Origin of the sequence: Brucella sp. BE17 (assembly GCF_039545455.1) — a bacterium.
Lineage (GTDB): Bacteria > Pseudomonadota > Alphaproteobacteria > Rhizobiales > Rhizobiaceae > Brucella.
This window is the reverse complement of record NZ_CP154467.1, coordinates 572,681-630,351: the sequence shown is the minus strand read 5'-3', so window position 1 is coordinate 630,351 and position 57,671 is coordinate 572,681. Positions and strand designations below refer to the sequence as shown.

The following is a 57,671-nucleotide window of genomic DNA, read 5'->3' as shown; positions in this document are numbered from 1 at the left end:
TGCGCCAGCCGTTGCAAAGGCCGCCATGGAAACAGGCGTCGCCACGCGCCCGATCGAGGACATGGAGGCCTATCTCGACAGGCTCAACCGTTTCGTTTTCCGCTCCGGCCTCATCATGAAGCCGGTCTTTGCCGCCGCCCGCGCGCAGGAAAAGCCTAAGCGCGTCATCTATTCCGATGGTGAAGACGAACGCGTGCTGCGCGCCGCACAGGTGGTGGTCGAGGAAGGCATCGCGTCTCCCATTCTTGTTGGCCGTCCCCAGGTCGTGGATACAAGACTGCGCCGTTATGGCTTGAAAATCCGCGCCGGTGTGGATTTTGAGCTGATCAACCCCGAAGACGATCCGCGCTATCGCGATTATGTCGATCTTTATCTGTCGCTCACAGGCCGTCAGGGTATTACGCCGGAAGCGGCACGCACCATCGTGCGTACCAATTCAACGGCCATTGCCGCCCTTGCCGTCATGCGTGACGAGGCGGACGCCATGATCTGCGGTCTGGAAGGTCGTTTCGAGCGTCACTTGCGCGTTGTCGGACAGATCATCGGCAAGGTGCCGGGCATTCATGATTATTCCGCGCTGAGCCTTTTGATTTCGCAGCGCGGTGCACTGTTTTTGACCGATACCTATGTCAATGTCGATCCGGCCCCAGATGAGATTTCGGAAATCGCCATTCTTGCAGCCAGGGAAATCGACCGTTTCGGCATCGTGCCGAAAGTGGCGCTGGTGTCGCATTCCAATTTTGGCTCCAAGGAAAGTGCAAGCGCGGAAAAAATGCGCAAAGCTGCTGCCCTTCTGGCCGAAAAAGCCCCGGACCTTGAATCGGACGGCGAAATGCATGGTGATTCAGCCCTTTCGCAGGCCATGCGCGATCGTGTGTTTCCGAATTCACGCCTGAAGGGCGAAGCCAATCTTCTGGTGTTCCCAAACCTCGATGCCGCCAACATCACGCTTAATGTGGTTAAAAGCGTCACCGATGCGCTGCATGTCGGCCCGATCCTGCTGGGTGCGGCCCGTCCCGCGCATATTCTCACACCGTCCGTTACTTCGCGTGGCGTGGTCAATATGACGGCGCTGGCCGTGGTCGAAGCGCTGCAGCGCGCGGGAGAAGCACCGGCGACCACGGCAAAGCAGCACAAATAATCCGTTTTCAACACATGAAAAAAGCGGGCACGGTTCACACCATGCCCGCTTTTTTAGTTCGTCGATAGTTCAGGGCTTGCGGCTTTGAACCTTTTCCGGCCCCATCAAGACCAGAAGATCGGCTAGCTCCGGGCCATGCGCCTGTCCTGTCAGCGCAAGACGCAGCGGCATGAACAGGCCCTTGCCCTTGCGACCGCTCTGCGCTTTTGCGGCATCTGTCCATTGTTTCCATGTGTCACGATCCCAAGGACCGTCCGGCAACAGTGTGAAAGCATCTTGCACAAAGGCGCGGTCTTCCTCGGAAAGCTCCGGCAGTTCTGACAAATCACCGCTTACGACCTGCCACCAGTGCTGCACATCGTTGAAATGATCGAGATTACCGCGCACGGCAAGCCAGAAAGCTTCCGTTTTTTCGCCCATGATCCCCAACGCCTCAAGACGCGGTTTGGCGCTCTCAAAAGTCATCTCGTGTAGAAGCGAACGGTTGAGTGTGTCCAGTTCCGAAGGGTCGAATTTGGCCGCCGACTTCGTGATCGATGCGAGACTGAAATGCTCGGCCAAGGCTTCCATGGTGGAGGCTGCGGAAACATTTTCCGACGTACCAATCAGCACGGCGAGTGACGCCACCGCCATCGGCTCATAACCGTTCTCGCGTAGCGAGCCTACTGAAAGCGCACCCGTGCGCTTGGACAGCCCTTCGCCGGTCGTGGTGGTGAGCAGATTGTGGTGGCCGAAAGCAGGAGCTTGCGCACCGAGCGCACGAAAAATCGCCATCTGCACGCCGGTATTGGTAACGTGGTCGTCGCCGCGAATAATATGGGTGACGCCCATATCGATATCATCCACGACCGAAGGCAAGGTGTAGAGATAAGTTCCGTCTTCACGAAGCAGCACCGGATCGGACATTGATGCCAGATCAACCACTTGCGGTCCGCGTACCAGATCGTCCCAATGGACTTCTGTGCGCTCAGTGACGAAAGGATCGCTTGCAAAGTTCGGCAGAAGGAAACGCCAGTGCGGCTTGCGGCCTTCGGCTTCAAATGCCGCTTTTTCGGCATCGGTGAGCTTTAGTGCCTCACGGCCATAGACCGGTGGCAAACGACGGGCCAGCCTGAGCTTGCGGCGACGTTCGAGTTCATCGGCGCTCTCATAGCAGGCATAAAGCAGCCCTGCCTGTTTCAGCTTTTCAACGGCCCTGGCATAAATATCAAAGCGCTTGGACTGATATTCAACCCGGTCGGGACGGATGCCAAGCCATTCAAGATCAACCGCGATGGCCTTGGCATATTCATCGCGCGACCGCTCGACGTCGGTATCGTCATAGCGCAGGATGAAATTGCCGTTGTTCTTTTGCGCATAAAGCCAGTTGGACAGAGCGGTTCGCGTATTGCCGATATGAATATAGCCCGTCGGCGACGGGGCAAAACGAACGGTAACAGTCATTTTTTATGTCTTTCAGCGGTCGCGGAAACGATTGGTAATCGGGTAACGGCGATCACGTCCAAAGTTCTTCTTGGTGATTTTTACGCCCGGTGCCGATTGTCGCCGCTTGTATTCAGCCAGATAAAGCAGATGCTCGATGCGTTGCACAGTCTCTAACGGATGACCGCGAGCGGCAATTTCAGCATTGCTCATCTCGTTTTCGACCAGACATTCCAGAATATCGTCCAGCACCGGATAGGGCGGCAGGCTGTCCTGATCGGTCTGGTTCTCGCGCAGCTCCGCCGATGGTGCCTTGGAGATGATATTTTGCGGGATCACTTCACCGGATGGCCCGAGTGCACCGTGGGGAACATTTTCATTGCGCCATGCCGACATGGCATAGACCTGCATCTTGTAGACATCCTTGATCGGATTGAACCCACCATTCATATCGCCATAAAGCGTGGCATAACCAACCGACATTTCCGACTTGTTGCCGGTGGTGACAACCATCGAGCCAAATTTGTTGGAAACCGCCATCAAAATCGTGCCACGTGTGCGGCTTTGCAGATTTTCTTCCGTAACACCGCTTTCAGTATCGGCAAAAAGCGGTTGCAGCGCACTCAGGAAACCTTCGACAGGCTCTGCAATCGGAACGATATCGTAACGCACGCCAAGCGCTTGAGCGCAGTCAGCGGCGTCTTTGAGTGATTCATCGGAGGTGTAGCGATAAGGAAGCATGATGCAGCGCACACGATCCTTACCCAGTGCATCGACACTCATGGCCGCGCATATGGCTGAATCGATGCCGCCGGAAAGGCCAAGGACGACATCCTTAAAGCCGTTTTTATTGACATAATCACGCAAGCCCAGCATGCAGGCCGCATAATCGGCTGCCATGCCTTCCGGCAGGTCGGCCTTTTCACTCTCCTCGCAACGCCATCCCTCACCCTCGCGCTTCCAGGTGGTGAGTGTAATGGATTCGTCAAATTGCGGCATTTGCAGGCAAAGCGATTTGTCGGCATTGAAGGCGAATGACGCACCGTCAAAAATCAATTCGTCCTGCCCGCCAATCTGGTTGGCGTAAAGCATCGGCAGTTCTGTCTCGATCACCTGTTTGAGAACCACTTGATAACGCCGGTCCATCTTGTCGCGATGATAAGGCGATCCATTGGGTACCAGCAGGATTTCCGCGCCGCTCTCAGTCAGCGTTTCCGCGACAGCCAGGTCGCCCCAGATATCCTCGCAGATCGGAATACCAATCCGCACACCGCGAAAATTAACGGGGCCGGGCAGCGGACCCGGCTGGAACACGCGCTTTTCGTCGAATTCACCGTAATTGGGCAGATCGACCTTGAAACGTTCAGCAATCACTTCACCGCCATCAAGCACCATGACGGCATTATGCAATCCGCTTTCACGCTTTAGCGGCGTGCCGATAATGACACCCGGCCCACTATCTTTTGTATCGACAGCCAGTTCCAGCACGGCCTTTTCGCAGGCTTCCACGAAAGACGGTTTTAATATCAGATCTTCCGGCGGATAGCCCGCGATGAACAATTCCGTAAACAGGATGAGATCGGCCTGCATGGCGGCTGCCTGCTTACGGGCAGAACGCGCACGAGCCAAATTTCCGGCAATATCTCCCATGACGGGATTGAGCTGGGCCACAGCAATACGAAGCATGGTAAGATTCTCGGATGCACTGATCATAGCCCAGCTTTAGCCTGCTTTGAGGGCCGATTGCAACGCAGACGACCAATCTCTGTCTGCTTTGTCAGAGCAAATAGGTGTCGATCAGAATATAAGCCCAGACCGTGAAGGTGAAAATAGTTGAAATCAGCACTGCCAGCGAACCGCAATCCTTGGCAATCTGTATCTCTTTATGAAAATCAAGCGAAATCGCGTCACAAGCGGCTTCGATACCCGTGTTCAGAATTTCAATCATCAGAAGAAACAGGATTGATCCTGTCATCATCAGAAATGCCAGCCAAGTGGGAGCAAGAAAAAACGCCAAAGGCAAGGATATCAGAAACAAAACAAGTTCCTGCTGAACCGCCTTCTCGTTGCCTGCAAGATAGCGCAGCGCGCGCATGGAATTGATAAATGCGAGAAAAAGACGCTGCATGCATAGCTCCCGAATATCCAGTATCAGTTGCGAGCACGCAAAGGTCTAAACAAGTCTAGCCGAAAAGCAACAGGGCGAAGATTGAAATCTCCGCCCTGCCCGTTTGTCTTTTTTCTAATCGCTATTATGCCGTCGCAACCTGTCTTTCGACACCGGCATCGCGCTCTTTTTTGAGAAGTTCGGCCAACAGGAAAGCAAGTTCCAGAGCCTGATCGGCATTCAGACGCGGGTCGCAATGCGTGTGGTAGCGATCATGCAGGTCGTCTGCCGAAATGGCGCGTGCGCCGCCTGTGCATTCTGTCACATTCTTGCCGGTCATTTCGATATGAATGCCGCCCGGATGCGTGCCTTCCGCATAATGAATAGCGAAGAAGGTTTCGACTTCCTTAAGAATCCGATCAAACGGACGCGTCTTGTAGCCGCCTGCAGTGATTGTATTGCCATGCATCGGATCGCAGGACCACACGACCTTGCGGCCTTCGCGTTCCACGGCGCGGATAAGCTGCGGCAGATGATCGCCAACCTTGTCGTAACCAAAACGTGCAATCAGTGTCAGACGACCGGCTTCGTTTTCAGGATTGAGCAGATCAATCAGACGAATGAGATCATCCGGCTGCAGGGATGGGCCGCATTTCATGCCAAGCGGGTTCTTGATGCCGCGGCAATATTCGATATGCGCATGATCGGCCTGACGCGTACGATCACCGATCCAGATCATATGACCGGAGGTCCCATACCAATCGCCGGAAGTCGAATCGACGCGGGTCAGCGCTTCTTCATAGCCCAGAAGCAGTGCTTCATGGCTGGTGTAGAAATCCGTTTCACGCAGCGCATGGTTGCTGTCGGAGGTAATGCCGATAGCACGCATGAAATTCATCGTTTCGGATATGCGCTGCGCCAGAGCGGCATAACGTTCGGCCTGCGGGCTCTTGCCGACAAAACCAAGCATCCACTGGTGCACGTTTTCCAGATTGGCATAGCCGCCCTGTGCGAAAGCACGCAGCAGATTGAGCGTTGCCGCCGACTGACGGTACGCCATATCCTGACGCTGGGGATCGGGAATGCGCGATGCGCTATCGAAATCGATGCCATTGATGATGTCACCGCGATAGGATGGCAGCTCGACACCGTCCTTGGTTTCCATGTCGGACGAGCGTGGCTTTGCGAACTGACCGGCGATACGGCCAACCTTGACCACAGGCTTGGACGCACCAAAGGTCAAGACGACTGCCATCTGCAAGAACACGCGGAAGAAATCGCGGATATTATCCGCGCCATGCTCGGCAAAGCTTTCGGCGCAATCTCCGCCCTGAAGCAGAAATGCCTGCCCTTCGGCGACCGCTGCAAGCTGCTGCTTGAGTTTGCGTGCCTCACCTGCAAAAACCAGTGGCGGATAAGTGCGAAGACGGGCCTCAACATCGTTCAATGCCTGTGCGTCAGGATAAAACGGCACCTGCTTGATCTGTTTGTTTCTCCAGGAATGCGGGGTCCAGTTCTTCGTCATGGTAGCACCTGTTTCAATATCCGCTCAATAATTATCGGATTATAGCCTCCTTGCACGGATGCCGGAATTGCACTTTTACAGTCTTTTCCCGTAGAAAACTGACAGTTTTTGAACAGACCCGGCGCGCGCGTAGGGCGGATATAATGCAGACACAGGTTTTATGCCAGCAATATTCGTTAACACGGTCATATAAGCGGCGAAAGATTCATCCGTCGACTTTTTCGCCACGTACAAGACGGTAGCTCGGCTTGTACATCGTCACCAGTTCCTCCGCAGCCGTTGGATGCACGGCCATTGTGCGATCAAAATCGTCCTTGGTCGCACCAGCCTTCAGCGAGATGCCGAGAAGTTGCGCCATTTCGCCAGCATCCGGCCCCATGATATGGGCACCCACCACCTTGCGGCTTTCGGCATCGACGATGATTTTCATGAGCATTTTTTCGGTGCGGCCCGAAAGCGTATTCCGCATCGGGCGGAATAAGGCGCGATAGACCTCGACCTCAGGATATTTTTTGCCAGCCTCCTCTTCCGAAAGGCCCACGGTTCCGATTTCCGGCTGCGAGAAAACTGCCGTTGCGATCAAATCATGATCGGGCTTGGTCGGATTATCCTTAAAAGCCGTTTCCAGAAAACACATAGCCTCGTGGATCGCGACGGGTGTGAGTTGCACGCGGTTGGTGACGTCGCCGACCGCCCAGATGTTGGACACGCTGGTGCGCGAATAATCATCCACTTCAATCGCACCGAGCGCGTCCAACTTGACCCCGGCTTGTTCGAGGCCAAGACCGTCGGTGTTCGGAGTGCGTCCAAGTGCGAGCAACGCCTGCCCTGCTTCAAGCATTTCGCCATTGGAAAGGGCAATCGACAAGGTACCGTCAGACTGTTTGCGAACTTTTTGGAAAACAGCACCGCAAATAATGCGGATACCCTTTGCTTCCATGGTTTCGTGCAGCAAATGACGCAAATCGTGGTCGAAGCGTGAAAGAATCTCCTGCCCACGATAAACCAGCGTTGTCTTCACACCTAGGCCGTGAAAAATATTGGCAAACTCCACTGCGATATAGCCACCGCCAGCTATGACGATTGCCTCTGGCAATTCTTCAAGATGAAAGGCTTCGTTGGAACTGATGCAGAATTCATTCCCCGGAAGCGCCTCATGCATGTTGGGCCGGCCACCAGTGGCAACCAGAATATGCTCGGCCGTCACGCGCCGTTTCGATGCCACTAACTCAATGGTATGCGCATCGATCAGTTGGGCCCGGCTTGCAAAAATCTCGACGTCAGAGTTTTCAAGCCCTTTTCGATAAAGCCCTTCGAGACGGTCGATTTCCTTATCCTTGGCTGCGAGCAATTTCTTCCAATCAAACTGGCTTTTGCCCACACTCCAGCCATAACCGGCTGAATCTTCAAAATGTTCGGGAAATTGCGATGCATAGACAAAAAGCTTCTTTGGTACGCAACCGCGGATCACGCAGGTCCCGCCCATACGATATTCTTCCGCGAGCCCCGCCTTCTTTCCCATGGCGCCAGCAAGACGTCCCGCACGCACACCGCCCGAACCGCCACCGATAACAAAAAGGTCGAAATCATAAGCGGTCATCAAAAACACTCCATCGAAACAGGGACGGCTCACGGCCGCTAATCATTTGTGCATCATATGTAGACAAAAGAAAAAGCCCGGCCAAGTCGCCGGGCTTTTAAATCCGCTCACATTATGCGGAGATCACTGCTGGTCGGGCTGTTCCGGCTGCTGTTCACCGGCAGATGAACGGGCCTGCGCTACCAGAACTTCGCCCACATTACGGGCCAGATCGCGCGCGACTCCATTTTGCCAGATATTGGCGGCGCGTACGACTTCACGCGTAACGATAGGGCCTTCCGCCAGAAGCTTCTTACCGGCCGGTGAAGCGTAGAATGCAGCGATTGCCTTTAGTTCATCTTCGGAAAACGCCTTGGCATAGGCGCGAGCCGATTCTGTTTCGAGATCGGAACGACGTGCCGCCAGCGCAATAGCCTTGTCATCGACCGTCTTGGTGATCAACGCCTCAAGGTCCGGGTCCTTCTGGATCAGTTCAGCCTTAAGCGCGCGTGCCGCATTGGGCAGAATTTCGTCGAACTGCTCGGTCGCATTAATGGCCGAGATTGCCTGACGTGCGGCTTGCAGATGGGTTTCAGAGATTTCCTGCGCCGTAGCAGCATGAACGCCTGCCATCAGAACGAGCGCGGAAAACGGTGCAATCAGACGGCGAAAGCCAGTTGCCGGGATCATATGCTCAATACTCCGTTCAATCAGTTCAAAACCGGCGGTTCGGGACCGCTTGATGATAAGCCAGCGGTCAAGACCGCTTGATAGTTTTAATGCCATCGGTCCCGGCAATCACTGCCGCGCGCGCCAGCCCGATGAAAAGCCCATGCTCGACCACGCCCGGGATGGCGAAGAGAGCGTCGGATAATGTCTTTGCCGATGGAATACGGCCAAAAGATGCATCCACGATATAGTGTCCGCCGTCGGTCACAAACGGCGAACCATCTTTTAAACGCAGGTTTAAAGGCCCTGCAAGACCACATTTCTCAGCAGCATGTTCAATCGCCCGTATCGTGGCACCAAGCCCGAAACGGTTGACCTCGATAGGCAGTGCAAAAACGCCCAGCGTTTCCACGACTTTCGACTGATCGGCAATGACGATCATAGAATCGGAAGCTGCGGCGACGATTTTCTCGCGCAGAAGCGCCCCGCCACCGCCTTTGATCAGCGATAACTCGCCATCGACTTCGTCTGCACCATCAATCGTCAGGTCAAGATGCGGAGTTTCATCGAGTGTCGTAAGCGGCACGCCGAGTTCACGGCAAAGACTGGCGGTGCGTTCCGATGTCGGCACGCCTGTGACATGCAGACCATTCTGTACTTTTTCTGCGAGCAAACGCACAAACTCTTCCGCGGTAGAGCCTGTGCCAATGCCCAGACGCATGCCATCCTTGACATGGGTCAGGGCTTCGGCAGCCGCTGCAATTTTGAGCTTGCGTGCGTCACTCATCGCATAAGTCCCCGGCTTGTTATTCAACCACACTCACGGATTCTCGTTATTCCGGTCATCGTCTAGCACGCGCAGTTACTATAACAAAGCGCCGATTGGAAATATGATAGAGAATTTAGCCTGAAACATCTTTCAGAAAATTCTTATTTTAGGCATCGGGCTTGAGCCTTTTTAGCCTATGCGATAGGTATCGGTTTTCGTCAGACACAACAGTAATGACAAGGAATTGCCATGTCAGTCGCGAATACCCGCCCTATTATCGTGTTCGACCTTGATGGTACACTTGTCGATACAGCGCCAGACTTGCTGGAAAGCCTCAATCACTGTCTGACCATTTCCGGCCTGAAAGCGGCAGATCGCATTGCATTGCGTCGTTATGTCGGCCAAGGCGGACGAACCATGATCGAGCGGGCCTTCACGGCACAGAAAACAGAAATCGATGATGCCCGGCTCGATGAACTGGTCGAGGTGTTTCGTACGCATTATTCAGATCATATGCCCGGTTCGTCCTTTTTCTTTCCCGGTGTAATCGAGGCTATGGATCGGTTTCAGGCGCACGGGTACGACCTGGCGGTTTGCACCAACAAATACGAGGCTTTGGCAAAAAAGCTTCTGACGAGTATGGGGCAAGCCTCCCGTTTCGCATCGATCTGTGGCGCTGACACATTTCCATGGCGCAAACCTGATCCGCGGCACCTGACCGAAACGATCGCCCTTGCAGCGGGCAATCGTGACCGCGCCATCATGGTGGGCGACAGCCGCACGGATATCGATACGGCAAAAGCTGCAGGTATCCCGGTGGTTGCGGTTGATTTCGGTTACACCGACCTGCCGGTTCAGCATTATGAACCAAGCCGGGTAATTTCACATTATAACGAGTTCACACTGGATATGGCGCAACAGCTTCTAGAAGCTGTTGCCGACCCGGCTGAGGCTTTTACAGATTAATGAAAGCCATTAATTTACATATCATTGCTGTTGTTGTCTTAAGTTCTACAACAGCATTGAGCGAAGAGCAGCATTCGCCTGCGGGGCTTCCCGGTGTCGAGACACAAAAGCCGTTAGTTTCGAGCCCTCCGCCCGAAGCGGAGCCAGATGAAAGACCTGTCGGGACACGGAGAAATTTCCGTGTGGGAAATACAGATATTTCCATATCCGGTGATGTCAGAATAGACGTCGGTCAAAATCAGGGCCGCCTGCGCCGCTGATTATTCGCGTTTTGCCAATACAGACCAGGTATTGGGCAATAGTTGCGGCAAATCCTCCGCAATCAGCCCATGACCAAAGCGACGTGCCGTGTCGCCATGAACCCAAACCGCCGCGCAAGCCGCTTCAAAAGCCGGCATGGTTTGCGCCAGCAGTCCACATATAATGCCTGCCAGTACATCCCCCGATCCAGCAGTGGCAAGCAATGGTGTGCCATTGGTGTTGATTGCCGCACGAGCATCCGGGGCGGCGATTACTGTATCAGGGCCTTTATAGACAATGACGGCATTGGCGCGCTTTGCCGCCATCCTCGCCTTGTCGAGCTTTGAAGTATCGTGTGCAGCAATATCGGGAAAAAGCCGCCGGAATTCGCCTTCATGCGGCGTCATTATCAGATCAGTTTTGGCATTTTTGCGAATATCGAATAATTGCTGTGGATTGTCCTCGAAAGCCACTATTGCATCGGCATCCAGTACCAGCCCTTTAAACGCTGTTGTCGCATCGCTGCCTGAAAGCATTTGTGTATAGTCGCGTGCCAGAGCCCTATTACCAAAGCCCGGCCCCAGAACCGCGGCCGCCACTTTTCGATCCAAGATAAAGCGCTCGGCATCATCTGCGGTATTTGATTCCCGCACCATGATACTGGTCAAATGCGCTGCATTCGTTGTCATGGCGTCAGTGGGTGATAAAAGCGTTACGGCTCCCGCACCGCTTCTGGCAGCAGCAAGAGCTGACAGGCGCGCCGCACCGGTCGAATGCATAGGTCCTGAAAATACTGCCACATGGCCGCGACTATATTTATGAGCATCGACGCTAAGGACGGGCAGGTTTTGCGACCACAGTTCCGGGGCGTTCTCAAAAGTTTGTGGCTTGATAGCTTTGGAAAGAACAGTATCGGAAATTCCAATATCAGTGACATGCAGCACACCACAAAGCGCCCTGCCCGGTTGTAGCAAATGGCCAGGTTTCTTGCGAAAGAAGGTGACGGTCGTCGTCGCCGTTACCACCACGCCTTGCGCCTGCCCGCTTTCGCCCGATACACCGCTTGGCAAATCAACGGCAACCACCGGCAGGCCTGAGCCGTTCAGTGCTGCAATGGCAATGGCTTCGGCACCATGAATTTCACGTGTAAGACCGGCACCGTAAAGGGCATCGACCACACCGCCAAAGCTTGCTGGTGAAAACTGGGCAATACCGCGCACATCGCCCTTATAAAAAACCGACGCACGTAAGGCATCACTGCCATTGCGTGGCAGCGTCGAACAAAAACAAACGACTTCGAAACCCGCCTCCAGCAGATATTGCGCAGCAACATAGCCGTCCCCGCCATTATTGCCCGGGCCACAAAGGACAGCCACCGGCATCTCGCGCGAAAACATACCGCCTGCCACATCCGCCACAGATTTTCCCGCAGCGAGCATCAGCGAAAAACCATCCCTGATGCCACTTTCGATGGTCCACCGGTCCGCATCACCCATTTCATCCGGGGAAAGAAGCTCAAACATGGCACACCTTACAAGCACAAAAACGAGGATGATTAAACACGGTGCAGAATGCTTTAGGCAAGCATGCCCTTTATTAACGCATAATGCCTATTTTTTAACCACATCAATATAGGCAAAATGCTTCTCGGCTTTTCGATATCATAGTCTGCCTTGCAAATATGCCGGATTTAGTGCCAATGTGCTGACCATAAGCCTGCCAGACGAATTTTTTCCCATATTTTCTCAATTGGCACGCTTTATGCATCTCTTGAGGTGAAGCGGGCACGATGCCCATTCCAAAGAAGAGCGGAGACCATTCTCTGATGAAAAAGATCGAAGCCATCATTAAGCCCTTCAAACTGGATGAAGTGAAGGAAGCCCTTCAGGAAGTCGGCTTGCAGGGTATTACTGTCATCGAAGCCAAGGGCTTTGGACGACAGAAGGGTCATACCGAACTCTACCGTGGTGCCGAATATGTCGTCGACTTTCTTCCAAAGGTGAAGGTTGAAGTCATTGTTGCGGACGAAACCATGGATGCCGCCATCGAGGCCATCCGCAAGGCCGCACAGACCGGTCGTATCGGCGACGGCAAGATTTTCGTATCCAATATCGAAGAAGTCATCCGCATCCGTACCGGTGAATCCGGTGTGGACGCCATCTGATAAAAATCAGCATACCATCTCTCGTCGTGCGAACAGGAAATTAAAATGACGACTGCCAATGACATTCTAAAACAGATCAAAGACAACGACATCAAGTTTGTCGACCTTCGCTTTACCGACCCGAAGGGCAAGCTACAGCACGTAACGATGGATGTAGGCCTCGTGGATGAGGAAATGTTCGAGGACGGCGTCATGTTCGACGGCTCCTCGATCGCCGGCTGGAAGGCCATCAACGAATCCGACATGGTCCTGATGCCCGATCCGACGACCGCGCATATCGATCCGTTCTTCGCCCAGTCCACGCTGGTGATCCTGTGTGATATTCTCGATCCGATTTCGGGCGAAGCCTATAGCCGCGACCCGCGCACCACGGCCAAGAAAGCCGAAGCCTACATGAAGTCGCTGGGCATTGGCGACACGGTTTATGTCGGCCCGGAAGCTGAATTCTTCATCTTCGATGACGTCAAGTACAAGGCCGATCCTTACAACACCGGTTTCAAGCTCGATTCAAACGAGCTGCCGTCCAATGACGACACCGATTATGAAACCGGCAATCTCGGCCACCGCCCCCGCGTCAAGGGCGGTTATTTCCCGGTTCCTCCGATCGACAGCGCGCAGGACATGCGTTCTGAAATGCTGACCGTATTGACCGAAATGGGCGTCACCGTCGAAAAGCATCACCATGAGGTGGCCGCAGCACAGCATGAACTCGGCGTCAAATTCGACAGCCTCGTGCGCAATGCCGACAAGATGCAGATTTTCAAATATGTCGTGCATCAGGTCGCCAATGCTTATGGCAAAACCGCAACCTTCATGCCGAAGCCGGTCTTTGGCGATAACGGCTCGGGCATGCATGTGCATTTCTCGATCTGGAAAGACGGCAAGCCGACTTTTGCTGGCAATGAATATGCCGGTCTTTCGGAAAACTGCCTGTTCTTCATTGGCGGCGTCATCAAGCACGCCAAGGCAGTGAATGCATTCACAAACCCATCGACCAACTCCTACAAGCGTCTGGTTCCAGGCTATGAAGCCCCGGTTCTGCTGGCCTACTCAGCCCGCAACCGTTCTGCATCGTGCCGTATTCCGTTCGGTTCATCGCCAAAATCAAAGCGTCTGGAAGTCCGCTTCCCTGATCCGTCGGCAAATCCTTATCTGTGCTTTGCCGCACTTCTGATGGCAGGCCTTGACGGCATCAAGAACAAGATTCACCCGGGACAAGCTATGGACAAGGATCTTTATGATCTGCCAGCCAAGGAACTGAAGGAAATTCCGACCGTCAGCGGTTCTCTGCGTGAAGCTCTGCAGTCGCTCGACAAGGATCGCGAGTTCCTTAAAGCCGGTGGCGTGTTCGAAGACGATCAGATCGACAGCTTCATTGAGCTGAAAATGGCTGAAGTGATGCGTTATGAAATGACCCCGCATCCGGTCGAATTCGACATGTATTATTCGGTCTAAAAAATCAGGCGGGTGCATTGGCACCCGCCTTTTTCTTATCGTGGGAATGATGCACAAAAGCGTGCAAAGAAAAACCGGTAAAGACACCATTTTTTTATTATAATCATATATTTACAATATCTTTTTCATTCTACTTCTAAAGAACTTTGAGCACCCTGTCCGCAACCATCATTTCGACCAGCCGGGTTTTGCGTCGTGCGGAGGCTTCCGCATCCTCACCCCATTGCTCGATTGTCCAGTCCTCATCAATATGGGCGAGCGACCAGCCTTGATCAGCGGTAATTTCCTGTTTGGCAATCGCCAGTCCGACAATGGCCGAGCCGGTCAATGTCGTCATGGTATGCAGGCAGGCAAGTGCGATCGGCTCACGGAAAGCAGACAAATGAACGCCAAATGCCGCCAAAGCTTCGCGCGGTTGCTCAACATGCATCACGCCTTCCGCAAGCGCAAAACGCGCACCGAGCGTCTCGGCCCAATCGATCAATGGATCCCATTGTGCTGTCTGCCGCGACACCAATTCCTGCGGCGTGTCGGCGCGATAGCAAAGAAGATCAGTTCCGGCAAAACGCAATATATCCTCAAGCACCGCTTGAGGATCGAGCGCAATGCCGTCGATTGCCGTATTTACGAGCCGTGTCGCGGGCATCTTGACTGGATCAACGTGCTTTTCCTGCGCGTCAAATTCATCAGCCACGATTTGCACGGCGGCAGCCGTTGGCAGCAGCAGCAGATTACGCGCTGGCGTTTTGACTGGACGACCGTCGAGATGCACGGCAAAACCGCCTTCAACCTCAGCTACTTCCACGCGCTCATAAAAACGCTTGGGCAAAGGCGTCTGCATCAGTTTTTGCGCACGCACGACCGGGCTTTCGTCCGAGGGCTGATTGTGCGCTCCCGCATCACTTAATTTGTCACGCATGGGGTACTTCCAGTTCCAGTGTGGCGCGCCTGTTCATGCCATCCAGCAGCGGATGCAGATCATGCGGCACGTTTAAAACATGATGGGCACCGGCTTGCAGCAGCGATTGCCTGCCATGATAGCCCCATGACACACCGGCAGCCAGCGCACCGGCGGAGCGAGCCATCTGCATGTCGTAGATCGCATCGCCAATCACAATAGTCCGATCGGGCTCTACACCCATCTCGGCACAGCATTCCATCACCATGGCCGGATGCGGCTTGGACGGGCAATCATCTGCGGTGCGCACGACCAGAAAATGCTGACCGATGCCGTGTCTTTCAAACACCGCGCGTACGCCGCGCTGTGATTTACCCGTAACAAGTCCGAGCAGAATATCGTCCCTCTGCCCAAGCTCTGACAAAAGCGGCAAGATGCCGTCATAAAGCGGCTCGGCGAAATCGGGTGCAGCCCGCAGCCGCACGAAATTTTCCTTGTAACGCGCGGTCAACCACTCAACTTGCGCGTCCACTTCGCGTCCCAACAATTGCGCAATCGCCAAAGGCAGTGAAAGTCCGATGATGGAAAAGGTCTGTTCCTGTTCTGGCGGCGCAAGGCCTGCATCGACGAAACTCTCTGCCATGCAGCGGTGAATGAAATTGCCGCTATCGACCAATGTGCCGTCGCAATCGAACAGAACCAGCTTCATGACTGATCGTCCACGCCATCGGCATCGAAACCAAGCAGGTTCCATGTTTGCACCATATGTGGTGGCAAGGGCGCGGTAACATCGATAGTGCCGCCAGAAGGGTTGGGAATACGGATGCGGCGCGCATGAAGATGCAGGCGCTTTTGAATGCCGCCCGGAAACTCCCAGTTCTGGTCGGCTTCGAAATATTTGGGATCGCCGAGGATCGGATGGCCAATATGGGCGGCATGGACACGAAGCTGGTGGGTGCGTCCCGTATAAGGCTCCATTTCGAGCCATGTCAGATTGTTGCCGACTTTTTCGATGATGCGATAATAGGAAACCGCATGATCGGAATCCGGCTCGCCATGCTGGCAGACGCGCATCTTGTCGCCATCCGGCGTCTGTTCCTTGACCAGCCAGGTCGAAATCTTGTCTTCGCGCTTGCGCGGCACACCCTTGACCAGTGCCCAATAGGTCTTCTTGGTATCGCGCTCGCGAAAGGCGGCTGTAAGCGCCTGTGCGGCCCCGCGTGTTCGCGCCACCACCAGAACGCCCGATGTGTCGCGGTCGATGCGGTGAACGAGGCGTGGTTTTTCGCCCCTCTTATTGCGCCATGCCTCAAGCATGCCATCGACATGGCGCACAAGGCCGGAACCACCCTGCACTGCCAATCCCGCAGGCTTGTTGAAGACATAGACTTTCGGGTCTTCATAAATAAGCATCTGCGCAAGAACGTCACCGTCCTGCTGGCTGCGCATGGTTCTTGCCGTCACGGGACCGGAGGCTTTTTCATCAACGCCCATGGGTGGGATGCGGATCGCCTGCCCAGCCTGCACGCGCGTGTCCGCCTTGGCGCGGCCGCCATCGATGCGCACCTGGCCCGAGCGCAACAGCTTTTGCAGATGTCCGAAACCCAGTCCCGGAAAATGCACCTTGAACCAACGGTCAAGACGCATGCCTGTTTCGTCTGCTGCAACGATCTTCTGTTCAACGCCTGCCATGAGAAAGCCGATATATCCTTTTGCGGTGACAACCGCACATCTGTTTCTTGGACCTGTCAATAGACGTGGCCGCAACGGATTACCAGAGCGTTTCGCGCAAATCTCAATCGCAATGACGCCAGCCCAACATTACAAATTATTTAGGTTTGGTCTGCTTTGGCAAGAAATAGCACCAAAACCGACCAATATTCACGCACGGTTACACATGTTCTTAATTTATGGTCGATTGAGACACGCAATCGCCACGTCTTACCGCATTTTGATATTGATAGAACATCGGGTCTGCCCCATGTAGCTCAATGAATAGAACAACGGGAGTACGAAAGTGTCGTTACTCAAAATCTACTGGCGTGCCATGCAATATCTCGCGGTCGAAAAGGCCGGGACGATAACCATGTGTGTCGCAAGTGTGCTTGTCGCCGTCGTCACTCTGGCCGAACCAATCCTGTTCGGTAAGGTCATTCAGGCTATTTCCGACAAAAGCGACATTTCCCTCCCGCTTGGACTTTGGGCCGCACTCGGCGCTTTCAATATCGTTGCCGCCGTCTTCGTAGCGCGTGGTGCCGACCGTCTGGCACACCGCCGTCGTCTCGGCGTGATGATCGATTCCTATGAGCGCATCATCACCATGCCGCTTTCATGGCACCAGAAGCGCGGCACATCCAATGCGCTGCATACACTGATCCGCGCAACGGATTCGCTCTTCACGCTTTGGCTCGAGTTTATGCGCCAGCATCTGACCACGGTCGTCGCGCTCGTAACGCTCATTCCTGTTGCCATGAGCATGGATCTGCGCATGTCGTTGGTGCTGATCGTGCTTGGCGTCATCTATGTGATGATCGGGCAACTGGTCATGCGCAAGACCAAGGACGGCCAGGTAGCCGTCGAAAAGCATCACCACAAGTTGTTTGAGCATGTCAGCGACACGATCAGCAATGTGTCGGTGGTTCAAAGCTATAACCGCATCGCATCGGAAACCAAAGCGCTGCGCGACTATGCGCATAATCTCGAAAAGTCGCAGTTCCCGGTTCTCAACTGGTGGGCCCTGGCAAGCGGCCTCAATCGCATGGCCTCGACCTTCTCGATGGTCGTTGTGCTGGTGCTGGGTGCCTATTTCGTGACCAAGGGCCAGATGCGCGTTGGTGATGTCGTAGCCTTTATCGGCTTCGCACAGCTGATGATCGGTCGTCTCGACCAGATCAGCGCGTTCATCAACCAGACAGTCACAGCGCGCGCCAAGCTCGAAGAATTCTTTGATATGGAAGATGCAACCGCTGATCGTCAGGAACCGCAGGGTGCGAAAGACCTGGAAGACGTCAAGGGCGACATTGTCTTCGATAACGTCACCTTCGAGTTTCCCAATTCCGGTCAGGGCGTCTATGATATTTCGTTCGGCGTAAAACCCGGCCAGACAGTTGCAATCGTCGGCCCGACGGGTGCGGGCAAGACGACGTTGATCAATCTGTTGCAGCGCGTTTTCGATCCGGCCGCCGGTCGTATCCTGATCGATGGCACCGATACGCGCAGCGTCAGCCGCCGTTCGCTGCGTCACGCCATTGCAACCGTGTTTCAGGATGCAGGCCTCTTCAACCGCTCGGTGGAAGACAATATCCGTATCGGCAATGAAAATGCGTCGCATGAAGACGTGCATTCGGCTGCAAGAGCTGCCGCAGCCCACGATTTCATTCTCGCCAAGAGCAGCGGCTATGACACGGTGGTGGGCGAGCGCGGCTCGCAGCTTTCGGGCGGTGAACGCCAGCGTCTGGCCATTGCCCGTGCGATCCTGAAGGATTCGCCAATCCTCGTTCTCGATGAGGCCACGAGTGCGCTGGATGTGGAAACCGAGGAAAAGGTCAAGAAGGCCGTTGATGAATTGAGCGAAAGCCGCACCACCTTCATCATTGCGCACCGCCTTTCAACGGTCCGTTCCGCTGATATTGTCCTGTTTCTCGACAATGGCCACCTGGTCGAGCGTGGCAGTTTTGACGAATTGGCAGCTCTGGGCGGACGCTTTTCAGATCTCTTGCGCGCAGGCGGTCTTGCCGTCGATACCAAACCGGATCGCACGATAGAGATCGAAGCTGAAATCGAAGAAGGCAGCAACGTCATGCCCTTCCCAGCTCGTGCCTGATCAGCTGGCTGATATGTCGAAAAAACCCGCCATTTGGCGGGTTTTTTTATAGAGGCATCTCAAAACTGAGGCCGTCATATCCGGGTTCGACATGGGGCGGCGTTTCGCGCATCACCGTCTCATAATCAAGTGGCACATGCATATGGGTGAGAATAGCCCGCTTTGGCGCCAGTCGTTCGATCCATTGAAGCGCTTGTTCAAGTGAAAAATGGCTTGGATGCGGCCGATATTGCAGTGCACCCAATATCAGCACATCCGCGCCTTCGATATATTGCAAGCTTTCATCAGGAAAAGCGCTGACATCGGTGCAATAGGCAAGGTTGCCAATGCGAAAGCCCAGCGATTGAATGTCGCCATGCACCTGCGCGAAAGGTGTGAAACGAATGTCGCCGCCCGCACCGCTGATCGTGAATGGCGTCTCCGCCACAATATCGTGCATGCTCAGAATTGGTGGGTAGTTCGAACCGACTGGCGTCTCGAAACAATAGCCAAAAGCCTCGAACAGCCGCATCCGCGTCAAGCGATTGGCATAGACATCCATCAAACGCCCCTGCTCCACGACATAGGTGCGCAGATCATCGACGCCGTGGATATGATCGGCATGGGGATGGGTATAGATTGCAGCGTCCAGCGCATGAACATTGGCATCGATCATCTGGCTGCGGAAATCTGGCCCGGTATCGATCACTACCGTGGTCTGATTACCATACGCGTCAAACCGCTCGACCAGGAGGGCCGCGCGACGGCGGCGGTTTTTTGGATTTTTGGGATCGCAGTTGCCCCAATCACCATTGATGCGCGGGACACCGGGAGAGGAACCGCAGCCCAGAACCGTAAAACGCAGGCAATCACGCGGCGTGCTCAATTGGCTGTATCTCCGGATGGTCGCGGCATTTTGGAAAACAGCCGGAACACATTATCACTGGTGATGCGGGCAATGTCGTCGGCGCCGACACCAATCGTCTCGGCCAGCACACGCGCCGTATGCGGCACGAAGGATGGTTCGTTGCGCTTTCCGCGATGCGGCAAGGGTGCGAGAAACGGCGCATCGGTTTCAACCAGCAAACGCTCATGCGGCACAATGCTTGCGATTTCCCTGATTTCCGGCGAGTTTTTAAACGTCAAAATGCCGGAGAAGGAAATATAGCCGCCGAGTGCGATGCCTTTTTCAGCCAGTGCGCGACCAGACGAAAAGCAATGCAGGATGAAGGGAAAAGGACCCTTGGCGGTTTCATGTTGCAATATTTCCGCCATATCATCATCCGCACTGCGGGCATGGATGACCAGCGGCAATTGCGTGCGCCGTGAAGCCTCTATGTGGGTCAGAAACCCCTGACGCTGTGCTGCGGGTGGGGCGTAATCGTAATGATAATCAAGCCCCGCCTCACCTATGGCGACCACTTTGGGATGCGCACTCAACCGCTCCAGATCATCGGCAGTGATATCGAGTTCCTCATGCGCGTTGTTGGGATGAGTGCCGACCGAGCAATAGACGGACTCATAGTTTTCCGCGATGGCAAGAATCTTGTCGAACTGCCGCACGCGGGTGGAGATGGTCACCATACGCTTGACGCCAGCATCGAGCGCACGGCGCACGATGTCATCGCGCTCCGGTTCGAATTCGGCAAAGTCGAGATGACAATGGCTATCGACAAGCATGATCAACTCAGTTCTGTTCTTCGGTTTCCACATAGCGCGGGAAGATCGGCTGAGGCGCGGGCAATTGCGTGCCACCTGCAAGCGGGCTCGCAGTCACATCGGCAAACAGCCGCTTGTCCGCCGGAATTGCCAGAATATCCAGCAGCTTTTGTGCAGATTGCGGGATGAACGGCTGCACCATGATGGCGACACGACGAATGACTTCCGCCGTCACATAAAGCACAGTGCCCATGCGCTCGAAATCGGTCTTGCGCAGCGCCCAAGGCTCCTGCCCCGCAAAGTAACGATTGGCTTCAGCGACAACGGCAAAGATCGCGCCCAGCGCCTGATGTAGTGCCTGATCATCCATGGCTTTGCATGCGGTTTCAAGCGCTTGCATTCCCTGATCGAGAATAGCCTTGTCTTCTGCCGTGAATGCGCCCGGCTCAGGTACCTTTCCTTCGCAATTCTTGGCGATCATCGACAGAGAGCGCTGCGCGAGATTGCCGAGGTCATTGGCGAGATCGGCATTGGTACGGTTGACAATGGCTTCGTGGCTATAGCTGCCATCCTGCCCGAATGGCACCTCACGCAGGAAGAAATAGCGCAACTGGTCAAGACCGTAACGCTCGGCCAGTTCAAACGGATCGATGACATTGCCGACCGATTTCGACATTTTCTCGCCGCGGTTAAACAGAAAACCGTGCGCAAAGACGCGCTTTGGCAGCGGCAGGCCCGCCGACATCAGAAACGCAGGCCAGTAGACAGCGTGAAAACGCACGATATCCTTGCCGATAATATGCGCGTTTGCGGGCCAGAAATCCCATTGTTCACTCGACGTGTCGGGGTAACCGGCAGCGGTGATGTAGTTGGTCAGCGCATCGACCCAGACATACATGACATGCTTTTCGTTGCCCGGAACTTTTACGCCCCAGTCAAAGGTGGTGCGCGAAATCGACAGATCGCGCAGGCCCGATTTGACGAAACTCATGATCTCATTGCGGCGTTCTGACGGCATGACGAAACCGGGATCGTTTTCATAAAGCGCCAACAGCTTGTCCTGATAGGCGGACAGGCGGAAGAAATAGCTTTCCTCCTCGTTCCACTCGACGGGCGAGCCCAACGGCTCGCGGCGAACACCATCATCGCCGAGTGTTGTTTCGCTTTCGTCGAAATAGGCTTCCTGCCGCACCGAATACCAGCCCGCATAGGAATCGAGATAGATATCGCCATTGGCTTCCATGGCTTTCCAGATTGCCTGGCAAGCCTTGTGGTGACGCTCTTCGGTGGTACGAATGAACTGATCGTTCGAGCAACCAAGCGCTTCGAGCATCGAGCGGAAAACATCCGAATTCTTGTCGGCAAGCGCTATGGGCGTAACGCCTTCCTTCTCCGCCGTCTGCTGCATCTTAAGGCCATGCTCATCGGTGCCGCTTAAGAAAAACACATCTTTGTCCAAAAGCCGCTGAAAACGCGCCATCGCGTCAGTCGCAATCGCCGTGTATGCGTGGCCGATATGCGGCTTGCCATTGGGGTAGAAGATCGGCGTGGTGATGTAATATTTTTCGCGGCTCATGAGGGACCCGGTCTTTCGATGTTTGAAGCGCGTCTGCCCGTTTTGCAAAACGATCACCAGACACATGCAAGAAATTGGTCAGCGCTGACATAACGCATGTCTTGAACCATGTCACCCCGGAGGACCGGCGCGAAATGCGCGATGGGTTTTTTCAAGCAATCCTGTGACGAACTGCCTGCGGTCAAGATTATAGGTTTCAGCGGTGGTGATTTCGCGGCCAAGATCGCTCCAGAACTGCGACCACCCGCTTGCCTCGCGCAATTGCCCATCCTCTGCAAGGTGGTGCGCACGGCCGGCGATGCGTTCCATCAGATGATCACGGAAGAGTTGGTACTGGATTTCCGCCTCGCGCCCGCTGACAGCCGTGCCTAGCGCCTGCGCTTTGGGCAGATCGAAGGTTTGCCCTTCCAAAAGTGCATCGACGCTATCGGCAATTTCGACGCCGCCATGGGCGAGCAGCAAAAGCGCCTTGCGCACGCTTCCTTCTGCGCGATCCAGCAAGGGGGCGGTAATGCTGGACGAATCCAGACCGATGCCAGCACCCGCATGTGCCAGCGCTTGCACCATGGAAGCGTTGTCCAACGGACGCATCTGGATGCTCTGGCAGCGCGAGCGAATGGTCGGCAGAAGTCGCCCGGACGAATGCGAAACAAGAACGAATAATGCCCGCGCTGGCGGCTCTTCCAACGTCTTGAGCAGCGCATTGGCGGCATTGCGGTTCATATCGTCGGCGGGGTCGATAATAACAATGCGCCATGCGTGATCCGATGCCGTACGGGTCAGAAAATGCGTAACGCGCCGAATTTCCTCGACCGTTATGGCAGTACGGAATTTACCCGTCTTCTGGTCGAATGGCCGACTGATGTGCACCACAGCGGGATGCATGCCACCGGCAATTTGCCGCCACAAGGGTTTTGAAAAATCCGGCTTATCAAAAAAATCCGGCGCATTGGCCTGATCTCCGTGGCCAAGCATATGACCCGCGAGATGAAAGGCCAGTGTCGCCTTTCCGATACCCTGTTCACCTTCCAGCAGAAGAGCGTGATGCATGCGGCCTTCGCGATAGGCCTGCGCCAGAAAACGCACGACGTCATCATGCCCGGTCAGAAGATCGTTGGCCGAAGGCTCTGCAACACCTTCAATGGAATCATGTGTCTTGGGAACATCGAGCGCGTCGATCATAGAAGCCCCCGCTTTCGCAATTCTGCTTCGAGAAGCGCTGCTATGTCTCCAGCAATCTCATCCTGTGGCCTATCGGCATCAACAACCTTGCAGCGCTCCGGCTCCACCTTGGCAATTGCCAAAAAAGCCTGTCGGCGTGCTTCATGCACACTAACATCTTCCTTCTCGAAGCGGTCAACCGTGTCAGTGCCGCGTCGCTTGCCAGCGCGAGCCAGTCCTTTTTCGGCTGTGATGTCCAGAATGATCGTAAGATCAGGCATCACGCCATCGACCGTGACGCGTTCAAGTGCCGTCATATAGGAGGCATCGAGATTACCGGTGACGCCCTGGTAGACGCGACTTGAATCGATGAAACGATCACAAAGAACGATTTTTCCTTCATCCAGCGAAGGGCGAATAAGCTGGTCAATATGATCAGCACGAGCTGCGGCGAATAAAAGCGCTTCCATGGCCGGGCCATATTCTTCAGCGCTGCCGCTCAAAATGACATGACGTACCGCTTCCGCGCCGGGAGAGCCGCCCGGTTCGCGCGTGATGCGCGGAGTAAAGTCGTGGGTGCGAAGAAATTCAGCCAGCAAACCGATCTGTGTCGACTTGCCAGCCCCTTCACCGCCCTCGAATGTAATGAACAATCCCGACACACTGGCTTCCGCGCAATTGGAAAATCATATGATTCAAGTTCATATCGAGCTTTGGCGTTGAGGTCGAGGTTTACGCGCCAGGAACAGCCGTTTTACAGATATTTCCTGAGCCAGCCGGTGGAAAGCTCGACCATACTGCTCCAGGCCCGTCGCGTAAGGCTGCCCTGCGACACGTCTTGCGCGGCAAAGACCGGCACCTTTCGTAAAACCTTGCCACCAAGCTCGAATTGCAATGCCCCAATCGGCGATTCCGCTGTGACCGGAGCCACCAGCGGCCCCTCATAGATCAAGCGTGCCTTCAGCCTGTCCCGACCATCTTTAGGCAACAGCAGTTCGACTTCATCCTTCACCTTGAGCGGAACATAAGCCATAGCCCCGCCGAACACCTGCGCCTCGCCGACCACGTCGTTTGCCCCATAAAGGCGCAAATCATCGAATGCCGTCATGCCCCATTCAAGCAGCTTTCGCGCCTCCTGCTCACGCTCCTTGGCGCTGGCAAGACCGCTCAACGCCAGAAACAATCGCCGTCCGTTGCGCTCGGCAGAACCGACCAGCGCGTAGCCGGAAGCTTCGGTATAGCCGGTACCCAGTCCGTCCGCCCCCACGTCAAGCCGCAGCAGTGGATTGCGATTGCGCTGTGTGATATTGTTCCAGGTAAAAGAGCCTTGAGAATAGTATTGATAAAATGCGCGATGCGCTGAATGGATATGACGCGCAAGATCGGTTAGGTCTTCAAGAGTGACCTTTTGCCCTTCCGCCGGAAGACCGGTGGAATTGACGAAATGAGAGCCTTTTAATCCAAGAACTTGGGCACGTTCATTCATCTGACGGACGAAGTCTTGTTCACTTCCCGCCAATCCCTCAGCCAAGATAATCGCCGCGTCATTTGCCGACTGAACAATCAGGCCTTGCAAAAGATCAGAAACAGTCGGTGAGGATTTGATACGCGCGAACATCGTTGATGTGCCGGATGGCGCACCACCCGTGCGCCAGGCATGCTCGCTGACCGGATAGGTGGTTTCAAGCGTCGTTTTTCCGCTTTCGATGGCCTCAAAAATGATTTCCGCCGTCATCAGTTTGGCAAGAGACGCTGGTGGTATTGGTGCAGAGGCATCTTTTGCGAGAAGCACCGTGCCACTATGATCATCGATCAAAAACGCCTGTGGTGCCTTGACAGTGAAGCCTTCCTGGCTCGAGGCGAGATTGGACGACGCAAGCGAGAGAGCCAAGACACCGCCCGCCAACGCCATTACTCGCCTGACAAAAAAAGAAGAGAGCGCCATGAAAGCCTTGCTGCAAGATTATCGAAAATTACCTACAGGGGCAGTATAGTCGAAATCGTTTCCATTTTAGCAATTTTAATGGGCACGCACCACAAATGCATCGCTTACACCGGCTTTCCATGCTGCTTTCAAGAGAGCATCATTGTCGCCTTTTCGCGAAACAGCGGTCAGTTCATAGACCATGCCTGTATCGGACTGCACCTGCGCGCGGCTAATTTGAGCCGTCTTCGCCAGAGCGCGCTCGACTTTTTCAATGGCTTCCAGTGAATTGAAAAGCCCGAGTTCCACATATTCGCCGCTGCGCGCACTATCCTGCGTCTTCCAAGCGCCGGAAACGGCCCCTTCGTTCAGGATGCTGCCATAGGTGTTCTCTTGTGCATAGGCGCGGAGCGTTGACTGATCAGGGGCATAACCCGCCATGCCTTTGATATGATCGCCGCTTGTCTGCCCCATCGCCAGATCAGGCCGCGGTGATGGCCGCGGAACGACTGCAGGCTGAGACAGTACATTTCCGTATGCGTCATTGACGGCAAAAGGTGAATCCTGCGGGATCGGCGCCGATGCCGCTATGGGCGCTGACGATTGCGAAGATGTCGGCGTCGGGCCGTTCATCGCCAGCATGACACCGGTCGCCGGCTGGCCCATTGGATCGCCATCACCCGGACGATAGGATGCCATCAGGTAGGAATCGTCTTGACCGTCGAGCGGCGCACGTCCGACATATTCGACCTTCACCTTGGCCGTACCATGATGGCGATAGCCGAGCATGTCTGCGGCCTTCTGCGAAAGATCGATCACCCGGTCATATTCATAAGGACCGCGATCATTAACCCGCACGATTACCGAACTGCCGGTCTGCGTGTTTGTAACCCGCGCATAGCTTGGCAGGGGCATGGTTGGATGCGCGGCAGTCAGATGCGCCATATCGTAGATTTCGCCATTGGCGGTCAACCGGCCATGAAAGGCTTCGCCGTACCAGGACGCTTGTCCAACTGCCTTGTAATTTTTGTCTTCCTTGGGATGGTACCAGCGGCCCTTCACTTTGTAGGGCCGTCCGGTCTGGTCGCGTCCGCCGCCGCGCGGCAAGGGTTTTCCTGTCGAATGGGCAACACGCGGGCTCGCCTTGACGCCATATTTCGATTCCGCAAAATATTCTTTGGAACGTTTTGCTTTAGGTTTTTGCGATGAAGGCGTCTGTGACGCGCAGCCAGCAAGTGCAACGGCCAATGCCATGAAGGTGATGAGGGAAACGGAACTGCGTTTTTCGCGCAAAACCTTTACGCCTTCACGCCAGCCCGAACCTGTCTTCAGCTCTCGCCCAGAACCCATACGCCATACGCCCGTCACTATCGTGGCAGTCAAAAGACCGCCTGCTGTTTATTTGAATAAAGTGATGTCACCGATTCATTGACGTTTTATTAAAACTTTCACCCCGCCGTCAAATTCGACTCGATTTTGCCACTCAATGGAACGAACCCTTGGCGTAATCGTTAACATCACGGCTCTACTGACCTCTGAGCCAGTCACCTAACGTCATGACTTGGCCCGCACGTCTACGATGCGGGCCTTTTTTTCCGGTTATTGGTTATCCGCCTGGCATATAAACCTTGATCGCTCGCCGATGCAGTTTGAAATGCGCCGGTGTCCACGTCGTTAACTCGCCATCGGTGTTGACGGCTCGTGGTTTTTTGGTGCGAATGATCACCTCTTTTACGGGAAAGGCACGTACATCCTGCCATTGCGATTGCGTGCCGCGGCGAAGGCTCGGCAGCAGGCGCAACAGATGCCACCAGTGATCCACTTCAAGACTGTAAAAATCGAGTTTTCCATCATCGATCGCGGCATTCTGCTCAACCACCATGCCGCCGCCATAGAATTTGCCGTTGCCGACCGATACCTGCAATGTACGGATATTCTCTGTGAGACCATCATGTTCAAGATATGCGGTAAAAAGTTCCGAGCGCATCAGAAGGCGGGCAGCAACGAGAGCGTAACCAAACTTGCCCCATTTTTTCTTGGCAGCTCCGCTGAGTTCGCTCGCCAGCTCCGCGCTAAAACCGATGCTGGCAACATTGAAATAAAGGTGACCATTGACCTCACCGAGATCAATTTCATGCGCCTTATAGGTCAATAATTGCTGTGCAGCTTCCACCGGATCTGCAGGAATTCCAACCGTGCGGGCAAAATCATTGGCTGTCCCGAGAGGCAGGATTGCGAGCGGCAGACCCGTTTCTGCAAGTCCTCTGGCCGCAGCATTGAGCGATCCATCTCCACCGCCGATGATAACCAGATCATGATCGCGTTCGCGCATGATCACATCGGAAATCGTTTCGTCTTTTGCGGGTTGATGCGGGGATAAGCTAAGACTACCCTCTTCGAGAACTTTTTGCATCGCACCGCCAAAACCCTGTCCGTTTCGGGCGTTGGGATTTACAATCAGCAAGGCGCGGCGGCCAGTTTTTTTCACCATATATCCACCCGTCGGTCGTGCATTTGCCTTGAGCCGAAACCGGCTGCGCTTGAGCTCAATTCATCTATACAAATGGCGACGGATTTATGGATATCGCGGGCAGCACACATCAGTCGCGTACGGCATTGACCAGGGTTTGCGCGGCAAGGCTGATATAACCACGATCACTTCCAAGCGTCAGGAACTGAAAGCCAAGCGGAATGTAGCGCTTGGCGAATTCCGGCGTGGGTGAATAAATACCGGCAATCTTACCCGCAGCCGCAGCCTTGCGCGCAATCGTGCTGACAGGCTCGAGAATGGCCTCGGAATGCGGATTTGCTTCGCGGCCGTTGCTCCATGCAATCGAAAAGTCGGCGGGGCCGACAAACACGCCATCAATGCCGCGCACGTCCAGAATAGCATCCAGCGCATCGTAAGCGTCGCGCGTCTCGATCATCGCAAATGCCAACGTGTCGTGATTGGCGCCCGTCAGATAATCGTTGGAGCCCGGTGTGCCATAATCGGCATTGGGACGGAATACGCCCCATGAGCGCTCGCCAACGGGCGGATATTTCATGGCCGCTGCAAATTTGCGCGCATCTTCGACGGAGTTGATCATCGGGGCGATCACGGCCTGAGCGCCGAAATCCAGCGCGCGGCTCGCCATATCGAAGCGTCCTACCGGGACACGCACCACAGGTGGCTTACCGGCATTAAGCACGAGCCCGACACTGCGAAGGACACTCGCCTCGTCATGACCACCATGCTGCATGTCGATCGTCACGGCATCAAACGCACTATGAGCCAAGATTTCGATCGTGAGAGGCTCCGGAAGGGACGACCATGCCGAAAGAACTGTTTCTCCGGCACGCAGGCGCGAAGACAGTGACGCAGATTTTAACACGGGCTTCGACATGAGCATCCTCCAATCAGCCAAACGCAGAAATAAAACGGGGCGGAAAGCTCTTCACCTTCCCCCCGGTTTTGTCAGTCCTTTGAGACCTGACTGATTGCTTCCTCAAGCAGAGCCAGCATCTTTTCGCGAATGACGGTGTCGGCCACATTCACATTGGCTGCGTCGAAATCACCGCGCACTTTACGGAAAACGTCATCGTCGCCCGCTTCCTCGAAATCGGCTGCAACGACGTCCCGGGCATATGCGTCGGCATCTGCATCGTGCTTGCCAAGAAGTTCCGCGGCCCACAGACCAAGGAGCTTGTTGCGACGGGCTTCAGCCTTGAAGCGCAATTCCGCATCCAGTGCGAATTTCTTTTCAAAAGCGTTGCGGCGATCATCCATGCCAGAGGTCATTCATAAAGCTCCCGAGATAAGGCGTTACTAAGAGATTCTGTCAGCTTCTCTCGCCTAAAGCTGGCAAGGGGCGCAAGAATATACAAGGGCAAATCCTCGGCAAAGCATCACTTTCTTGCAGTTCCGGCATAAACTTGCGCACGCGAACTTCCAGACGGGGGCCAAAAACGGGGAAAGGCCACGAAGCAGGATTGTTAAAGCGCCCTAATTGCTATAGGTAGCCCGCGAGAATAACGGCACTATGCCGATCATCACTGTTTGGAAATCCGAGAAAAGCCATGAACCGTCGCCGCCGTATTTACGAGGGCAAGGCCAAGATTCTTTATGAAGGCCCTGAGCCCGGCACACTTGTCCAGTTCTTCAAGGACGATGCAACAGCATTCAACGCGAAAAAGCATGAGGTGATTGACGGAAAGGGCGTTCTCAACAACCGCATTTCCGAACACATCTTCACGCAGCTGAACCGCATCGGCATCCCCACCCACTTCATCCGCCGCCTCAACATGCGTGAGCAGCTGATCAAGGAAGTGGAAATCATTCCGCTGGAAGTCGTGGTGCGCAATGTCGCCGCCGGATCGCTTTCCAAGCGTCTTGGGATCGAGGAAGGTACATTGCTGCCGCGCTCGATCATCGAATTTTATTACAAGGCCGATGCGCTTGATGACCCAATGGTCACCGAAGAACATATCACGGCTTTCGGCTGGGCCAGCCCGCAGGAAATCGACGACATCATGGCACTCGCCATTCGCGTCAACGACTTCCTCACCGGCTTGTTCCTCGGCATCGGCATCCAGCTTGTCGATTTCAAGATGGAATGCGGACGCCTGTTTGAGGGCGACATGATGCGTATTGTCGTGGCCGACGAGATTTCGCCCGATTCGGCGCGTTTGTGGGATATCGCCAGCAACGACAAGCTCGACAAGGACCGTTTCCGCCGCGATATGGGCGGATTGGTTGAGGCCTATCAGGAAGTGGCGCGCCGTCTCGGCATCATGAACGAGAACGATACGCCACGCCCAACAGGCCCGAAGCTGGTCAAGTAAACGCATCACACAGCCCGGAGGAATATTTCCGGGCTGCTTTATTCGCATTCACAAAACAGGGATGACAAACAGTGATCAAGGCACGCGTCACCGTTACTTTGAAAAATGGCGTTCTCGACCCGCAGGGCAAGGCTATTGTCGGCGCACTCGGCAGTCTCGGTTTTGACGGCGTCAATTCCGCGCGACAGGGCAAGGTTTTTGATCTCGAACTGGAAGGTTCTGACAAGGCCAAGGCCGAAGCCGACATCAAGGCCATGTGTGAAAAGCTGCTCGCCAATACGGTGATCGAAGATTACGCAATCGCCATTGGCTAAAAAGGACACGGACACGCCATGAAATCCGCCGTCATTCTTCTTCCCGGCCTTAATCGCGACCGCGACATGATCGCAGCGCTGACCAAGATTACCGGCCAACCGCCTGTAACCGTATGGCAGACCGACACGTCGATCCCCGACGATGTCGACCTGATCCTCATTCCGGGCGGCTTTTCCTACGGTGACTATTTGCGTTGTGGTGCGATTGCCGCACGCATGCCGGTGATGCAGGCCGTGCGCGAAAAGGCTGACAAGGGCGTCATGGTTATGGGCGTGTGCAACGGCTTCCAGATTCTGGTCGAAGCAGGCCTGCTGCCCGGCGCATTGATGCGCAACGCATCGCTTAAATTCGTCTGCCGCGAGGTCAAGCTCGAAGTCACCAATGCCAATACCGCCTTCACCCGCGGTTATGCCCAAAACCAGATCATCCGCTGCCCGGTGGCCCATCATGACGGCAATTATTTTGCAGATGTGGAAACATTAAAGCGCATCGAAGGCGAAGGCCAGGTGGTGTTTCGTTACGCCGAAGGCACCAATCCGAACGGATCGGTCAACGACATCGCCGGTATCGTCAATCAACGCGGCAATGTGCTTGGCATGATGCCGCATCCCGAAAACCTGATCGAAACCGCCCATGGCGGCATTGACGGTCGGGCGCTCTTTGCGGGCGCACTGGGGATCGCCGCCTGATTATCCCATGAACGAACAAAGGAACGGCCCTCATATCTTGATACGAGGGCCGTTTTCTATATCACAAAATCGGCTGGTACCCGATGCCGTTTCATGGCAGCTTCGTTTTTAAAAGCCTCGACGCTATTCGAATCGGGGTTTAATCAGGGAGCGACCACCATGCAGCTTTATAATCGGCCTCTTTCGCCTTATTGCGCTGCGGTGCGCAGTGTCCTCTATGTCAAGGAACTGCCGTTCAAACCGATCGCCCAGCCCTACCCCACGCCTGCTGATTTTGGCGAAGTCGCACCCTTGAAGCGCATTCCGGTTCTCATAACCTCATCAGGCGAAACGCTGTTCGAGGCCGTTGTCATCAATGAATATCTGGAAGATCATTTTCCCGAAATCTCGCTTTTGCCCGGCAGCCCACGCGAACGCGCGCTGATCCGGCTGCTCGCCCGCATTGCGGAAGAAGATGTACTGCGGGAAACAATGCGATTGTTTATTCTTCTAAGCAAATCTGGCCGCGATACGACCACCATTGAAAGACTATTTGAAAAGCAGATTTCCGGATTGAAATTTGTCGAATCACGTCTTTCGGACAGGCACGATTACGCCCTGGGAAACACCCCGACCTTTGCCGATGCGTGGCTATTGCCGGTGCGCTTTTTGATGGAGCCGTTCAAGAAACTTTCAGGTCGCACAGATTTACTCGATGATTTTCCGAAATTTGACGCCTATGCCGCAAAAGCGCCGCAACATCCAGCTTTTGAACGCATATGGAACGAGATGAGCGACGGGCTCAAATCCTTCATGCCCCACCTTGCCTGAATTCTGGCCGGTCAGAATTCTCATCGCCTCAAGCGGAGCCTCATTTGTCTCATAAAACCATTGCCGTTTTTGCCCTGCCTCTGCTTGCGCTTGTGGCTTCATGCATGCCCAAATCAACACCTGCGCCTTCCCTGTCCGATCCTAGCAAGCGAGCGCTGCCGACCATGGAGCGGATTGCGGTTGCCGCCAATCGCTGCTGGTTCAAGTCCAAGGACAAGGATTTCAAAGGCTACTCACTGGCACCCGAACTCAATTCTTTTAGCGGTCGACCGCGCATTCTGGTGGTTCCGGCGCGTAATCCCGGATCGCGGCCGTTGCTGGTCGTACAAGCTGAGGGCAACCCGGCGCGTGTCGAGACTTTTGGCCCCATGATGCAGCAAAGCCATGGCGGCCGCATCATGAGCGACGTCAATCGCTGGGCATCGGGCACGAACGACTGCGACTGATCTTTTCAACGTAGGTGGAAGCGCACCTTGCGCGCTTCCTTCTCGGCTTCACAGCGCCCTAGCCCCACATCGCGCAATTGCTCGTCGGTCAATTCATATAAGGCAAGACGGCTGCGCCGTATTGCGGCTTGCCACGTCAACCAATCGATCAATCGACGCAACGGGCCGCGTCTTGGCCTGATTTGGTTTGACGAGACTTCGGTCATGGTAGACTGCTTCTGCGGCAGCATTGTATCAATTGTATCAATTTCCTGTCTAAAATAGAACATTCTGCTCTATCCTTATGCAAATAGAGTTGTTTCGGCACGTTTTTCGGCCGAGTTTGACTGAATTGATCCTATACATTGACAATTGATCGATACAATTTATAACTTGTCACCATGACAAATTGGCTTCCCGTCCTGACCGGAAAATCCGGACCGATTTATTTGCAACTGGCCGACGCAATTGAAGAGGCTATTGAAACAGGCGCTTTGCCAGCAGGTCAGAAACTGCCGCCGCAGCGCAATCTCGCCTATGACTTGAAGGTGACAATCGGCACAATCGGCCGCGCTTATGCGCTTGCCTACGAGAGAGGGTTGGTGAGCGGCGAAGTCGGGCGCGGCACTTATGTGCTTGATCAAAACATGCGCAAAAATGCGCCACCCGCCTATTCCAGCGATGGCATTGCCGGAACACGGCTTCAGGAAGCGCCGCCCGACAAGATACGTCTGGACACCACAGCGGCACCCGATATCGGACAGCACACAATCCTTGGGCCTATTTTCACCTCGATCCTGCATAATTATCCGCACGAAGTGGGAAATTATACGCGCTATATTCCGCAGCACTGGCTGGAAGCCGGGCGGCAATGGTTGGAGATGGGAGGCGGCTCGAGAAACGAAGCCATCGATCTCGAAACAATCGTCGTCACCAATGGGGCGCATGCCGCTGCAATGGCAGTTATTTCCGCGTTTACCGCGCCCGGCGACCGCATCGTGTTTGAAGACCTCACTTATACGCAGATCAGCCGTGCTGCACGCCTGATCGGACGACGCACCGCAATCGCGTTGAGCGACGAACAGGGCATGATCCCCGACGAATTCGAGCGTATCTGCAACCAGCAACACCCGACCATGGCCTTCATGATGCCAAGCGTCCACAATCCCACGCTCGCCGTTATGCCCGTTGAACGCCGTGAGGCGATTGCCGAGATCGCCGCCCGTCACAATGTCTGGCTGATCGAGGACGACACCTATGGAGTCATGACACCGTCCGGCATTCCAAAAATGGCGGATATCGCGCCGGAGCGTACTTTTTTGACCGGTAGCCTTTCCAAGGCGGTCAGTGCCGGCCTACGCTGCGGCTGGGTCGCCTGCCCGCCACATTGTGCGCAGCGGGTTCACGTCACCCACAAGCTGATGACCGGCGGCATTTCCTTTGTTCTGGCCGAGACCACCGCGCAACTGGTGCTATCGGGTCAGGCGGAAGCTTTGCGTGCGCAATGCGCCGAAGAAATTGCATGGCGCGAAAAACTCGCCCGCACGATTTTTGCAGGCCATGATTTCGTGTCCTCGCCACATGTCCCCATTTTGTGGCTCAAACTGCCCGAACCATGGCTGACTGGCACATTCAAGACCGCAGCCTATGAAAACGGACTGCTGATCGATGATGAAGACGAGTTCAAGCCCGGGCGCGGCGAGCGGACCTATCATCGGGTGCGCATTGCCTTTTCTTCGCCCACGGACCGTAAAAAGGTCGAAAACGGCTTTATCACACTCAGGCACCTGCTCGAAAACGGCCATGCTGGTCACGAAGGCAGCAATTGATCCGGGAAATTGGTATTTTCCTGTCGCACTTGCAAAAGACTTGGGCTAAAGAGACCCCTTGAAACCTTAGAGGCATTCGCCCTTCGGCAGAAGGACTTCGGGTGCCGCAGCCTGCAATGGGATCGCCCTTTTCCATGACTATTTCCAATACTCGAGACATCACGCCAGAACTGATCGCAGCGCACGGGCTGAAACCCGATGAATATCAGCGCATCCTGGAGCTGATCGGGCGTGAGCCGAGCTTTACGGAACTCGGTATCTTCTCGGCGATGTGGAACGAGCATTGCTCCTATAAGTCCTCGAAAAAATGGCTGCGTACCCTTCCCACCACCGGCCCACGCGTCATTCAGGGTCCGGGCGAAAACGCAGGTGTGGTCGATATCGGGGATGGCGATTGCGTCGTCTTCAAGATGGAAAGCCACAACCACCCCTCTTACATTGAGCCCTATCAGGGTGCCGGTACCGGCGTCGGCGGCATTCTGCGCGACGTCTTCACGATGGGCGCACGTCCGGTTGCCGCCATGAATGCGCTGCGTTTTGGCGAGCCGGATCACCCCAAAACCCGCCACCTCGTCTCAGGCGTAGTTGCCGGGGTCGGCGGTTACGGCAATGCTTTTGGTGTGCCGACCGTTGGCGGCGAAGTCAATTTCGACAAGCGTTATAATGGCAATATTCTGGTCAATGCCTTCGCGGCTGGCCTGGCCAAGCATGACGGCATCTTTTTGTCGGAAGCCAAGGGCGTCGGCCTGCCGGTGGTCTATCTCGGTGCCAAGACAGGCCGCGACGGGGTTGGCGGTGCGACCATGGCATCGGCAGAATTTGACGAATCGATTGAAGAAAAGCGCCCGACCGTTCAGGTCGGCGATCCTTTCACCGAAAAATGCCTGCTCGAAGCCTGCCTTGAACTGATGGCTTCAGGAGCCGTTATTGCCATTCAGGACATGGGTGCTGCGGGCCTGACCTGTTCGGCTGTTGAAATGGGTGCCAAGGGCGATCTCGGCGTTGAACTGATCCTCGATTCCGTGCCGGTGCGCGAAGAAAACATGAGCGCCTATGAAATGATGCTTTCGGAAAGCCAGGAGCGCATGCTCATGGTTCTCGAACCCGAAAAAGAGGCTGAAGCCGAAGCGATCTTCCGCAAATGGGGTCTTGATTTTGCCATCGTCGGCAAGACCACCGATGATTTGCGTTTCCGCGTTATCCATCAGGGTGAGGAAGTCGCCAATCTGCCGATCAAGGAACTGGGCGACGAAGCGCCCGAATATGACCGTCCATGGATGGAACCGGGCAAGCACGCGCCGCTTCCCGCCTCCAATGTGCCGCAGGCCGATGATTATTCGGCAGCTCTTCTCAAACTGATCGGCTCACCCGATCTGTCGTCGCGCCGCTGGGTCTATGAGCAATATGATACGCTGATCCAGGGCAATTCGCTGCAAATTCCAGGTGGAGACGCCGGTGTCATCCGCGTCGAGGGCCACGACACCAAGGCGCTTGCCTTCTCGTCTGACGTGACGCCGCGCTATTGCGAGGCCGATCCTTATGAGGGCGGCAAGCAGGCTGTTGCCGAATGCTGGCGCAATATTACCGCGACCGGAGCTGAACCGCTGGCCTCCACCGACAACCTCAATTTCGGCAATCCCGAAAAACCGGAAATCATGGGCCAGCTTGTGAAAGCCATTGAAGGCATTGGCGAAGCCTGCCGCGCGCTCGATTTCCCGATCGTCTCGGGTAACGTATCGCTTTACAATGAGACCAATGGTGAGGGCATTCTGCCGACCCCGACCATTGCCGGTGTCGGCCTGATCCCGGACTGGTCGCAAATGGCTAAGATCGGTGGCATGCAGGACGGGGATGTTCTGCTGCTTTTAGGCATCGACGGCACGCATCTCGGCCAATCGGTCTATCTGCGTGATCTGTTTGAGCGTGCCGACGGCCCTGCGCCCACAGTCGATCTGGCGTTTGAAAAGCGCAATGGTGAATTTGTTCGTTCAGTCATCCGCAATTCCCAGGTAACGGCGTGCCACGACATTTCCGATGGCGGGCTGGCCATTGCCATTGCTGAAATGGCGATCACGTCGGGTAAAGGTGCCTCACTTGACGTGGGCGACGGTTTGCCGCACGCCATCCTTTTCGGTGAAGATCAGGCGCGCTACGTCATCTCCGCAACACCTGAAATGGCGAAGCTCATTGCACTCAACGCAGAAGGTGGAGGCGTTCCTTTCCGAGTTCTGGGTAACGTGGGCGGCGACCGCGTGACGTTCGGCGACATTGTCGATGTCAGCGTAGCAGACCTAACACAGGCCTATGAAGGCTGGTTCCCCGGCTTCATGCAGGGCGAAACCGCCGCAGGCAACTGAAACTGCAAATCACGGTTGACGCGCCCGAAAGCTTCGCTACCATTTCGGGCGCAACGATAAAAAGCCGTATACGGCAGGAGATTCTACATGGCTATGGACGCACACGAGATCGAAAAGCTGATACGCGAAGGGATTCCTGACGCAAAGGTGACGATCCGCGACCTTGCCGGTGACGGGGATCATTATGCTGCCGAAGTTATTGCTGAAAGCTTTCGCGGCAAATCCCGTGTTCAGCAGCATCAGATGGTTTATGATGCCTTGAAGGGCAATATGGGCGGCGTACTGCATGCCCTCGCACTTCAAACGAGCATCCCCGAGTAGCGAATGGACGGGGAAGCTCGTCTTCCCAACCATTTGATTTGCTTTTTGCCTGCAAAGGGTGTTGAGCCAAAAATAAATGATTATATTGGGATAAGCTTCCCATTTGCGCCGGAACAAAACCCGGCGACCGTATTTGACGCATGATCCGAAGCGAAAGCGCCGCTATCCGGGTGGACATGCTCTGAAAGGAACCAGAATGACCGGCATCAATGATTTTATCGACAATGAAGTAAAGACCAATGACGTCGTGCTTTTCATGAAAGGCACGCCGGGTTTCCCGCAATGCGGTTTTTCGGGTCAGGTCGTGCAGATTCTCGATTATATCGGTGTGGACTATAAGGGCGTTAACGTGCTCGCTTCCGACGATATGCGTCAGGGCATCAAGGACTATTCCAACTGGCCGACGATTCCGCAGCTTTACGTCAAGGGCGAGTTTGTCGGCGGCTGCGACATCATTCGCGAAATGTTCCAGTCAAAAGAATTACAAAGTCTTTTTACCGACAAAGGTATTGCTACCAAAGCTGCCTGAGGTTTAATTACCTCAGAACCGGCTTTTGCCTCAACTTTTTTTCTAAAAGGCGCCGTTTTGGCGCCTTTTACGTTTTTCTGCACATTCGATAACCAGAACACGGACCGGTCAAAAAACTGCTTTTTAAAATTGCCCACCGTAACGCATCATTGCGATGCGATACGCTTTTATGCCAAGGATATAGCCATGCCCCTCGATATCAAGAACGGATCATCCGATCAGAAAACATCCATGCACGGGCGCGGCGAATTCATTATCCTGATTGCCGCCATTATGGCGATCAACGCGCTTGCCGTCGACATCATGCTGCCTGGCCTGCCTCAGATTGGTGCAAGCCTTGGCATTCAGTCGGAAAATCATGCGCAATTCGTCATCACCGCCTATCTGCTGGGCTTTGGCGTCTCCCAGCTTTTTTATGGTCCCCTCAGTGACCGGTTTGGACGCAGAGTGCCACTGTTTAGTGGCTTGGCGATCTATATTCTGGCCTCGCTTGCGGCCGCTTTCGTGACCGATTTTACGACACTGATCGTGTTGCGCATCCTGCAAGGGCTGGGCGCTGCCGGAACGCGTGTGATCGCGGTTTCCGTGGTGCGAGACAGGTTTGCAGGCCGTCAGATGGCCGAAGTCATGTCGCTGGTGATGATGATTTTCATGATCATGCCCATCGTTGCACCCGCTACAGGCCAGCTCATCATGCTGTTTGGCGAATGGCACCTGATATTCCTGTCCATGGCCGTGATGGCATTGATCGTCGCCCTTTGGGCATTCATCCGTCTGCCTGAAACCCTGCCTGTCAGCCATCGTCGCCCACTGACGGTCAAAAGCATCGCTGGCGGTTTTGTCATCGTACTGACAAATCGCGTCGCACTTTTCTATATGCTTGGCACATCTTTCATTCTCGGTGCCTTGTTTGGCTACATCAATTCGGCCCAGCAGATTTTTGTCGATATCTATAAACTAGGGCAGTGGTTTCCGCTGGCTTTTGCCGCAGTTGCCATGACGCTGGCGCTTGCCTCGTTCCTCAATTCCCGTCTTGTCGGACGTTACGGCATGCGTCGGATTTCACAGGCAATGTTGCTGCTCTTCACAGCCATGAGCCTTTTATGGATGGTTCTTTCCCTCGTCATTGAAGGTCCGATGCCCTTTGCCTTGCTGATGGCCATCTATATGACGATCATGTTCTCGTTTAGTCTTGTTACGTCCAATTTCAATGCGCTGGCCATGGAACCGCTGGGCGATGTCGCAGGCACAGCGTCTTCCGTGCTGGGTTTTGCACAAACAGTCATTGGTGCTGCATTGGGTGCGGTGATCGGTCAGGCTTTTGACGGAACGGTCACGCCGGTGGCCATGGGCTATTGCTTGCTGGGTTTCCTGGCGCTCGGCTGTGTGCTTATTGCCGAAAACGGGCGCCTGTTTCAGGTCAAAAACCCACAGACAGAAACAGTCATCTGATGATTTGAATGATCGTGCATTTTATCCGAAGACCGCTTCAAACTTTTCGGAATGCGCTCTGTCATGCTTCCCAGAGTGCTGCATGAATGGCTTTCCAGCTTTCACGGTCGGGTGCGGCCAACAATCCGCCCCCGACATGCGACGGTAGATAGTCACTACCATCCCAGCGCGCGCTGTAACCACCCGCCTCGTGATGGATCAATGCACCCGGCAAATGATCCCATGGCATCAGCTTGTTATAGAGTGCAAAATGCGCGCCACCCGTCGCCAGAATGCGATATTCATGCGCGGCACAACGATAGCCGATCTGCGATAAAAACCTGGTATGATTGCGGGCCAGTCGCGAACGCATAGGCTCGGCCACATATTGCCATGAAACCGAACCGGTCATCTGCTCAATATCGCCTGCCTGCGCCACGCTCGCGCGTTTTGTCGTCCCATCGGCGTGACGGATATAGGCACCGCTGCCTTTGGCGGCCGTGATCCAGTCCCTGCCCACAGGATCGTGAATAATACTGGCGATGGTTTCACCCTTTGCAACCACCGCCAGCATGACGCCAAACAGCGGCACGCCGGATGCGAAATTAAACGTTCCATCCACCGGATCGAGGGTAAAGGCAAGATCGGCCGTGCCAAGACCGTCCAGAAGCGCTGGATTGTCCGAACAGGCTTCCTCGCCCACGATCAGCGCATCAGGATAAAGCTCTCGTAACTGTGCGGTCAAAAAAAGTTCCGCACTGATATCGGCTTCAGTTACCAGATCGGCGGGCGAGGTTTTTTGCCTAATATCGGACACATCGAGCCTGCGAAAGCGCGGCATGATTTCGGTGCGTGCGGCGTCGGCAAGCAAATCGGCCAAATGCCCTATTTCCGTTTCATCAAACCGCAATTGCAATATCCTCGTCACCAGAAATGGTAAGCCCCGCAAAGTCGAACAGTTTTCGGTCGAGCAGATGGCTCGGGCGCACATTGGTCATAGCACGGATCATCGTATCCTTGCGTCCTGGCATGCGCTTTTCAATATCCGCCAGCATGGCCTTCATCGCATTGCGCTGCAGGCCTTCCTGACTGCCGCAAAGATCGCAGGGAATAATCGGGAATTGCATGGCAGTCGCGAATTTTTCCATATCCTCTTCCGCCGCATAGGCAAGCGGACGGAACAGCATCAGATCACCCTCATCATTGACAAGCTTGGGCGGCATGGCGGCTAGCCGCCCGCCATGAAACAGGTTCATGAAAAAAGTTTCGAGAATGTCTTCGCGATGATGGCCAAGAACCACCGCCGAACAGCCTTCTTCACGTGCAATGCGGTAAAGATTGCCGCGGCGCAGACGTGAGCATAGCGAACAATAGGTGCTATTTTCTGGCAGTTTTTCTGTGACGATTGAATAGGTATCCTGATATTCGATACGGTGTTCGATGCCATAGCGATTGAGGAATTCCGGCAGGATATGCTTTGGGAAATTCGGCTGGCCCTGATCCAGATTGACGGCCAGAAGCTCTACAGGCAAAAGCCCGCGCCATTTAAGATCGAGCAGCAGCGCTAGCAGGCCATAGGAATCTTTGCCGCCTGAAAGACAAACCATCCAGCGCTCACCGGGCTTCACCATGGCAAAATCATCAAGCGCCTGTCGTGTGAGCCGCAAAAGCCGCTTGCGCAGCTTGTTGAATTCAACCGTTGTAGGCACGTCGCGGAAAAGCGGATGGCAACCGTCGCCACCATCTGCGGCAATGTCTTGATCGAAAGCTGGCATGATGCTTCCCGGAACAAATGAGTTTTCTGTTTCATACAGAAAAGCCGTCCATGGGGAAACCATGGACGGCCATTTCTTTGCTTTAATTCGCCCGAAGGTGAAAAATTAACGCGAGTAGAATTCGACCACGAGGTTCGGTTCCATCTGAACGGCATAAGGCACGTCAGAAAGGGTCGGAACACGACCATAGGTCGCAACCATCTTGTTGTGGTCGACTTCGACGTAATCAGGAACGTCACGTTCTGCGAGCTGAACGGCTTCAAGAACGATCACGAGCTGCTTGGACTTTTCGCGCACTTCAACAACGTCACCGGCCTTCAGGCGGTAGGACTGGATGTTGACGCGACGGCCGTTCACATTGACGTGGCCGTGGTTGATGAACTGACGAGCGGCGAAGATCGTCGGAACGAACTTTGCGCGATAAACGACAGCGTCCAGACGCGATTCCAACAGACCGATCAGATTTTCACCGGTGTCACCCTTACGGCGAGCGGCTTCGTCATAGGTCTTGCGGAACTGCTTTTCGGAGATATCGCCGTAGAAACCCTTGAGCTTCTGCTTGGCACGCAGCTGTACGCCGAAATCCGACAGCTTGCCCTTGCGGCGCTGGCCGTGCTGGCCGGGGCCATATTCACGACGGTTGACCGGGGATTTTGGGCGGCCCCAGATGTTTTCGCCGAGACGGCGGTCGATCTTGTATTTTGCAGATTCGCGCTTGCTCATCGCATTTCCTTTAAAATTATTAGCGCCATGTGGCGCATACAGGAAACGCGCCCTCCTCTGCCCTCGGTTTTCGAGGACTGACAGGATGAAGTGCGCAAGTGCGATCCTCATCCACGGGACACGTCAAATGAAACGCCGGCACCATCACAGCACCAGCGATGGCGGCTTTTAGTCATGCGCATGTGCTATTGTCAAGTTAGAACCGCCAGAAAGCCCCGACATACGTACAGTTTGCGTACTTACACACCCGTTTGCAACATTTTGCCATCAAGCGTGAAGGAACACGGCCCCGCATCCGGTCATTATGCTCCTGCAACTGTCACGACTTACTTTCAACGAGGTGTGCATGGCCAGATTTTTCCTGCCCTTCAGCAAAACGGTCATCGCCGCCATTCTAGGGCTTGGTTTTCTTATGCCTGTCCATGCATTGGGCCTGGGGGCGGCCCCGGCAAAAGCCCAAACATTCATCGAAAACATTCTTAAACGCGATGCGCAAAAAGCACAGGCTCGCAAAAAGCAGGCCTCTGGAAAAAAGCAAACCAGACGCACAGAACAGAAACGAAGCAAAAGCAAGATACAGTCCAAGCCCGCAGCTTCTTCTGCGTCCCCTTCTTCACAGTCTGTGGCCGTCCCAATTCCGGTTCCCGAGCAGAAACCTGATCAACCAGCACCAGTGCAACCGGCAGACGACAAGACTGACCCGGTTCCGGTCAAGCCTGAGGAAAAACCGGCAAGGCAGAACACTGAACCACGGGTAAACGCCCCAGAGAAGTCAGATGATAAGCCTGCCGACAACAAACAGGCCGAAAAATCTGCAAAGGACGAGCGCGTCTATCAGGTGGCTTGTCCAGCCCTGATTGCAGGCGAAGTCGAGGGAAAGCTGCTGCCCCCCATCAACGATGACGCGCAATGCGGTGTTCATTCCCCTTTATTGCTAAGCGCAATCGGCAAGGAGCAGCCATTAAAATTCACGAATCCGGTTACGACAAATTGCGCCATGGCCGTGACGCTGGCGCAATGGAGTATCGAGGTCAACAAGGCTGTCCGCGACGTATATGGAAAAGACATCAAGATCAGCGAAATCGGCACCGGTTCAGACTATAAGTGCCGCAAGGTCAACGGCGCTTCAAGGGGGCGGGTTTCCGAACACGCATTCGCGAATGCGCTCGACATCATGTCTTTCACCTTGTCCGATGGAAGCCAAACACAGCTTGAAAGCGGATGGCAGGGTTCAGACAAGGAAAAAGCCTTCTGGCGGGCAGTTCATGGCGCAAGCTGCAAAATGTTCATGACCGTGATCGGACCGGATGGCGATGCCGCACACAAGACAAACATGCATCTGGATCAGGGCTGTCATGGGAAAACCTGTCTCACCCGTCTGTGTCAATAATCATCGTAACCACACGATACTCATAAATAAATACAGATTAACGCTCTAAGCTTATCCGTATTTCAATTTGATGCCTTCCTGATAAAATGGAGGGCATTTCAAAAGGATTCGGGCATGAAGTTGATTAAATTTATACTAACCACCACTGTCGCACTTGGCTTTACAGCCGCAGCCAATGCAGCCAAGATTCCCACTCGCTCAAAGGATTTTACTGGCAATTATCAAACATTGATCAAAGATCAGCAGGCTTCACCGCAAGTGGCGGATTGCGTTGCTGCGGCTTATGATTTCGTCAAAAAAGACAAGAAATACGATCAGCTCGGCTTTACCAAGGATGACTTGGCGGCGGCACAAACCAGCCAGAAAGCCGCGAAATTCAGCGACGAAGATCCGCGCAAGGTCTCATCGATTCTGACAGTGCCAGGCGAAGCGCGTATTAAGGCGACCGGCTATCAATGGGATGGTATCAATCTGCGTTGTGGCATTACAGACGGAAAGCTCACAGCGATTGAGTTCGTCAAAACAAAGGACGCACAATAAAAAACATTCAAGCTCCTGACACCAAATCAGGAGCTTTTCTTTTCTGGCAGGCCCTTGTGCTTCGTCTCTGCAAACTCTTCCAGCTGCTTTTCGGACATGGATTCATACATCTCCTTTGACGCGCCTACGAGGTCCTTGACTTTCGTGTCGCCGCGCTTGGCTGCTAAGGCAGCGCCTGCTGCCTTTTGCTGGGCTTGCGATTTAGCGGGCATGGCATCCTCCTGAAAATTTGCGATTCTAATTAGAAAACGCAATGTTCAAAGAGTCGTTCCGGGCTATTCCCGTTCGCGATCAAACTGTGAACGCGCCGTGCTCAATGCGGCACGATTGACGACTGCCCACTGCCCGAGACTATTAATTGGACCTGCCAGCGAATGGCCAATATCGGTTAGCGCATATTCCACTTCCGGCGGCGATACGGGCCGGACATGGCGTGAAACCAGACCATCACGCTCAAGGGAACGCAAGGTAACTGTCAACATACGCTGAGATATACCTTCAATTTCTCGACGTAATGCATTGAAACGCTTAGGTCCACCTTGCAGATTGAAGACAACCAATATGCTCCAGGTGTCTCCCACCCGATCGAGCACATCCCGTATCGGACAAGAACCATTTCCGTCCTCTTCAAATGCCGGGGTAGAGGAAAGCAAGGGCGTTTCAGCGCATGGAAGCGTGGATATAGTCATTGTTTTTCTGGAGCGTATTCGATCTGTTTGAATAAGACCGGCACACCTCAACTCCTTGTATTCATATCATAATCTAATCGATGCTCGTTTCACGACGATCGCATTATGCTCTAGCTATTTCTACGACAGTTACTTTGAAGTGCTCTGCTCATGTCAAAGTGCGTTCTTCACGAACATTCGGTCCTGCGCTATATGGTTATCATAAGTAACCTTGTTATGAAATACACCCAACGCTAGAAAGGAAACATCATGGCTAAAATCGCATTGATCGGCGCAACCGGCTTTGTCGGAACGGAAATATTGAAAGAGGCGTCGTCTCGCGGACACAGTGTTACAGCGCTTGTGCGTCATCCGGAGAATGTCGAGAACGCTACGAATGTCACGGCAGAAAAAGCGGATGTTTTCGATGCTGAAGCGCTGGCAAGGCAGATTACCGGGCATGATCTGGTCATTTCCGCATTCAATCCGGGCTGGGGCGACAGCAATATTCGCGAGAACCACATCAAGGGCAGCCGTTCCATCAATGAAGCCGCCAAAAAGGCAGGCATCAAGCGCGTGATAGCGGTTGGCGGTGCCGGTAGCCTATCGATAAACGGACAGCAACTTGTTGATTCACCTGAATTTCCAGCAGAGTGGAAAGAAGGTGCGCTTGGTGCACGTCAAGCGCTTGAAGAACTGCGTAACGAAGACGGACTTGAATGGACATTCGTGTCCCCCGCCATCACGCTGCAACCGGGCGAACGCACGGGAAAATACCGCCTTGGCACCGATGAACCGGTGTTTGATGACAAGGGCGAAAGCATTATTTCCGCTGCCGATCTGGCGGTCGCCATTGTGGATGAAGCCGAGCAGAACAAGCATATTCGCGCACGTTTCACCGCCGCTTATTAATAATGCAGAGGGCTGGACGACTCCTTCGTTCAGCCCATTTTGCTGGGAATGGGTGTAAATAACACAGTTTTACTACCCAAGAGCATGTCTTGCCCCCTATTAAAGCCTTAAAACTGCGGATCAGATACGAATAAACAGGCCTTTTCAGTCGAACATAGCGAAACGGCACAGATATTGTCTGGCTTAGCCCACTTAAACAAGCTCGACATCGATCACGCCCGGAATAGCTTTCATGGCACTGGCGATCTGCGGGCTGACGCGATAGCGATGCGGCAGTTCGATCTCCACTTCGCGCTGGCCATTTTCCTTGATGACGATCAGGCTCACCTGACCATCGCCGCGCGTGTTGAAATGCGGGGCAATATGACGAACGGCTTCGGCTGAGCGCAGATAAAGCCTGAGTGCCTTCTGCATACGGCAGGCTTCGTCCTCCAGCGATTGTACCGTCTGGATACGCAGGCCGATCCCTTCCGGGCGATCTTCGGCCTGAACCGTGATGACCACCGACTTGCCGCTTTCCAAAAGATCGCGATATTGCGCCAGACCTTCCGAGAACAGCACGCCCTCGAACTGACCGCTCGCGTCAGAAAACTGCACGATGCCCATCTTGTTGCCGGTGCGCGTCTTGCGTTCCTGCCGCGCTGTCACCGTGCCTGCGAGACGCCCCGCATTGGCGCCGCGTTTGACGGCTGCAGAAAAATCGGCCCAGCTTTGAACGCGCATTCGATCGAGCACGGAGCGATATTCATCGAGTGGATGGGCGGAAAGATAAAAGCCGACCGCCTGAAATTCGCGATGCAGCATTTCCGATGGCAACCAGGGAGCGGCCTGCGGCAGAATTAGTGTTTCCTTCGGTGCGCCCGAAAGGCCAAAAATATCCGACTGGCCGCTTGCCGCGTTTTCCTGGGTGCGCTGGGAAAAGCCCATGATGCGATCCATGCCCGCACTCATGGCCGGACGCTCACGCCCGAAACAATCCATGGCACCGGCATTAATCAGGCTTTCGAGCACCCGGCGATTGACGATCCTAGGATCAACGCGCTCGCAAAAATCCTCAAGGCTTTCATAGGGCTTTTGCGCACGCACATCGGCAATGTGATCGACTGCCGCCTCACCCACGCCTTTGATGGCTGCGAGCGAATAGAAAATCTGCTTTTCACCCACCTCAAACGGGCGGAAGGAGGTCATGACCGAAGGCGGCACCACCTCGATGCCCAGACGATTGGCCTCGCGGCGGAAATCATTGAGCTTGTCTGTATTCGACATATCATAGGTCATCGAGGCGGCCAGAAACTCGACCGGATAATGCGCCTTCATATAGGCGGTCTGGTAGGAAACGATGGCGTAGGCTGCCGCGTGCGATTTGTTGAAACCGTAATCGGCAAACTTGGCAAGCAGGTCGAAAATCATATTCGCCTGCGCCTTGTCGAGGCCGTTTTCAAGCGCACCATCGACGAAACGCACGCGCTGCTGGTCCATTTCGGCACGAATTTTCTTACCCATGGCACGGCGCAAGAGATCGGCTTCACCGAGCGAATAGCCCGAAAGCTCCTGCGCGATCTGCATCACCTGTTCCTGATAAACGATAACGCCCTGCGTTTCCTTGATCAGATGATCGATTTTTGGGTGAACGGAAGCAATTTCCTCTTCGCCGTTCTTACGCGCATTATAGGTCGGAATGTTTTCCATGGGACCGGGACGATAAAGCGCCACAAGTGCGATAATATCCTCGATCCGGTCGGGACGCATGCCAAGCAGCGCCTTGCGCATACCGGCACTTTCCACCTGGAACACGCCGACCGTTTCGCCGCGCGAGAGCATCTCATACGTCGGTTCGTCATCAAGCGGCAGATGCGAAAGATCAACCTTGATGCCCTTGCGGGCGACGAGCTTAACTGCCGTGTCCAGAACCGTCAGCGTTTTCAGGCCCAGAAAGTCGAACTTGACCAGCCCCGCCTGCTCGACCCATTTCATGTTGAACTGGGTGACCGGCATGTCGGAACGCGGATCGCGATACATCGGCACCAGTTCCGAGAGCGGACGGTCACCAATCACGATACCGGCCGCATGGGTCGAGGCGTGGCGGTACAGGCCTTCGAGCTTCAGTGCCATGTCAAGCAGACGTCCGACCACCGGCTCCTTGTCGCGTTCCTCGACAATTTTGGGTTCGGTATCAATGGCCTGAGCCAGCGATACCGGATTAGCCGGGTTCTGCGGCACCAGCTTGCACAGCCGGTCCACCTGCCCATACGGCATTTCAAGCACGCGACCGACATCACGCAGCACAGCACGTGCCTGCAACGTACCGAAGGTGATGATCTGCGCCACCTGCTCGCGCCCGTATTTCTCCTGCACGTAGCGGATCACCTCTTCGCGGCGGTCCTGACAGAAGTCGATATCGAAGTCGGGCATCGATACGCGATCGGGATTGAGGAAGCGCTCGAACAGCAGTGAGAAGCGCAACGGATCGACATCGGTAATGGTGAGCGCATAGGCCACCAGCGAACCGGCACCCGAACCGCGCCCCGGCCCGACCGGAATGTCATGGGCTTTGGCCCATTTGATGAAGTCGGCAACGATCAAAAAATAACCCGGAAACTTCATGCGGGTTATGATACCGATCTCATATTCGAGACGCTCGGCATAGTGTTGCTCGGTGTAACCATCGGCGAGACCGACGGTATCCAGACGCATTCTAAGGCCTTCGCGGGCCTGCCGCGCCAGTTCGCTCGCTTCGGCGGCAACGGCTGCTTCCGGGTCGTCCGATTCGCCTGTGAAACGCGGCAGGATCGGTTTGCGCGTTTGCGTGTACCAATGGCAGCGCAGCGCAATCTCCACAGTGTTTTCGAGTGCTTCGGGCAAGTCTGCAAAAAGCTTGGCCATCTCCGCGCGGCTTTTCAGATAATGATCAGGCGTCAGGCGGCGGCGATTGTCATTGGACAGAATTTGCCCCTCGGCAATGGCCAGAAGCGCGTCATGAGCCTCAAAATCCTCCGATTGCAAGAAAAAGGCTTCATTGGTGGCAACCAGCGGCAATTGCAGATCATAGGCGGCTGCGATGGTTTTTGCCTCAAGCCCCCGATCATAACCGGACTGGCGCTGCAATTCGACATAGAGACGGTCGCCGAAATACTCCTTCAGATACGTAAGACGCGCCCGCGCCCTGTCCGGGCGGTCGGCAGTGAAAGAGCGGCCTAAGGGACCAAGCGGTCCGCCCGTTAAAAGGATCACATCTCTGGAGAGCTCTGCAAGCCAATTCGCCTCGATATGCACGGGATCGCCCGCAGGTGTATCAAGATAGGCGCGACTAACCAGCCGCACGATATTGGCGTAGCCTTCTTCCGTTGCTGCAAGCAGCACCATAGGGGCGAGGTCGAGTGCCAGCCTGCGATTGGCACTGCGGCCATTGTCGCTATGGTCGCCAAAACCAACATCCAGCTGACAGCCGATAATCGGTTGCAACCCTTCCTTGGAAGCTTTTTGCGCGAATTCGAGCGCGCCGAAAAGATTGTTGGTGTCGGTAATCGCAATGGCTGGTGCTTCATCGGCAACGGCCTGCTTGATGATTTTTCCGACCTGCAAGGCGCCTTCGAGCAGGGAATAGGCGGAGTGCGCACGCAGATGTACAAAGCGGGGCGTCGTCACAACAACTGACGTCGATAGCCCTGCGCTTGCTGCATCACTCATTTTATCGACCCCGATCACGTACCAAACCAAACTGGCAAAAATATCACCAGAAGAACATCGTCATTCAGGATGACGACGAGAGGAGCGACTCTTGCCGCTCCCGGATCAGTTTCAGGGAATGCTTGAACGAAGTCCAGAGAAAGCGGCCTCTCATCGCACGGATGCACAAGAGAAACCGGGATTTTATGTTCAGATAACGCTCACCCAAATAGCAAAGGTGGCAACGAAAAGGCTGACGGAAACGAAGGACAAAACATCGTAGATGAGATCGGTCATGGGGATAACTCCTCTTTGTTCACGTATGTTTATTATTTGTTCTATTTTTGTTCCAATGTCAATGCCTGTTCTGCGACTCCCTTTATTTTAGGGTTTACGAATAGTAAAAACAACCCGCCAGCGAAAAAACGCCAGCAGGCTATATCAAAGGTATCAGAGCTGAGTGCATTACGACGGAATGCGCAGCGCCACCTTTTTAAAGGTCGACGACCTTGCCGTCCTTCAGCGTGACGCGGCGATCCATACGCTCAGCCAGTGCGTGATTGTGGGTAGCAATCAGGGCTGCCAGTCCCGATTGTCTCACCAGCGCCTCCAGCGCACCAAAAACATAAGAGGATGTGGTCGGGTCGAGATTGCCGGTGGGCTCGTCGGCCAGCAGCACCAGCGGCGCATTGGCCACCGCACGCGCAATTGCCACACGCTGTTGCTCGCCGCCCGACAGTTCTGCCGGGCGATGCGAGGCGCGCTTGCCGATTTTCATATATTCGAGCAGAAGCTGAGCACGTTCCTGTGCGGCCTGTTTTGACAGGCCGCGGATCATCTGCGGCATCATCACATTTTCCAGAGCGGAAAATTCCGGCAGCAGATGGTGGAACTGATAGACAAAGCCGACATCGTTGCGGCGCACCGATGTGCGCTCATCATCGGAAAGCGCACCGCAGGAATGGTTATTAAGAATAACATCGCCGCTGTCGGGTCGCTCAAGCAAACCAGCCGTATGGAGAAGCGTCGATTTACCCGCACCCGATGGGGCAACCAGCGCCACCATCTCACCGCGTCTCAACGTGAAATCGGTATCCTTCAGAATAACCAGTTCGCGGTCGATTTCCTTATAGGCACGGCTGACCTTTTCCAGCCGCAGGATCACTTCAGCCGCCATTATTCATACCTCAATGCTTCGACCGGATCGAGCTTGGCAGCACGCCAGGCCGGGAAAATGGTGGCGATGAAAGATAGGACAAGCGCCATAAGGATCACCGAGATCGTCTCCCCCGGGTCCATTTTGGCCGGCAACTGACTCAAGAAATAGAGTTCGGGGTTGAACAATGTCGTTCCCGAAAGCCACGAAAAGAATTGCCGCAGGCTCTCCACATTGAGACAAACCAGTACGCCGAGCGCCACGCCCGCAACCGTACCGGTGACGCCGATGGCAGCGCCCGTCATCAAAAAGATGCGCATCACAGCGCCCCGTGTCGCGCCCATGGTGCGCAGGATCGCTATATCGTGGCCCTTGTCCTTCACCAGCATGATGAGGCCGGAAATGATATTGAGAGCGGCCACCAGCACGATCAGCGTCAGGATCATGAACATCACATTACGCTCGACTTCAAGCGCTGAGAAGAACGTCTGGTTGCGCTGTCGCCAGTCGACCATATTGAGCTGGCGCGCTGCCACCTGTTCAACGGGCGCACGCATCGCATCGACCTTGTCAGGATTATTGACGAATATCTCCAGCGACTGCACCTTGTCTTCCTGATTGAAGAAAAGCTGCGCTTCGGAAAGCGGCATCAGGACAATCGAATTGTCATATTCCGACATGCCGATCTCAAAAATCGCCACCACCGGATAAGCCTTGACACGCGGATTGACGCCAAAGGGCGTCACATCGCCATCGGGAGAAATCACGCGCAGCGTATCGCCAATCGTAAGCCCCAGATTTTCCGCCATGCGCGTGCCAATCGCCACGCCGCCGCTTTGATCAAAGCCTTGCAGCGACCCTTGCCGGATATTGGTGGAGACGAGCTTGAGCTTGTCGAGGTCTTCCTCGCGAAGGCCCCGGATCAATGCGCCGCTGCCAGCACCGACATTGCCCTGCACAAGCGCCTGCCCCTCGACCACGGGAATGGCGAACTGCACGCCGGAAATACCGTCGATGCGCTTGATGAGATCGGCATAGTCATCGAGCGGTCGGTCGATGGGCTGCATGATAAGATGGCCGTTGATCCCAAGAATTCGGGTCAGAAGTTCAGCGCGAAAGCCGTTCATCACCGCCATGACGATGATGAGCGTTGCAACGCCGAGCATGATGCCGGTAAAGGAAAAACCGGCAATCACCGAAATAAACGTTTCGCGGCGGCGCGCACGCAGATATCGCCAGGCAATCATCCGCTCGAAAGCCGAAAAAGGCCCGGATTTCAGAGGTTTTTCCGCAGTCTGGTCCTTGCCCGCTGGGTTACCTGCTGGTTGGCCTTCAGGCTTTGCTGCCGCCGCTTTAATCATGCTTCACTCGTCAAAAGGTTGATGGCAGCATCGACAGTGAGGCTCTGCCGCTCTCCTGTCTTGCGGTCCTTGATCTCGACTTCGCCGCTTGCCACGCCGCGCGGACCGACGATCACCTGCGTCGGCAGGCCGATCAAATCCATGGTTGCGAATTTCGCGCCCGGACGGTCGTCACGGTCATCAAGCAGCGGATCGATACCGGCATTGCTGAGCGCTTCGTAGATCTTTTCACTCACCTGATCGCAGCCCTCGTCGCCCGGTTTCATATTGACGATACCCGCACCGAATGGGGAAATGGCTTTGGGCCAGATGATGCCCGCATCGTCGTGGAAAGCCTCGATAGCAGCCGCCACCAGACGCGACGGGCCAATGCCGTAGGACCCCATGGAAACTGCATGTTCCTTGCCGTCCGGCCCCTGCACTTTCGCGCCCATGGCGTCCGAATATTTGGTGCCGAAATGGAAGATGTGGCCGACTTCAATGCCGCGTGCCGAAAGCTGGTCGTCGGATTTCACCTGTGTCCATGCGCTCTCGTCATGCATTTCATCGGTTGCAGCATAAGGTGCTGTCCAGCGCTCGACGATATCGGTCAATTGCGCATCGTTACGGAAATCTGTGTCAGCACCCGGCACATCAAGCCCCAGATAAGCACGATCGCAATAGACCTGGCTTTCACCGGTTTCAGCCAGAATGATGAATTCGTGGCTAAGGTCACCACCAATAGGGCCAGTATCGGCGCGCATGGGAATCGCCTGCAAGCCGACACGGGCAAAAGTGCGCAGGTAAGACACGAACATGCGGTAATAGGCCATTTTCGCGCCCTCATAATCGAGGTCGAACGAATAGGCGTCTTTCATCAAAAACTCACGCGAGCGCATCACGCCGAAACGCGGACGCACTTCGTCACGAAATTTCCACTGGATATGATAAAGATTAAGCGGCAGATCCTTATAGGAGCGCACGTATGAGCGAAAAATGTCTGTGACCATTTCCTCATTAGTCGGACCGAACAGCATTTCGCGCTCCTGCCGGTCCTCGATGCGCAGCATTTCCTTGCCATAGGCATCGTAGCGCCCGCTCTCACGCCACAGATCGGCAGACTGGATGGTCGGCATCAGGATTTCATTGGCACCTGCGCGGTTTTGCTCCTCGCGGATAATGTCGCAGACCTTGTTCAATACTTTAAGCCCGAGCGGCAGCCAGGCGTAAATGCCTGCCGATTGCTGACGGATCATCCCCGCACGCAGCATCAGCCTGTGAGAGACGATTTCCGCCTCTTTCGGATTTTCCTTCAGTATGGGCAAAAAATACTGCGACAGACGCATGCGAACCACCGTTCATGTGAGAATGCCTGAATGCTTTAAGAATCAGGCAAAAATTAAGCATATCCGCTGGTTTATTATCGGGTTATGCCGCCAATGGAAAGCCGCAGCGTTTCGCTTTGCATGGCGCAGATTTCACCATCCACAGACGGTTTGACGCCGCCTTTTGCCAGCGCTTCCCAGGTGACGCGCCGGGTTTCGCCTTCAATTTCAAGATTTTACCGGTGTTTGAGCCAAAACAGAAAATAATTGCGAAAGAAATGTGACGGGATAGAAGATTTTTGGTGACAAAAGCTGTGCAGTCCGCTATTTTTTTCAGCATAAGAGCACAACGGATTAAAACCGTTGGTTTCACGCGGTCAAAGTCTTGGGAGGATGGATCCAGGCGCGATTATCGCTGCCGCCGGTAAAATGGAAACGGGTCGAACGCGTATTCGATTAGCAAGGCGAAAGCCTTGCTTTTTTTTTGCGTTTGGCCTGTTACGCTGCCACGCGGTTCCTATGCGCCATTTTTGAACGCACGTCCAGTATTAACCTATTATTTTTGTGTGATTATAATACAAAACGACAATTGTGCACAGGAATGGGATTAAACAGCATGGCTGGGCGTTTTCCCGCAAGCCTTAACTACGAGCAGATGTGGAACTGTATCTCTCACGCTTCCGAAAAACGCTAAAGACACAAATCAAAAGCCACAATCTATAATTGCATTAGAGATTTCTAATTAAAAAGAAACCCCGCCTAAATTTTAGGCAGGGCATTGCATGGTCAACATTGAAAAGGCTGTGATCACTTCAAATCAGGAAAGAAGTGCGGGATGTCGTCCAGACCAAGGCCGCGCACTTGCGTCAGATAATAATAGAGCGCGAAGATGAGACTGGCGACTATCGTTGTGCGCAGAAAGGCGCGCCATATGCGTGGCTTTGCCGGTGCGCTTGCGACTGTTCCAAGCGTCACGTTACCTTCCTCAGCCTGCGTACGCAGCCCTACCGGCAAAAGCGCGAAAAGCGTCGTCCACCAGATAATGAAATAGATCGCAATTGCGGAAATGAGGGACATTTATACCTCTTCAAGTTCGATAAGCGTGCCGTTGAAATCTTTCGGATGTAAGAACAGCACCGGCTTGCCATGCGCGCCCTGCTTGGGCTCGCCGTCACCCAGGATGCGTGCACCTTTTGCCTTCAACACCTCGCGGGCGGCCAAAATATCCTTCACTTCATAGCACAGGTGATGCATGCCGCCTGACGGATTTTTGGCAAGAAAAGCGCCAATTGGCGAATTTTCTCCCAAAGGCTCCAGCAGTTCGATCTTGGTATTGCCGACATCGATAAAGACGACAGTGACGCCATGCTCGGGCAGCGCCTGCGGTGCAGACACATTCGCACCCAGTTGATCGCGGTAAAGGGCTGATGCGGCGGCGATATCCGGTACGGCAATCGCCACATGATTGAGACGTTCAAGCATCAGCACCTCCCATGCTTTACGCTTATGCGTTTAACGTACCCTGTTCACGAACACCGTCACCACAGGCTTTTTGCCCCATGTCATATTTGCCGCAGCGCGAACGGCACGGCGCACGGATTCGCGAACCAGTTCAACATCCTTGCGGCGCACCCGCGGAATGCTGTCGATGGCCTCGACTGCCGCATCGAGCAGAATATCTTCGAGAAGATCGCCCTGCCCGTCTTCTTCCGGCAGACCAAAAGCAGCCAGATCCGGCTCGTCCAGAAGCTTGTTTTCGCGGTCGAGCAGAACATTGACCGCGACATGACCGACATAAGCGAGCTTGCGCCGCTCGACCATACCGATCTCGTCCTCGTCGCCGATCAGCTTGCCGTCCTTGTAGATGCGGCCAATCGGTGCTTCGTCGATGATTTCTGCCTTACCGGGTGCGAGCCGCAGCACGTCGCCATTGCGGATTTGGGCTACCTGTTCGATGCCTTCCATGGCACCGAGCGATCCTTGCGCCACAAGATGTGCCGCCTCACCATGCACAGGCACAAGAATTTCCGGGCGCACCCATGCGTACATGCGCTTTAATTCACTGCGACGCGGATGGCCGGAGACATGCACCAGCCCATCCTCGTCGCCAATAATCTTGATCCCGCGATCGATCAGCTGGTTCTTGATATCGAGAATGGCTTTTTCGTTGCCGGGAATAGCACGCGAGGAATAGATGACCGTGTCACCCGGCGAGAGCGCAAGGCTGCGCATTTCATCACGCGCAAGCTTTGCCAGCGCCGCACGCGGCTCTCCCTGACTGCCCGTAAGGATGACCACCACGTTTTCACGCGGAATATAGCCGTAATCCTCTTCGCTTAAGAATTCCGGCAGACCTTCCATGTAACCAAGTTCGGTCGCAACGGCAATCGAGCGCTTCATGGAGCGCCCGACCACCAGCACCTGGCGGCCTGCATCGCGTGCGGCTTCCGTGATGGAGCGGATACGTCCGACATTGGAGGAGAAGGTGGTGATCGCCACGCGACCCCGCGCATTTTCAATCAGTTCGCGCAGGCTCTCGCTCACCTGCCGCTCGGAGGCGGATTCGCCCTCGCGCATGGCATTGGTGGAATCGCAGATCAGCGCCAAAACGCCCTTATCGCCATAGGCGCGGAAGCGCGCTTCATCAATCACCGGCCCAAGCGATGGCTCTGGGTCCATCTTCCAGTCGCCGGTATGGATCACCGTGCCAAGCGAGGTGGTGATGGCCAGCGAAACCGGCTCGGGGATCGAATGGGTGACGGCAATCGCCTCGATCTTAAACGCGCCGAGCTCAAATGTTTCACCGGCCTTGTAGATATTGACCGGAATATCCGGTGCGCCGTGTTCCGACTGGCGTTTGGCCTCCAAAAGCCCGGCCGTAAATGGTGTCGCATAGACCGGCACCTGCAAACGCGGCCACAGATCGAGCAAAGCGCCAAAGTGGTCTTCATGCGCATGTGTAATCACAATGCCGCGCAGATTGTGTTTTTGGGCTTCAAGATAACGAATATCAGGCAGGATCAGATCAGCGCCCGGCTGTTCGGGACCGGCGAAGCTCACACCCATATCGACCACCAGCCATTCACGATTGTCTTCCGGACCGAAACCGTACATAGCCAGATTCATGCCGATTTCGCCCACTCCGCCCAAGGGCAGGAAGACGAGTTCCGGGTTGTTGGATCGGGCCATGAAATTTCCTCTGTTATTATCTTGTCTATCGATTGCGCTTCAACTGAACCCAAACGGCCACAGTTGCAAGTCTTGGCAACACGATAATCCTGTTATTTGCGCAATGTTGCAGCCGTTCCGAAATAGACATCACCCGCCGTGATCGCAACCCGCTCGCCGTCATCGTCGCGAATGACGAAACGACACGCCGCATCAATTGTCTCGAAACGGCCTTCGACGACCCTGTCCTGAAGCTTGATGGCGACATTGTCGCCAAGTCCATGCGCACGCTCAAGCCAGCGCTTGCGGATATGGTCCAGTCCACGCCCCATGTCCCAGATGCGGTAGTTTTCCACCCATGCATCCGACAGCGCTGAAAACAGCGTTTCGGCATCGACCTTGCATCCCACCGCATGAAGCGAAATCGCCGGATAGGGCAAATCTTCCGGGTAGCCAACGACATTGGTCCCGATGCCGACGGCCACGCCGAGGGCCCTTTCACGCACAAGCGTGGATTCAAGACCGATACCGCTTAGTTTCGCACCATTGAGCAACACATCATTGGGCCATTTTAGCGTAATTTTGGAAGGCACCGTGGGGGGAAAGATGGCAAAGACCGCGTCGAGCGCGTTGGCCAGAGAAAGCCCTGCAACAAAGCCGAGTGTTGCGGCACTCGTGACATCGAAATTTTCGACCAGAAGCAGGGTGGAAGCCAGATTGCCGTCCGGTGCCGTCCAGACGCGACCGCGACGGCCCCGGCCCTGTTCCTGTCTTTTGGTCACAAGCCACAATTTTCCGGTATCGCCCGAGGCAGCGCGTGTCAGCGCTTCCGCATTGGTCGAGCCAATCGCCGCAAAACTTTCGAGGCGATAGCCGATATTGTGGGCAACAGGCGATAGCGCAAAATGCATGCGAGACACCCGTTGCAGTCTATCAGAACAACGACTTCGCAGCCATATCGGCATAATTGCCAATAGGGCCAGCGAGGAAGATGTAGAACAGCACGAAAGCGCCCGTGACGCCGAGAACGAGACGAAGCTCACCCGCGACCGGGACAAAGCCTACACCCGTCGGCTCGTCGAACCACATGACCTTGATCATGCGCAGATAGTAGAATGCGCCCACGACCGATGCCACGATACCAATGATCGCCAGCGGCAGCAGTCCAGCCTGAACGGCTGCAAGGAAAGTGTACCACTTACCAAAGAAGCCTGCGAGCGGCGGAATGCCAGCGAGCGAAAACAGGAAGATCGTCATAATGGTTGCCAGCACCGGATTGGTGCGCGACAGACCTGCCAGATCGTCGATCTGTTCGACATTTCCGTCACGCGTGCGCATGGCGAGAATGAAGGCAAACGAGCCGAGCGTCATGGCAAGATAGATCGCCATATAGATCGCAACACCCTTCACACCCACTGCCGTTCCGGCAGCCAGACCCACAAGCGCATAACCCATATGGCTGATCGAGGAATAGGCCATCAGGCGCTTGATGTTGCGCTGGCCGATGGCTGCAAAAGCACCCAAGACCATCGAGGCGATGGCGATGAAGACGATGATCTGCTGCCAGTCATGGGTGACGGGAGCAAAGGCTTCGCATACCACACGCACGATCAACGCCATGGCAGCCATCTTGGGGGCGGCCGCAAAGAATGCCGTCACAGGCGTCGGCGCACCTTCATAGACATCAGGCGTCCACATATGGAACGGCACCGCCGAAATCTTGAACACCAGGCCGGCCAGAATGAACACCAGACCGAAAACCAGGCCAAGCTGGCGCTCGCCGCTGGTAATGGCTGTCGCAATTTCAGCAAAGCCGATATGGCCGGTGAAACCGTAGACGAGGCTGATACCGTAAAGCAGAAGGCCCGAAGACAGCGATCCAAGCACAAAATATTTAAGGCCTGCTTCAGTCGATTTCACGCTGTCGCGGTTAAATGCCGCCAGCACATAGAGTGCGAGAGATTGCAGCTCAAGGCCGAGATAGAGTGAGAGCATGTTGGAGGCCGACACCATCAGCAACATACCGAGCGTGGACACGACGATCAGCACTGGAAATTCGAACTTGTCGAATTTCTCGAGTTTTGCAAAGCCCACCGACATGATCAGCGTGACGATGGAACCAACCAGTGTCAACACCTTCATGAAGCGGCCAAAACTGTCATTGACCATAGCGCCGCCAAAGGCGCTGCCGTCTTTGGGGAAAAGAACCACCAGTGCCAGGGCTGCAATCAGCACTGCGACCGCCAGTCCGTTGACGAGCGTGGTTGCCCGTTCACCGGAAAACACGCCGATCATGAGCAGTGCCAAGGCGCTTACCGCAAGGAGAACCTCCGGTGCAGCAAGGGTCAGGTGAGCTATCAGATCAGTCTGCATGACCTTTTACGCCTCTATTTTCTTAACGTACCAGCATGGCGTTGGCGG

Annotated in this window: 55 protein-coding genes (2 of these 55 running past the window's edge); 18 read left to right on the top strand and 37 right to left on the bottom strand. The window is 54.8% G+C overall.

All coding sequences use genetic code 11. From position 1 onward, the window contains the following. A protein-coding gene (locus tag AAIB41_RS03075; RefSeq protein ID WP_343314143.1) for an NADP-dependent malic enzyme crosses the window boundary here: on the top strand, positions 1-1,141 show its 3' portion. 1,199 nt of this gene lie to the left of the window's left edge; the window shows 1,141 of its 2,340 coding nt (coding positions 1,200-2,340); its start codon lies off the left edge, out of view; its stop codon occupies positions 1,139-1,141. A 69-nt stretch (positions 1,142-1,210) separates the two neighbouring features. Here AAIB41_RS03075 and gltX read toward each other — a convergent pair whose 3' ends face one another. The 7 genes from gltX to rpiA form a co-directional block, all read right to left on the bottom strand. Then, positions 1,211-2,584 (bottom strand): glutamate--tRNA ligase, encoded by a 1,374-nt coding sequence (gene gltX / locus AAIB41_RS03070; protein ID WP_343314142.1) that lies wholly within the window; start codon positions 2,582-2,584, stop codon positions 1,211-1,213. 12 nt (positions 2,585-2,596) lie between these two features. Continuing rightward, the gene (locus tag AAIB41_RS03065) at positions 2,597-4,276 is read right to left on the bottom strand and encodes an NAD+ synthase (RefSeq protein WP_343314141.1); all 1,680 of its coding nucleotides are present in this window, start codon (positions 4,274-4,276) and stop codon (positions 2,597-2,599) included. A 64-nt stretch (positions 4,277-4,340) separates the two neighbouring features. Beyond that, complete coding sequence (locus tag AAIB41_RS03060) at positions 4,341-4,691, bottom strand: diacylglycerol kinase (RefSeq protein WP_343314140.1); 351 nt, start codon at positions 4,689-4,691, stop codon at positions 4,341-4,343. A gap of 124 nt (positions 4,692-4,815) precedes the next feature. Then, a complete protein-coding gene (locus AAIB41_RS03055) occupies positions 4,816-6,195 on the bottom strand; it encodes a 3-deoxy-7-phosphoheptulonate synthase class II (RefSeq protein ID WP_343314139.1) in 1,380 nt (459 codons plus the stop codon). A 205-nt stretch (positions 6,196-6,400) separates the two neighbouring features. Beyond that, positions 6,401-7,795 carry a glutathione-disulfide reductase gene (gor, locus tag AAIB41_RS03050; RefSeq protein ID WP_343314138.1) on the bottom strand — a complete coding sequence of 465 codons (1,395 nt, stop codon included), beginning with the start codon at positions 7,793-7,795 and terminating at the stop codon, positions 6,401-6,403. Positions 7,796-7,918: 123 nt separating this feature from the next. Next, a complete protein-coding gene (locus AAIB41_RS03045; protein WP_343314137.1) occupies positions 7,919-8,464 on the bottom strand; it encodes a DUF2059 domain-containing protein in 546 nt (181 codons plus the stop codon). Between the two features lie 67 nt (positions 8,465-8,531). Beyond that, entirely contained in the window at positions 8,532-9,230 is a 699-nt protein-coding gene (gene rpiA / locus AAIB41_RS03040; protein ID WP_343314136.1) for a ribose-5-phosphate isomerase RpiA, read from the bottom strand. A gap of 231 nt (positions 9,231-9,461) precedes the next feature. On the opposite strand from rpiA, the gene AAIB41_RS03035 reads away from it, so the two are divergent. Beyond that, positions 9,462-10,178, top strand: coding sequence for an HAD family hydrolase (locus AAIB41_RS03035; protein WP_343314135.1), 717 nt, complete (start codon positions 9,462-9,464; stop codon positions 10,176-10,178). 260 nt (positions 10,179-10,438) lie between these two features. Here AAIB41_RS03035 and AAIB41_RS03030 read toward each other — a convergent pair whose 3' ends face one another. Beyond that, a complete protein-coding gene (locus AAIB41_RS03030) occupies positions 10,439-11,941 on the bottom strand; it encodes an NAD(P)H-hydrate dehydratase (RefSeq protein ID WP_343314134.1) in 1,503 nt (500 codons plus the stop codon). 302 nt (positions 11,942-12,243) lie between these two features. Between AAIB41_RS03030 and AAIB41_RS03025 the strand changes: the two genes are divergently transcribed. Both AAIB41_RS03025 and glnA read left to right on the top strand, forming a co-directional pair. Next, the gene (locus AAIB41_RS03025) at positions 12,244-12,582 is read left to right on the top strand and encodes a P-II family nitrogen regulator (RefSeq protein ID WP_343314133.1); all 339 of its coding nucleotides are present in this window, start codon (positions 12,244-12,246) and stop codon (positions 12,580-12,582) included. A gap of 45 nt (positions 12,583-12,627) precedes the next feature. Beyond that, positions 12,628-14,037, top strand: a complete 1,410-nt coding sequence (glnA, locus tag AAIB41_RS03020; RefSeq protein WP_343314132.1) for a type I glutamate--ammonia ligase — start codon at positions 12,628-12,630, stop codon at positions 14,035-14,037. A gap of 136 nt (positions 14,038-14,173) precedes the next feature. Here glnA and AAIB41_RS03015 read toward each other — a convergent pair whose 3' ends face one another. From AAIB41_RS03015 to AAIB41_RS03005, 3 genes are read right to left on the bottom strand one after another with little or no spacing between them, the layout of a single operon-like run. After that, positions 14,174-14,956, bottom strand: a complete 783-nt coding sequence (locus AAIB41_RS03015; RefSeq protein WP_343314131.1) for an ATP12 family chaperone protein — start codon at positions 14,954-14,956, stop codon at positions 14,174-14,176. Beyond that, positions 14,949-15,644, bottom strand: coding sequence for an HAD-IA family hydrolase (locus tag AAIB41_RS03010; RefSeq protein WP_343314130.1), 696 nt, complete (start codon positions 15,642-15,644; stop codon positions 14,949-14,951). Before AAIB41_RS03010 ends, AAIB41_RS03015 begins: the two co-directional genes overlap by 8 nt. Then, positions 15,641-16,627 carry an RluA family pseudouridine synthase gene (locus AAIB41_RS03005; protein WP_343314129.1) on the bottom strand — a complete coding sequence of 329 codons (987 nt, stop codon included), beginning with the start codon at positions 16,625-16,627 and terminating at the stop codon, positions 15,641-15,643. Before AAIB41_RS03005 ends, AAIB41_RS03010 begins: the two co-directional genes overlap by 4 nt. Before the next feature lie 325 nt (positions 16,628-16,952). Between AAIB41_RS03005 and AAIB41_RS03000 the strand changes: the two genes are divergently transcribed. Then, entirely contained in the window at positions 16,953-18,758 is a 1,806-nt protein-coding gene (locus tag AAIB41_RS03000) for a glucan ABC transporter ATP-binding protein/ permease (protein WP_343314128.1), read from the top strand. Positions 18,759-18,804: 46 nt separating this feature from the next. On the opposite strand, the gene AAIB41_RS02995 is transcribed toward AAIB41_RS03000, so the two are convergent. The 10 genes from AAIB41_RS02995 to AAIB41_RS02950 form a co-directional block, all read right to left on the bottom strand. Next, positions 18,805-19,623: an MBL fold metallo-hydrolase gene (locus AAIB41_RS02995; protein WP_343314127.1), complete on the bottom strand. Its 819-nt coding sequence runs from the start codon at positions 19,621-19,623 to the stop codon at positions 18,805-18,807. Then, on the bottom strand, positions 19,620-20,417 hold the full coding sequence (locus AAIB41_RS02990; protein WP_343314126.1) for a TatD family hydrolase: 798 nt from the start codon (positions 20,415-20,417) through the stop codon (positions 19,620-19,622). The genes AAIB41_RS02995 and AAIB41_RS02990 overlap by 4 nt, the downstream gene beginning before the upstream one ends. A 7-nt stretch (positions 20,418-20,424) precedes the next feature. Further along, complete coding sequence (gene metG, locus AAIB41_RS02985; protein ID WP_343314125.1) at positions 20,425-21,972, bottom strand: methionine--tRNA ligase; 1,548 nt, start codon at positions 21,970-21,972, stop codon at positions 20,425-20,427. Between the two features lie 111 nt (positions 21,973-22,083). Continuing rightward, positions 22,084-23,154, bottom strand: coding sequence for a DNA polymerase III subunit delta' (locus AAIB41_RS02980; protein ID WP_343314124.1), 1,071 nt, complete (start codon positions 23,152-23,154; stop codon positions 22,084-22,086). Further along, the gene (tmk, locus tag AAIB41_RS02975) at positions 23,151-23,795 is read right to left on the bottom strand and encodes a dTMP kinase (protein ID WP_343314123.1); all 645 of its coding nucleotides are present in this window, start codon (positions 23,793-23,795) and stop codon (positions 23,151-23,153) included. Before tmk ends, AAIB41_RS02980 begins: the two co-directional genes overlap by 4 nt. Before the next feature lie 92 nt (positions 23,796-23,887). Beyond that, entirely contained in the window at positions 23,888-25,045 is a 1,158-nt protein-coding gene (locus AAIB41_RS02970; RefSeq protein WP_343314122.1) for a D-alanyl-D-alanine carboxypeptidase family protein, read from the bottom strand. 108 nt (positions 25,046-25,153) lie between these two features. Beyond that, on the bottom strand, positions 25,154-26,407 hold the full coding sequence (locus tag AAIB41_RS02965) for a septal ring lytic transglycosylase RlpA family protein (RefSeq protein ID WP_343314791.1): 1,254 nt from the start codon (positions 26,405-26,407) through the stop codon (positions 25,154-25,156). Positions 26,408-26,663: 256 nt separating this feature from the next. Then, positions 26,664-27,548 (bottom strand): lipid kinase, encoded by an 885-nt coding sequence (locus AAIB41_RS02960; protein ID WP_343314121.1) that lies wholly within the window; start codon positions 27,546-27,548, stop codon positions 26,664-26,666. A gap of 109 nt (positions 27,549-27,657) precedes the next feature. Further along, positions 27,658-28,443: an HpcH/HpaI aldolase/citrate lyase family protein gene (locus tag AAIB41_RS02955; RefSeq protein WP_343314120.1), complete on the bottom strand. Its 786-nt coding sequence runs from the start codon at positions 28,441-28,443 to the stop codon at positions 27,658-27,660. A gap of 71 nt (positions 28,444-28,514) precedes the next feature. Beyond that, positions 28,515-28,838, bottom strand: a complete 324-nt coding sequence (locus AAIB41_RS02950) for a DUF1476 domain-containing protein (protein ID WP_343314119.1) — start codon at positions 28,836-28,838, stop codon at positions 28,515-28,517. A gap of 278 nt (positions 28,839-29,116) precedes the next feature. Here AAIB41_RS02950 and purC point away from each other — a divergent pair, with 278 nt between their 5' ends. The 5 genes from purC to AAIB41_RS02925 all read left to right on the top strand — a co-directional run bounded on the left by purC (position 29,117) and on the right by AAIB41_RS02925 (position 32,141). After that, the gene (purC, locus tag AAIB41_RS02945) at positions 29,117-29,881 is read left to right on the top strand and encodes a phosphoribosylaminoimidazolesuccinocarboxamide synthase (RefSeq protein ID WP_343314118.1); all 765 of its coding nucleotides are present in this window, start codon (positions 29,117-29,119) and stop codon (positions 29,879-29,881) included. A 71-nt stretch (positions 29,882-29,952) separates the two neighbouring features. Then, complete coding sequence (purS, locus tag AAIB41_RS02940) at positions 29,953-30,195, top strand: phosphoribosylformylglycinamidine synthase subunit PurS (protein ID WP_343314117.1); 243 nt, start codon at positions 29,953-29,955, stop codon at positions 30,193-30,195. A gap of 18 nt (positions 30,196-30,213) precedes the next feature. After that, positions 30,214-30,885: a phosphoribosylformylglycinamidine synthase subunit PurQ gene (gene purQ / locus AAIB41_RS02935; RefSeq protein WP_343314116.1), complete on the top strand. Its 672-nt coding sequence runs from the start codon at positions 30,214-30,216 to the stop codon at positions 30,883-30,885. A 159-nt stretch (positions 30,886-31,044) separates the two neighbouring features. Beyond that, a complete protein-coding gene (locus tag AAIB41_RS02930) occupies positions 31,045-31,695 on the top strand; it encodes a glutathione S-transferase family protein (protein ID WP_343314115.1) in 651 nt (216 codons plus the stop codon). Between the two features lie 44 nt (positions 31,696-31,739). Then, the gene (locus tag AAIB41_RS02925) at positions 31,740-32,141 is read left to right on the top strand and encodes a hypothetical protein (protein ID WP_343314114.1); all 402 of its coding nucleotides are present in this window, start codon (positions 31,740-31,742) and stop codon (positions 32,139-32,141) included. 5 nt (positions 32,142-32,146) lie between these two features. Here AAIB41_RS02925 and AAIB41_RS02920 read toward each other — a convergent pair whose 3' ends face one another. Further along, the gene (locus AAIB41_RS02920; protein WP_343314113.1) at positions 32,147-32,410 is read right to left on the bottom strand and encodes a DUF1127 domain-containing protein; all 264 of its coding nucleotides are present in this window, start codon (positions 32,408-32,410) and stop codon (positions 32,147-32,149) included. A gap of 111 nt (positions 32,411-32,521) precedes the next feature. Between AAIB41_RS02920 and AAIB41_RS02915 the strand changes: the two genes are divergently transcribed. The 5 genes from AAIB41_RS02915 to AAIB41_RS02895 all read left to right on the top strand — a co-directional run bounded on the left by AAIB41_RS02915 (position 32,522) and on the right by AAIB41_RS02895 (position 38,608). Then, a complete protein-coding gene (locus tag AAIB41_RS02915) occupies positions 32,522-33,949 on the top strand; it encodes a PLP-dependent aminotransferase family protein (protein WP_343314112.1) in 1,428 nt (475 codons plus the stop codon). Positions 33,950-34,083: 134 nt separating this feature from the next. Next, complete coding sequence (purL, locus tag AAIB41_RS02910; RefSeq protein WP_343314111.1) at positions 34,084-36,306, top strand: phosphoribosylformylglycinamidine synthase subunit PurL; 2,223 nt, start codon at positions 34,084-34,086, stop codon at positions 36,304-36,306. A gap of 87 nt (positions 36,307-36,393) precedes the next feature. Continuing rightward, entirely contained in the window at positions 36,394-36,627 is a 234-nt protein-coding gene (locus AAIB41_RS02905; RefSeq protein WP_343314110.1) for a BolA family transcriptional regulator, read from the top strand. A 196-nt stretch (positions 36,628-36,823) separates the two neighbouring features. Continuing rightward, entirely contained in the window at positions 36,824-37,156 is a 333-nt protein-coding gene (gene grxD, locus AAIB41_RS02900) for a Grx4 family monothiol glutaredoxin (RefSeq protein WP_343314109.1), read from the top strand. Positions 37,157-37,342: 186 nt separating this feature from the next. Beyond that, on the top strand, positions 37,343-38,608 hold the full coding sequence (locus AAIB41_RS02895) for a multidrug effflux MFS transporter (RefSeq protein WP_343314108.1): 1,266 nt from the start codon (positions 37,343-37,345) through the stop codon (positions 38,606-38,608). 61 nt (positions 38,609-38,669) lie between these two features. On the opposite strand, the gene AAIB41_RS02890 is transcribed toward AAIB41_RS02895, so the two are convergent. The 3 genes from AAIB41_RS02890 to rpsD form a co-directional block, all read right to left on the bottom strand. Beyond that, a complete protein-coding gene (locus AAIB41_RS02890) occupies positions 38,670-39,497 on the bottom strand; it encodes an inositol monophosphatase family protein (protein WP_343314107.1) in 828 nt (275 codons plus the stop codon). Continuing rightward, positions 39,487-40,362 (bottom strand): tRNA 2-thiocytidine(32) synthetase TtcA, encoded by an 876-nt coding sequence (ttcA, locus tag AAIB41_RS02885; RefSeq protein ID WP_343314106.1) that lies wholly within the window; start codon positions 40,360-40,362, stop codon positions 39,487-39,489. The genes AAIB41_RS02890 and ttcA overlap by 11 nt, the downstream gene beginning before the upstream one ends. Before the next feature lie 105 nt (positions 40,363-40,467). Next, the gene (rpsD, locus tag AAIB41_RS02880) at positions 40,468-41,085 is read right to left on the bottom strand and encodes a 30S ribosomal protein S4 (RefSeq protein ID WP_343314105.1); all 618 of its coding nucleotides are present in this window, start codon (positions 41,083-41,085) and stop codon (positions 40,468-40,470) included. Between the two features lie 412 nt (positions 41,086-41,497). Here rpsD and AAIB41_RS02875 point away from each other — a divergent pair, with 412 nt between their 5' ends. Next, entirely contained in the window at positions 41,498-42,475 is a 978-nt protein-coding gene (locus AAIB41_RS02875; RefSeq protein WP_343314790.1) for an extensin family protein, read from the top strand. Between the two features lie 114 nt (positions 42,476-42,589). Further along, complete coding sequence (locus AAIB41_RS02870) at positions 42,590-43,015, top strand: hypothetical protein (protein WP_343314104.1); 426 nt, start codon at positions 42,590-42,592, stop codon at positions 43,013-43,015. A gap of 26 nt (positions 43,016-43,041) precedes the next feature. Here the strand turns inward: AAIB41_RS02870 and AAIB41_RS02865 are convergent, their stop codons facing one another. Both AAIB41_RS02865 and AAIB41_RS02860 read right to left on the bottom strand, forming a co-directional pair. Further along, complete coding sequence (locus AAIB41_RS02865) at positions 43,042-43,227, bottom strand: DUF3008 family protein (protein ID WP_343314103.1); 186 nt, start codon at positions 43,225-43,227, stop codon at positions 43,042-43,044. Between the two features lie 63 nt (positions 43,228-43,290). Next, positions 43,291-43,704, bottom strand: a complete 414-nt coding sequence (locus AAIB41_RS02860; RefSeq protein ID WP_343314102.1) for a helix-turn-helix domain-containing protein — start codon at positions 43,702-43,704, stop codon at positions 43,291-43,293. A gap of 249 nt (positions 43,705-43,953) precedes the next feature. On the opposite strand from AAIB41_RS02860, the gene AAIB41_RS02855 reads away from it, so the two are divergent. Beyond that, complete coding sequence (locus AAIB41_RS02855) at positions 43,954-44,595, top strand: NAD(P)-dependent oxidoreductase (protein ID WP_343314101.1); 642 nt, start codon at positions 43,954-43,956, stop codon at positions 44,593-44,595. A 192-nt stretch (positions 44,596-44,787) separates the two neighbouring features. On the opposite strand, the gene dnaE is transcribed toward AAIB41_RS02855, so the two are convergent. The 10 genes from dnaE to AAIB41_RS02805 form a co-directional block, all read right to left on the bottom strand. Beyond that, positions 44,788-48,282: a DNA polymerase III subunit alpha gene (gene dnaE / locus AAIB41_RS02850; protein WP_343314100.1), complete on the bottom strand. Its 3,495-nt coding sequence runs from the start codon at positions 48,280-48,282 to the stop codon at positions 44,788-44,790. 472 nt (positions 48,283-48,754) lie between these two features. Beyond that, positions 48,755-49,438 carry an ABC transporter ATP-binding protein gene (locus tag AAIB41_RS02845; protein WP_343314099.1) on the bottom strand — a complete coding sequence of 228 codons (684 nt, stop codon included), beginning with the start codon at positions 49,436-49,438 and terminating at the stop codon, positions 48,755-48,757. Beyond that, positions 49,438-50,664: a lipoprotein-releasing ABC transporter permease subunit gene (locus AAIB41_RS02840; RefSeq protein ID WP_343314789.1), complete on the bottom strand. Its 1,227-nt coding sequence runs from the start codon at positions 50,662-50,664 to the stop codon at positions 49,438-49,440. Before AAIB41_RS02840 ends, AAIB41_RS02845 begins: the two co-directional genes overlap by 1 nt. A gap of 110 nt (positions 50,665-50,774) precedes the next feature. Continuing rightward, entirely contained in the window at positions 50,775-52,103 is a 1,329-nt protein-coding gene (proS, locus tag AAIB41_RS02835) for a proline--tRNA ligase (protein WP_343314098.1), read from the bottom strand. Between the two features lie 786 nt (positions 52,104-52,889). Continuing rightward, on the bottom strand, positions 52,890-53,159 hold the full coding sequence (locus AAIB41_RS02830; protein ID WP_343314097.1) for a DUF1467 family protein: 270 nt from the start codon (positions 53,157-53,159) through the stop codon (positions 52,890-52,892). Beyond that, positions 53,160-53,564, bottom strand: coding sequence for a methylmalonyl-CoA epimerase (gene mce, locus AAIB41_RS02825; RefSeq protein ID WP_343314096.1), 405 nt, complete (start codon positions 53,562-53,564; stop codon positions 53,160-53,162). It lies immediately after the preceding gene. Between the two features lie 30 nt (positions 53,565-53,594). Next, entirely contained in the window at positions 53,595-55,271 is a 1,677-nt protein-coding gene (locus tag AAIB41_RS02820; protein ID WP_343314095.1) for a ribonuclease J, read from the bottom strand. Between the two features lie 92 nt (positions 55,272-55,363). Further along, positions 55,364-56,161, bottom strand: coding sequence for a biotin--[acetyl-CoA-carboxylase] ligase (locus tag AAIB41_RS02815; protein ID WP_343314094.1), 798 nt, complete (start codon positions 56,159-56,161; stop codon positions 55,364-55,366). Positions 56,162-56,183: 22 nt separating this feature from the next. Further along, on the bottom strand, positions 56,184-57,623 hold the full coding sequence (gene nuoN / locus AAIB41_RS02810; protein ID WP_343314093.1) for an NADH-quinone oxidoreductase subunit NuoN: 1,440 nt from the start codon (positions 57,621-57,623) through the stop codon (positions 56,184-56,186). Positions 57,624-57,645: 22 nt separating this feature from the next. After that, positions 57,646-57,671 carry the end of an NADH-quinone oxidoreductase subunit M gene (locus AAIB41_RS02805; RefSeq protein WP_343314092.1) on the bottom strand. It continues 1,483 nt past the right edge of the window, so 26 of the gene's 1,509 nt are visible here — the last part of the coding sequence; its start codon lies beyond the right edge, outside the window; it ends in the stop codon at positions 57,646-57,648.

Bases quoted from the DNA above. Each gene is read 5' to 3' on its own strand.
- gltX (WP_343314142.1), bottom strand. From the start codon at position 2,584: ATGACTGTTACCGTTCGTTTTGCCCCGTCGCCGACGGGCTATATTCAT.
- AAIB41_RS03065 (WP_343314141.1), bottom strand. From the start codon at position 4,276: ATGATCAGTGCATCCGAGAATCTTACCATGCTTCGTATTGCTGTGGCC.
- AAIB41_RS03060 (WP_343314140.1), bottom strand. From the start codon at position 4,691: ATGCAGCGTCTTTTTCTCGCATTTATCAATTCCATGCGCGCGCTGCGC.
- AAIB41_RS03055 (WP_343314139.1), bottom strand. From the start codon at position 6,195: ATGACGAAGAACTGGACCCCGCATTCCTGGAGAAACAAACAGATCAAG.
- gor (WP_343314138.1), bottom strand. From the start codon at position 7,795: ATGACCGCTTATGATTTCGACCTTTTTGTTATCGGTGGCGGTTCGGGC.
- AAIB41_RS03045 (WP_343314137.1), bottom strand. From the start codon at position 8,464: ATGATCCCGGCAACTGGCTTTCGCCGTCTGATTGCACCGTTTTCCGCG.
- rpiA (WP_343314136.1), bottom strand. From the start codon at position 9,230: ATGAGTGACGCACGCAAGCTCAAAATTGCAGCGGCTGCCGAAGCCCTG.
- AAIB41_RS03035 (WP_343314135.1), top strand. From the start codon at position 9,462: ATGTCAGTCGCGAATACCCGCCCTATTATCGTGTTCGACCTTGATGGT.
- AAIB41_RS03030 (WP_343314134.1), bottom strand. From the start codon at position 11,941: ATGTTTGAGCTTCTTTCCCCGGATGAAATGGGTGATGCGGACCGGTGG.
- AAIB41_RS03025 (WP_343314133.1), top strand. From the start codon at position 12,244: ATGAAAAAGATCGAAGCCATCATTAAGCCCTTCAAACTGGATGAAGTG.
- glnA (WP_343314132.1), top strand. From the start codon at position 12,628: ATGACGACTGCCAATGACATTCTAAAACAGATCAAAGACAACGACATC.
- AAIB41_RS03015 (WP_343314131.1), bottom strand. From the start codon at position 14,956: ATGCGTGACAAATTAAGTGATGCGGGAGCGCACAATCAGCCCTCGGAC.
- AAIB41_RS03010 (WP_343314130.1), bottom strand. From the start codon at position 15,644: ATGAAGCTGGTTCTGTTCGATTGCGACGGCACATTGGTCGATAGCGGC.
- AAIB41_RS03005 (WP_343314129.1), bottom strand. From the start codon at position 16,627: ATGGCAGGCGTTGAACAGAAGATCGTTGCAGCAGACGAAACAGGCATG.
- AAIB41_RS02990 (WP_343314126.1), bottom strand. From the start codon at position 20,417: ATGCTTGTCGATAGCCATTGTCATCTCGACTTTGCCGAATTCGAACCG.
- metG (WP_343314125.1), bottom strand. From the start codon at position 21,972: ATGAGCCGCGAAAAATATTACATCACCACGCCGATCTTCTACCCCAAT.
- AAIB41_RS02980 (WP_343314124.1), bottom strand. From the start codon at position 23,154: ATGATCGACGCGCTCGATGTTCCCAAGACACATGATTCCATTGAAGGT.
- AAIB41_RS02970 (WP_343314122.1), bottom strand. From the start codon at position 25,045: ATGGCGTTGGCGGGCGGTGTCTTGGCTCTCTCGCTTGCGTCGTCCAAT.
- AAIB41_RS02965 (WP_343314791.1), bottom strand. From the start codon at position 26,407: ATGGGTTCTGGGCGAGAGCTGAAGACAGGTTCGGGCTGGCGTGAAGGC.
- AAIB41_RS02960 (WP_343314121.1), bottom strand. From the start codon at position 27,548: ATGGTGAAAAAAACTGGCCGCCGCGCCTTGCTGATTGTAAATCCCAAC.
- AAIB41_RS02955 (WP_343314120.1), bottom strand. From the start codon at position 28,443: ATGTCGAAGCCCGTGTTAAAATCTGCGTCACTGTCTTCGCGCCTGCGT.
- AAIB41_RS02950 (WP_343314119.1), bottom strand. From the start codon at position 28,838: ATGACCTCTGGCATGGATGATCGCCGCAACGCTTTTGAAAAGAAATTC.
- purC (WP_343314118.1), top strand. From the start codon at position 29,117: ATGAACCGTCGCCGCCGTATTTACGAGGGCAAGGCCAAGATTCTTTAT.
- purQ (WP_343314116.1), top strand. From the start codon at position 30,214: ATGAAATCCGCCGTCATTCTTCTTCCCGGCCTTAATCGCGACCGCGAC.
- AAIB41_RS02930 (WP_343314115.1), top strand. From the start codon at position 31,045: ATGCAGCTTTATAATCGGCCTCTTTCGCCTTATTGCGCTGCGGTGCGC.
- AAIB41_RS02920 (WP_343314113.1), bottom strand. From the start codon at position 32,410: ATGTTCTATTTTAGACAGGAAATTGATACAATTGATACAATGCTGCCG.
- AAIB41_RS02915 (WP_343314112.1), top strand. From the start codon at position 32,522: ATGACAAATTGGCTTCCCGTCCTGACCGGAAAATCCGGACCGATTTAT.
- purL (WP_343314111.1), top strand. From the start codon at position 34,084: ATGACTATTTCCAATACTCGAGACATCACGCCAGAACTGATCGCAGCG.
- AAIB41_RS02905 (WP_343314110.1), top strand. From the start codon at position 36,394: ATGGCTATGGACGCACACGAGATCGAAAAGCTGATACGCGAAGGGATT.
- grxD (WP_343314109.1), top strand. From the start codon at position 36,824: ATGACCGGCATCAATGATTTTATCGACAATGAAGTAAAGACCAATGAC.
- AAIB41_RS02895 (WP_343314108.1), top strand. From the start codon at position 37,343: ATGCCCCTCGATATCAAGAACGGATCATCCGATCAGAAAACATCCATG.
- ttcA (WP_343314106.1), bottom strand. From the start codon at position 40,362: ATGCCAGCTTTCGATCAAGACATTGCCGCAGATGGTGGCGACGGTTGC.
- rpsD (WP_343314105.1), bottom strand. From the start codon at position 41,085: ATGAGCAAGCGCGAATCTGCAAAATACAAGATCGACCGCCGTCTCGGC.
- AAIB41_RS02875 (WP_343314790.1), top strand. From the start codon at position 41,498: ATGCCTGTCCATGCATTGGGCCTGGGGGCGGCCCCGGCAAAAGCCCAA.
- AAIB41_RS02870 (WP_343314104.1), top strand. From the start codon at position 42,590: ATGAAGTTGATTAAATTTATACTAACCACCACTGTCGCACTTGGCTTT.
- AAIB41_RS02865 (WP_343314103.1), bottom strand. From the start codon at position 43,227: ATGCCCGCTAAATCGCAAGCCCAGCAAAAGGCAGCAGGCGCTGCCTTA.
- AAIB41_RS02860 (WP_343314102.1), bottom strand. From the start codon at position 43,704: ATGACTATATCCACGCTTCCATGCGCTGAAACGCCCTTGCTTTCCTCT.
- AAIB41_RS02855 (WP_343314101.1), top strand. From the start codon at position 43,954: ATGGCTAAAATCGCATTGATCGGCGCAACCGGCTTTGTCGGAACGGAA.
- dnaE (WP_343314100.1), bottom strand. From the start codon at position 48,282: ATGAGTGATGCAGCAAGCGCAGGGCTATCGACGTCAGTTGTTGTGACG.
- AAIB41_RS02845 (WP_343314099.1), bottom strand. From the start codon at position 49,438: ATGGCGGCTGAAGTGATCCTGCGGCTGGAAAAGGTCAGCCGTGCCTAT.
- AAIB41_RS02840 (WP_343314789.1), bottom strand. From the start codon at position 50,664: ATGATTGCCTGGCGATATCTGCGTGCGCGCCGCCGCGAAACGTTTATT.
- proS (WP_343314098.1), bottom strand. From the start codon at position 52,103: ATGCGTCTGTCGCAGTATTTTTTGCCCATACTGAAGGAAAATCCGAAA.
- AAIB41_RS02830 (WP_343314097.1), bottom strand. From the start codon at position 53,159: ATGTCCCTCATTTCCGCAATTGCGATCTATTTCATTATCTGGTGGACG.
- mce (WP_343314096.1), bottom strand. From the start codon at position 53,564: ATGCTTGAACGTCTCAATCATGTGGCGATTGCCGTACCGGATATCGCC.
- AAIB41_RS02820 (WP_343314095.1), bottom strand. From the start codon at position 55,271: ATGGCCCGATCCAACAACCCGGAACTCGTCTTCCTGCCCTTGGGCGGA.
- AAIB41_RS02815 (WP_343314094.1), bottom strand. From the start codon at position 56,161: ATGCATTTTGCGCTATCGCCTGTTGCCCACAATATCGGCTATCGCCTC.
- nuoN (WP_343314093.1), bottom strand. From the start codon at position 57,623: ATGCAGACTGATCTGATAGCTCACCTGACCCTTGCTGCACCGGAGGTT.